Source organism: Mesorhizobium sp. WSM4836, from assembly GCF_055811815.1.
Genome location: NZ_JBVVQF010000025.1, coordinates 1 through 54982 on the forward strand (window position 1 = coordinate 1; position 54982 = coordinate 54982).

The 54982-nt window shown below is 63.2% G+C and carries 56 protein-coding genes (1 of these 56 cut by a window edge); 26 read left to right on the forward strand and 30 right to left on the reverse strand.

Annotated elements, in window-relative coordinates; translation table 11 throughout:
• Nucleotides 1–128: 128 nt before the first annotated feature.
• Complete coding sequence (locus AC0L2P_RS25285) at nt 129–473, reverse strand: RidA family protein (protein WP_473505069.1); 345 nt, start codon at nt 471–473, stop codon at nt 129–131.
• A 211-nt stretch (nt 474–684) separates the two neighbouring features.
• On the opposite strand from AC0L2P_RS25285, the gene aztA reads away from it, so the two are divergent.
• The 4 genes from aztA to AC0L2P_RS25305 all read left to right on the forward strand — a co-directional run bounded on the left by aztA (nt 685) and on the right by AC0L2P_RS25305 (nt 3856).
• Complete coding sequence (aztA, locus tag AC0L2P_RS25290; RefSeq protein WP_473505071.1) at nt 685–1497, forward strand: zinc ABC transporter ATP-binding protein AztA; 813 nt, start codon at nt 685–687, stop codon at nt 1495–1497.
• On the forward strand, nt 1497–2372 hold the full coding sequence (gene aztB, locus AC0L2P_RS25295; protein WP_473505254.1) for a zinc ABC transporter permease AztB: 876 nt from the start codon (nt 1497–1499) through the stop codon (nt 2370–2372). Before aztA ends, aztB begins: the two co-directional genes overlap by 1 nt.
• A gap of 21 nt (nt 2373–2393) precedes the next feature.
• On the forward strand, nt 2394–3332 hold the full coding sequence (gene aztC / locus AC0L2P_RS25300) for a zinc ABC transporter substrate-binding protein AztC (protein ID WP_473505073.1): 939 nt from the start codon (nt 2394–2396) through the stop codon (nt 3330–3332).
• A 185-nt stretch (nt 3333–3517) separates the two neighbouring features.
• A complete protein-coding gene (locus tag AC0L2P_RS25305; RefSeq protein ID WP_473505075.1) occupies nt 3518–3856 on the forward strand; it encodes a protein tyrosine phosphatase family protein in 339 nt (112 codons plus the stop codon).
• A gap of 13 nt (nt 3857–3869) precedes the next feature.
• Here the strand turns inward: AC0L2P_RS25305 and AC0L2P_RS25310 are convergent, their stop codons facing one another.
• Nucleotides 3870–4337: an Lrp/AsnC family transcriptional regulator gene (locus AC0L2P_RS25310; protein ID WP_023717197.1), complete on the reverse strand. Its 468-nt coding sequence runs from the start codon at nt 4335–4337 to the stop codon at nt 3870–3872.
• Nucleotides 4338–4490: 153 nt separating this feature from the next.
• Between AC0L2P_RS25310 and hppD the strand changes: the two genes are divergently transcribed.
• From hppD to AC0L2P_RS25325, 3 genes are all read left to right on the forward strand, one after another.
• The gene (hppD, locus tag AC0L2P_RS25315; protein ID WP_473505077.1) at nt 4491–5606 is read left to right on the forward strand and encodes a 4-hydroxyphenylpyruvate dioxygenase; all 1116 of its coding nucleotides are present in this window, start codon (nt 4491–4493) and stop codon (nt 5604–5606) included.
• Between the two features lie 81 nt (nt 5607–5687).
• Nucleotides 5688–5903, forward strand: coding sequence for a type II toxin-antitoxin system Phd/YefM family antitoxin (locus AC0L2P_RS25320; RefSeq protein WP_473505079.1), 216 nt, complete (start codon nt 5688–5690; stop codon nt 5901–5903).
• Nucleotides 5900–6274: a type II toxin-antitoxin system VapC family toxin gene (locus AC0L2P_RS25325; protein ID WP_473505081.1), complete on the forward strand. Its 375-nt coding sequence runs from the start codon at nt 5900–5902 to the stop codon at nt 6272–6274. The genes AC0L2P_RS25320 and AC0L2P_RS25325 overlap by 4 nt, the downstream gene beginning before the upstream one ends.
• On the opposite strand, the gene AC0L2P_RS25330 is transcribed toward AC0L2P_RS25325, so the two are convergent.
• From AC0L2P_RS25330 to hmgA, 4 genes are read right to left on the reverse strand one after another with little or no spacing between them, the layout of a single operon-like run.
• Nucleotides 6253–6813: a DinB family protein gene (locus AC0L2P_RS25330; RefSeq protein WP_473505083.1), complete on the reverse strand. Its 561-nt coding sequence runs from the start codon at nt 6811–6813 to the stop codon at nt 6253–6255. The two genes, AC0L2P_RS25325 and AC0L2P_RS25330, sit on opposite strands and share 22 nt — an antisense overlap.
• A gap of 27 nt (nt 6814–6840) precedes the next feature.
• Nucleotides 6841–7854 (reverse strand): fumarylacetoacetate hydrolase family protein, encoded by a 1014-nt coding sequence (locus AC0L2P_RS25335; RefSeq protein WP_473505085.1) that lies wholly within the window; start codon nt 7852–7854, stop codon nt 6841–6843.
• Nucleotides 7851–8738 (reverse strand): MBL fold metallo-hydrolase, encoded by an 888-nt coding sequence (locus tag AC0L2P_RS25340; RefSeq protein WP_473505087.1) that lies wholly within the window; start codon nt 8736–8738, stop codon nt 7851–7853. Before AC0L2P_RS25340 ends, AC0L2P_RS25335 begins: the two co-directional genes overlap by 4 nt.
• Before the next feature lie 10 nt (nt 8739–8748).
• Complete coding sequence (hmgA, locus tag AC0L2P_RS25345) at nt 8749–10062, reverse strand: homogentisate 1,2-dioxygenase (RefSeq protein WP_473505089.1); 1314 nt, start codon at nt 10060–10062, stop codon at nt 8749–8751.
• A 123-nt stretch (nt 10063–10185) separates the two neighbouring features.
• Between hmgA and AC0L2P_RS25350 the strand changes: the two genes are divergently transcribed.
• The gene (locus tag AC0L2P_RS25350) at nt 10186–10623 is read left to right on the forward strand and encodes a MarR family winged helix-turn-helix transcriptional regulator (RefSeq protein WP_473505091.1); all 438 of its coding nucleotides are present in this window, start codon (nt 10186–10188) and stop codon (nt 10621–10623) included.
• A gap of 80 nt (nt 10624–10703) precedes the next feature.
• Here the strand turns inward: AC0L2P_RS25350 and tdh are convergent, their stop codons facing one another.
• Both tdh and AC0L2P_RS25360 read right to left on the reverse strand, forming a co-directional pair.
• Entirely contained in the window at nt 10704–11738 is a 1035-nt protein-coding gene (gene tdh / locus AC0L2P_RS25355; protein ID WP_473505093.1) for an L-threonine 3-dehydrogenase, read from the reverse strand.
• A gap of 67 nt (nt 11739–11805) precedes the next feature.
• Nucleotides 11806–12993 (reverse strand): glycine C-acetyltransferase, encoded by a 1188-nt coding sequence (locus tag AC0L2P_RS25360; RefSeq protein WP_473505095.1) that lies wholly within the window; start codon nt 12991–12993, stop codon nt 11806–11808.
• 264 nt (nt 12994–13257) lie between these two features.
• Here AC0L2P_RS25360 and AC0L2P_RS25365 point away from each other — a divergent pair, with 264 nt between their 5' ends.
• Nucleotides 13258–15330 (forward strand): putative bifunctional diguanylate cyclase/phosphodiesterase, encoded by a 2073-nt coding sequence (locus tag AC0L2P_RS25365; RefSeq protein WP_473505096.1) that lies wholly within the window; start codon nt 13258–13260, stop codon nt 15328–15330.
• A 12-nt stretch (nt 15331–15342) separates the two neighbouring features.
• Here AC0L2P_RS25365 and AC0L2P_RS25370 read toward each other — a convergent pair whose 3' ends face one another.
• The 3 genes from AC0L2P_RS25370 to AC0L2P_RS25380 all read right to left on the reverse strand — a co-directional run bounded on the left by AC0L2P_RS25370 (nt 15343) and on the right by AC0L2P_RS25380 (nt 16545).
• Complete coding sequence (locus tag AC0L2P_RS25370) at nt 15343–15780, reverse strand: PIN domain-containing protein (protein WP_473505098.1); 438 nt, start codon at nt 15778–15780, stop codon at nt 15343–15345.
• Between the two features lie 17 nt (nt 15781–15797).
• On the reverse strand, nt 15798–16040 hold the full coding sequence (locus AC0L2P_RS25375) for a type II toxin-antitoxin system Phd/YefM family antitoxin (RefSeq protein WP_473505100.1): 243 nt from the start codon (nt 16038–16040) through the stop codon (nt 15798–15800).
• A gap of 79 nt (nt 16041–16119) precedes the next feature.
• Nucleotides 16120–16545 carry a MarR family winged helix-turn-helix transcriptional regulator gene (locus AC0L2P_RS25380; protein ID WP_473505102.1) on the reverse strand — a complete coding sequence of 142 codons (426 nt, stop codon included), beginning with the start codon at nt 16543–16545 and terminating at the stop codon, nt 16120–16122.
• 117 nt (nt 16546–16662) lie between these two features.
• Here AC0L2P_RS25380 and AC0L2P_RS25385 point away from each other — a divergent pair, with 117 nt between their 5' ends.
• Entirely contained in the window at nt 16663–17070 is a 408-nt protein-coding gene (locus AC0L2P_RS25385; RefSeq protein WP_473505104.1) for a hypothetical protein, read from the forward strand.
• 141 nt (nt 17071–17211) lie between these two features.
• Here AC0L2P_RS25385 and AC0L2P_RS25390 read toward each other — a convergent pair whose 3' ends face one another.
• Complete coding sequence (locus AC0L2P_RS25390) at nt 17212–19257, reverse strand: oxidoreductase (protein WP_473505106.1); 2046 nt, start codon at nt 19255–19257, stop codon at nt 17212–17214.
• Between the two features lie 101 nt (nt 19258–19358).
• Here AC0L2P_RS25390 and queF point away from each other — a divergent pair, with 101 nt between their 5' ends.
• A complete protein-coding gene (queF, locus tag AC0L2P_RS25395; RefSeq protein ID WP_023674394.1) occupies nt 19359–19820 on the forward strand; it encodes a preQ(1) synthase in 462 nt (153 codons plus the stop codon).
• Between the two features lie 29 nt (nt 19821–19849).
• Here queF and AC0L2P_RS25400 read toward each other — a convergent pair whose 3' ends face one another.
• From AC0L2P_RS25400 to AC0L2P_RS25420, 5 genes are all read right to left on the reverse strand, one after another.
• On the reverse strand, nt 19850–21034 hold the full coding sequence (locus AC0L2P_RS25400; protein WP_473505108.1) for a mandelate racemase/muconate lactonizing enzyme family protein: 1185 nt from the start codon (nt 21032–21034) through the stop codon (nt 19850–19852).
• An 11-nt stretch (nt 21035–21045) separates the two neighbouring features.
• Nucleotides 21046–21588, reverse strand: coding sequence for a hypothetical protein (locus tag AC0L2P_RS25405; protein ID WP_473505110.1), 543 nt, complete (start codon nt 21586–21588; stop codon nt 21046–21048).
• Between the two features lie 4 nt (nt 21589–21592).
• A complete protein-coding gene (locus AC0L2P_RS25410) occupies nt 21593–22072 on the reverse strand; it encodes a DUF3828 domain-containing protein (protein WP_473505112.1) in 480 nt (159 codons plus the stop codon).
• 105 nt (nt 22073–22177) lie between these two features.
• Nucleotides 22178–23827 (reverse strand): ABC transporter substrate-binding protein, encoded by a 1650-nt coding sequence (locus tag AC0L2P_RS25415; RefSeq protein WP_473505114.1) that lies wholly within the window; start codon nt 23825–23827, stop codon nt 22178–22180.
• Nucleotides 23828–23868: 41 nt separating this feature from the next.
• Entirely contained in the window at nt 23869–25419 is a 1551-nt protein-coding gene (locus tag AC0L2P_RS25420; RefSeq protein ID WP_473505116.1) for a trimethylamine methyltransferase family protein, read from the reverse strand.
• Between the two features lie 92 nt (nt 25420–25511).
• Between AC0L2P_RS25420 and AC0L2P_RS25425 the strand changes: the two genes are divergently transcribed.
• Entirely contained in the window at nt 25512–26414 is a 903-nt protein-coding gene (locus AC0L2P_RS25425) for a LysR substrate-binding domain-containing protein (RefSeq protein WP_473505118.1), read from the forward strand.
• A gap of 17 nt (nt 26415–26431) precedes the next feature.
• Here the strand turns inward: AC0L2P_RS25425 and AC0L2P_RS25430 are convergent, their stop codons facing one another.
• Nucleotides 26432–27421, reverse strand: a complete 990-nt coding sequence (locus AC0L2P_RS25430) for a zinc-dependent alcohol dehydrogenase family protein (RefSeq protein ID WP_473505120.1) — start codon at nt 27419–27421, stop codon at nt 26432–26434.
• Nucleotides 27422–27524: 103 nt separating this feature from the next.
• Between AC0L2P_RS25430 and AC0L2P_RS25435 the strand changes: the two genes are divergently transcribed.
• Nucleotides 27525–28427, forward strand: coding sequence for a LysR family transcriptional regulator (locus AC0L2P_RS25435; protein ID WP_473505122.1), 903 nt, complete (start codon nt 27525–27527; stop codon nt 28425–28427).
• 80 nt (nt 28428–28507) lie between these two features.
• Nucleotides 28508–30364, forward strand: a complete 1857-nt coding sequence (gene mutL / locus AC0L2P_RS25440) for a DNA mismatch repair endonuclease MutL (protein ID WP_473505124.1) — start codon at nt 28508–28510, stop codon at nt 30362–30364.
• 3 nt (nt 30365–30367) lie between these two features.
• Here mutL and AC0L2P_RS25445 read toward each other — a convergent pair whose 3' ends face one another.
• On the reverse strand, nt 30368–31261 hold the full coding sequence (locus tag AC0L2P_RS25445) for a DMT family transporter (RefSeq protein WP_473505126.1): 894 nt from the start codon (nt 31259–31261) through the stop codon (nt 30368–30370).
• Nucleotides 31262–31351: 90 nt separating this feature from the next.
• Between AC0L2P_RS25445 and AC0L2P_RS25450 the strand changes: the two genes are divergently transcribed.
• A complete protein-coding gene (locus AC0L2P_RS25450) occupies nt 31352–32278 on the forward strand; it encodes a LysR substrate-binding domain-containing protein (protein ID WP_473505128.1) in 927 nt (308 codons plus the stop codon).
• Nucleotides 32279–32407: 129 nt separating this feature from the next.
• On the forward strand, nt 32408–32641 hold the full coding sequence (locus AC0L2P_RS25455) for a DUF2093 domain-containing protein (protein ID WP_031211156.1): 234 nt from the start codon (nt 32408–32410) through the stop codon (nt 32639–32641).
• A gap of 217 nt (nt 32642–32858) precedes the next feature.
• Here AC0L2P_RS25455 and lpxK read toward each other — a convergent pair whose 3' ends face one another.
• The 8 genes from lpxK to AC0L2P_RS25495 form a co-directional block, all read right to left on the reverse strand.
• Nucleotides 32859–33887 carry a tetraacyldisaccharide 4'-kinase gene (gene lpxK / locus AC0L2P_RS25460; RefSeq protein ID WP_473505130.1) on the reverse strand — a complete coding sequence of 343 codons (1029 nt, stop codon included), beginning with the start codon at nt 33885–33887 and terminating at the stop codon, nt 32859–32861.
• 1 nt (nt 33888) lies between these two features.
• Entirely contained in the window at nt 33889–35205 is a 1317-nt protein-coding gene (gene waaA, locus AC0L2P_RS25465; protein ID WP_473505132.1) for a lipid IV(A) 3-deoxy-D-manno-octulosonic acid transferase, read from the reverse strand.
• Entirely contained in the window at nt 35202–35981 is a 780-nt protein-coding gene (locus AC0L2P_RS25470) for a lysophospholipid acyltransferase family protein (RefSeq protein ID WP_473505134.1), read from the reverse strand. Before AC0L2P_RS25470 ends, waaA begins: the two co-directional genes overlap by 4 nt.
• Before the next feature lie 5 nt (nt 35982–35986).
• Complete coding sequence (locus tag AC0L2P_RS25475; RefSeq protein WP_352525444.1) at nt 35987–36232, reverse strand: DUF4170 domain-containing protein; 246 nt, start codon at nt 36230–36232, stop codon at nt 35987–35989.
• Between the two features lie 74 nt (nt 36233–36306).
• A complete protein-coding gene (locus tag AC0L2P_RS25480; protein ID WP_473505136.1) occupies nt 36307–37113 on the reverse strand; it encodes a 3'(2'),5'-bisphosphate nucleotidase CysQ in 807 nt (268 codons plus the stop codon).
• The gene (locus tag AC0L2P_RS25485) at nt 37100–38443 is read right to left on the reverse strand and encodes a TldD/PmbA family protein (protein WP_473505138.1); all 1344 of its coding nucleotides are present in this window, start codon (nt 38441–38443) and stop codon (nt 37100–37102) included. The genes AC0L2P_RS25480 and AC0L2P_RS25485 overlap by 14 nt, the downstream gene beginning before the upstream one ends.
• A 232-nt stretch (nt 38444–38675) precedes the next feature.
• Entirely contained in the window at nt 38676–39926 is a 1251-nt protein-coding gene (locus tag AC0L2P_RS25490; RefSeq protein WP_473505140.1) for an NAD(P)/FAD-dependent oxidoreductase, read from the reverse strand.
• 10 nt (nt 39927–39936) lie between these two features.
• On the reverse strand, nt 39937–41325 hold the full coding sequence (locus AC0L2P_RS25495; protein ID WP_473505142.1) for an aminotransferase-like domain-containing protein: 1389 nt from the start codon (nt 41323–41325) through the stop codon (nt 39937–39939).
• A gap of 331 nt (nt 41326–41656) precedes the next feature.
• Between AC0L2P_RS25495 and AC0L2P_RS25500 the strand changes: the two genes are divergently transcribed.
• From AC0L2P_RS25500 to AC0L2P_RS25515, 4 genes are read left to right on the forward strand one after another with little or no spacing between them, the layout of a single operon-like run.
• On the forward strand, nt 41657–42805 hold the full coding sequence (locus AC0L2P_RS25500) for an ABC transporter ATP-binding protein (protein WP_473505256.1): 1149 nt from the start codon (nt 41657–41659) through the stop codon (nt 42803–42805).
• 5 nt (nt 42806–42810) lie between these two features.
• Nucleotides 42811–43860 carry an ABC transporter substrate-binding protein gene (locus AC0L2P_RS25505; RefSeq protein ID WP_473505144.1) on the forward strand — a complete coding sequence of 350 codons (1050 nt, stop codon included), beginning with the start codon at nt 42811–42813 and terminating at the stop codon, nt 43858–43860.
• A 5-nt stretch (nt 43861–43865) separates the two neighbouring features.
• Entirely contained in the window at nt 43866–45146 is a 1281-nt protein-coding gene (locus AC0L2P_RS25510; RefSeq protein ID WP_473505146.1) for an ABC transporter permease, read from the forward strand.
• 2 nt (nt 45147–45148) lie between these two features.
• On the forward strand, nt 45149–45973 hold the full coding sequence (locus tag AC0L2P_RS25515) for an ABC transporter permease (protein ID WP_473505148.1): 825 nt from the start codon (nt 45149–45151) through the stop codon (nt 45971–45973).
• 78 nt (nt 45974–46051) lie between these two features.
• On the opposite strand, the gene AC0L2P_RS25520 is transcribed toward AC0L2P_RS25515, so the two are convergent.
• Complete coding sequence (locus AC0L2P_RS25520; RefSeq protein WP_473505150.1) at nt 46052–46726, reverse strand: hypothetical protein; 675 nt, start codon at nt 46724–46726, stop codon at nt 46052–46054.
• A 104-nt stretch (nt 46727–46830) separates the two neighbouring features.
• Here AC0L2P_RS25520 and AC0L2P_RS25525 point away from each other — a divergent pair, with 104 nt between their 5' ends.
• Nucleotides 46831–47019, forward strand: a complete 189-nt coding sequence (locus tag AC0L2P_RS25525) for a hypothetical protein (protein WP_473505152.1) — start codon at nt 46831–46833, stop codon at nt 47017–47019.
• Nucleotides 47020–47063: 44 nt separating this feature from the next.
• Here the strand turns inward: AC0L2P_RS25525 and epmA are convergent, their stop codons facing one another.
• The gene (epmA, locus tag AC0L2P_RS25530) at nt 47064–48110 is read right to left on the reverse strand and encodes an EF-P lysine aminoacylase EpmA (protein ID WP_473505154.1); all 1047 of its coding nucleotides are present in this window, start codon (nt 48108–48110) and stop codon (nt 47064–47066) included.
• A gap of 114 nt (nt 48111–48224) precedes the next feature.
• Here epmA and efp point away from each other — a divergent pair, with 114 nt between their 5' ends.
• Nucleotides 48225–48791: an elongation factor P gene (gene efp, locus AC0L2P_RS25535; protein WP_023674374.1), complete on the forward strand. Its 567-nt coding sequence runs from the start codon at nt 48225–48227 to the stop codon at nt 48789–48791.
• Nucleotides 48792–48914: 123 nt separating this feature from the next.
• Here the strand turns inward: efp and AC0L2P_RS25540 are convergent, their stop codons facing one another.
• Nucleotides 48915–49922 carry an AraC family transcriptional regulator gene (locus AC0L2P_RS25540; protein ID WP_473505156.1) on the reverse strand — a complete coding sequence of 336 codons (1008 nt, stop codon included), beginning with the start codon at nt 49920–49922 and terminating at the stop codon, nt 48915–48917.
• Between the two features lie 226 nt (nt 49923–50148).
• Between AC0L2P_RS25540 and AC0L2P_RS25545 the strand changes: the two genes are divergently transcribed.
• The 4 genes from AC0L2P_RS25545 to AC0L2P_RS25560 form a co-directional block, all read left to right on the forward strand.
• Nucleotides 50149–51342: a sulfite oxidase gene (locus AC0L2P_RS25545; RefSeq protein WP_473505158.1), complete on the forward strand. Its 1194-nt coding sequence runs from the start codon at nt 50149–50151 to the stop codon at nt 51340–51342.
• A 301-nt stretch (nt 51343–51643) separates the two neighbouring features.
• Entirely contained in the window at nt 51644–53026 is a 1383-nt protein-coding gene (locus AC0L2P_RS25550; RefSeq protein WP_473505160.1) for an FAD-binding oxidoreductase, read from the forward strand.
• Between the two features lie 465 nt (nt 53027–53491).
• Nucleotides 53492–54532, forward strand: a complete 1041-nt coding sequence (locus AC0L2P_RS25555) for a glycosyltransferase family 2 protein (RefSeq protein ID WP_473505162.1) — start codon at nt 53492–53494, stop codon at nt 54530–54532.
• A protein-coding gene (locus AC0L2P_RS25560) for a class I SAM-dependent methyltransferase (protein WP_473505164.1) crosses the window boundary here: on the forward strand, nt 54507–54982 show its 5' portion. Its footprint extends 217 nt past the window's final position; the window shows 476 of its 693 coding nt (coding positions 1–476); the start codon lies at nt 54507–54509; its stop codon lies off the right edge, out of view. The genes AC0L2P_RS25555 and AC0L2P_RS25560 overlap by 26 nt, the downstream gene beginning before the upstream one ends.

Consider the following 54982-nt stretch of genomic DNA (forward strand, 5'->3'; position numbering starts at 1 on the left):
CCCCCCCCCCCCCCCCCCCCCCCCCCCCCCCCCCCCCCCCCCCCCCCCCCCCCCCCCCCCCCCCCCCCCCCCCCCCTTTTGCCCCCCCCCCCCCCCCCCCCGGGTGGGGGAGGGTTAGAGCTGCATTCTCAAATCGCCGCAGTCACAATAATCTCGACCAGATATTCCGGTCCGGCAAGTTTCGCTTCGCCGGTGGCGCGGGCCGGTGTGTTGCCCTGTGGTACCCACTTGTCCCACTCCGCGTTCATCTCGGCAAAGCTGCTCATGTCGGCCAGCCAGATGATCGCCTGGAGTATCTTGGTCTTGTCGGTGCCGGCCTTGGCCAGCAATTCGTCGATCCCCGCCAGAATATCCTTGGTCTGGGCGCCGACGTTTCCGCCCGGCTTGCCGACCTGACCGGCCAGATAGACGGTGTTGCCATGGATGACGATCTGGCTCATGCGCGGGCCTACATCGATGCGGCGAATGCTCATTGGATATTCCTTCTCCACTTGTCGGTGCGCCTGTTTAGGGGCCGGGTTCGCCGGGGGCAAGGCCGTTCGAGCGGAACCGCTTGAGCCAAGCCAAAGCACACAACAAGATGGTCCGGCCGCAATTCCGCCCGATTGGCTTGTTGACTAATGTAATAACATCACATATCGAATCCGCCCCTGCAGCGCCGATCGTCGCCCTATGGATCGTCACATGAGCCAAACCTGCCTGACCTTCCGCGATCTGACGCTGGGCTATAACAGCCACCCGGCGATCCACCACCTCGACGGAACGATCCGCAAGGGATCGTTGACGGCGGTCGTCGGCGCCAACGGCTCCGGCAAATCGACTCTGATGAAGGGCATCGTTGGCGTTCTGAAGCCGATGGCCGGCGCGGTGATCCGGGCGCCCGGCCTGCGCGCCGCCTATCTGCCGCAGCAATCCGAGCTCGACCGCTCCTTTCCGGCCCGTGTCGTCGACCTGGTTTCGCTTGGCCTGTGGCCGCGGCGCGGCATGCTCGGCCGCTATACCAGGGAAGATCGCGACTCGGTCAGCAAGGCGCTGATGGCCGTCGGCCTCGGCGGCTTCGAGAAGCGGCCGATCGACACACTGTCGGGCGGCCAGCTGCAGCGCACGCTGTTTGCCCGTGTGCTGTTGCAGGATGCCGAGCTCATCCTGCTCGACGAGCCATTCAATGCGGTCGACAGCAAGACCGTCGGCGACCTGATCGCGCTGATCAAGCGCTGGCATGGCGAGCAGCGCACTATCATGGTCGTCGTCCACGATCTCGACCTGGTGCGGCAGAATTTTCCCGAAACACTGCTGCTGGCGCGCCAGCCGATCGCCTGGGGTGAGACCAAAGAGACGCTGCGGCCGGAGAATCTGCTACGCGCGCGCCGCTTCCACGAAGCCTGGGAGGACAACGCGCCATGGTGCGAGCCCGGCGAGCATGATCACGAGCACGGTGGCCACGAGCACAGCCATGACCACGACCATCATCACGGCTCCGGGCCGAGGGCGGCATGATGGACGTGCTTTACGGTCTTCTCATTGCCCCCTTCGCCGACTACGCCTTCATGCAGCGGGCGCTCGCCGGTTCGATGATGCTGTCGCTCGGCGCCTGCCCGGTCGGCGTGTTCCTGATGCTGCGACGCATGAGCCTGTCGGGCGACGCCATGGCGCATGCCATCCTGCCGGGTGCTGCCGCCGGCTTCCTGTTCTATGGCCTGGAAATCCTGCCGATGACCATCGGCGGACTGATCGCCGGCATCATCGTGGCGCTCGGCGCCGGTGCCGTCTCGCGCTTCACCATCCAGCGCGAGGACGCCTCGATGGCGGCCTTCTATCTGATTTCGCTGGCTATCGGCGTGCTCATGGTGTCGATCCGCGGCTCCAGCGTCGATCTCATGCATGTGCTGTTCGGCACCGTGCTGGCGCTCAACAACGAGGCGCTGACGCTGATCGGCGGCATCGTCGCGGTGACGCTGGCCAGCCTCGCCATCTTCTGGCGGGCGCTGGTCGCCGAATGCCTCGATCCTTTGTTCCTGCGCTCGGTCAGCCGGATGGGCAGCCCGGTGCATTTCATCTTCCTCGGCCTCGTCGTGCTCAATCTCGTCGGCGGTTTCCAGGCGCTCGGCACCTTGCTGTCGGTCGGGCTGATGATGCTGCCGGCGGCCGCCGCGCGCTTCTGGACCTCGCGCGTCGAGCCGATGTGCGTGCTGGCCACAGTGATCGGCTTTGCCTCCTGCATTGCCGGGCTGCTGTTGTCCTACCATGCGTCGCTGCCCTCCGGCCCGGCCATCATCCTGTCCGCCGGCGTCGTCTATTTCGCCTCGATCCTGTTCGGCACGCGCGGCATCCTGCGCGCCCGTATCGTCCATCACCGCCACAGAACCGCCTGATCCCAACCAGGAGACCTGTCCATGCTGAAATCGATCCGCGCCGCTTTAGCCGTGAGTGTTATAACATTAACCGCCCTTAGCGCATCTTCGGCCTTCGCAGAGCCGTTGAAAGTGGTCGCCAGCTTCACGATCATCGGAGACTTCGCCAAGAACGTCGGCGGCGACCGCATCGATCTGACCACCATCGTCGGGCCGGACGGCGACGCCCACGGTTACGAGCCGAGCCCGGCCGATGCCGTGGCGATGGCCAAAGCCGACATCGTGCTGGTCAACGGCCTGCATTTTGAAGGTTTTCTGCAGCGCCTGGTCGACGCCAGCGCCACCAAAGCTTCGATTGCCGTGCTGACCGAGGGGGTCACGCCGATCAATTTCAAACCCGAATTCGCCGAAGCCGAGGCCGAAGGCGCGGAAACCGATGGCGGCAAGACGGTCACCGATCCGCATGCCTTCCAGTCGATCGCCAATGCCAAGATCTATGTGAAGAACATCGCCGACGCCTTCTGCTCGGCCGATGCTGCGGGTTGCGACAGCTACAAGGCCAATGCAGCCGCCTATACGCAAAAGCTCGATGCGCTCGAAGGCGAAGTGCAAGCAGCGATCCAGTCGATCCCGCAAGAGAAGCGCGTGGTCATTACCTCGCATGACGCCTTCGGCTATTTCGAAAAGGCCTACGGCTTGACCTTCCTGGCCCCGGAAGGCGTGTCGACCGAATCGGAGCCTTCCGCCGCTGACGTCGCCAAGCTGGTCAGCCAGGTGAAGCAGGACAAGGCGGCGGCGATCTTCGTCGAGAACATCACCAATCCGCGGCTGATCGAGCAGATCGCCAGCGAAACCGGCATCAAGGTGGGCGGCACGCTCTATTCCGATGCGCTGTCGCAGCCCGACGGCCCGGCCGCGACCTATATCGACCTGATGCACAACAACATCGCCCAGATCAAAGGCGCGATCCTCGGCAGCTGACCCGACCGGTCCGGTTCATCCAGCCGGGCTGGCGCATGATGCGTCCTGGCGACATGCGGCGTTAGCCCGGCTGGATTTCCGGCATCGAAATCTCTATCTGCGCGGATGGATTTCTTTTCGCGCGGATTGCCGACCGGGTCAGGGAGTGGCAAGACTGCCGCTAACCACATTGCGAGGACACCGCCATGGAATACCGTCAGATCAGCGAGGACTATTCGGTCTCGGGCCAGATCCAGCCCGAAGATGTCGCGACCATCAAGGCCGCCGGCTTCAAGAGCGTGATCTGCAACCGGCCGGACGACGAGCAGCCCGGCCAGCCATCCGCCGACACCGTCAAGGCGGCGGTCGAGGGCGCCGGGCTCGCCTTCCGCTACATCCCCGTCATCAGCGGCCAGATCACGGCCGAGAACGTCGAGGACCAGGCTGAGGCGCTCGACGAACTCGGAGGCCCGGTGTTCGCCTATTGCCGGTCCGGCGCCCGCTGCACCAATCTCTATGGGCTGATCCAGCAGTCGAAGGGGTGAACGTTCGCGTCCCTCAGATCGGCAGAGCACCGGTTTCCTTCAGCGTCTCCAGCACGATCGCCGTCTTCACATGCTGCACGGATTCGTGCGGCAGCAGCACGCTGTTGACGAATTCCGACAGCGACTTCAGGTCGGGCGTCACGACTTTCAATATGTAATCCATCTCGCCGGTCAGCGCGTGCGCTTCCTGCACTTGCGGCAGCCGCGCCACCAATTCGCCGAAACGCCGCGCATTGTCCCGGTTGTGGGTGGCGAGCGTCACCGAGATGACGTTGACGAGGGAAAAGCCGAGCTTGTCGCGGTCGAGCACTGCCCGGTAGCCCTTGATATAACCGTCCTCCTCCAGCCGCTGGCGACGGCGCGAGCATTGCGAAGCGGACAGGTTCACCCGTTCCGACAGATCGTTGTTGGTCAGCCGCGCGTCGGCCTGCAGCAGAGCCATTATCTTGCGGTCAAACTGGTCGATGCGCGCCTCATCCATGGATTTCTGCTCCGCAGTGCACAACTTGCGCATGATCGGAACATTTCAAGCGTTTGAATGCAAGCAATTTGCACTCGCTCCGCGCTATGATCGCGCTCAGAAATGGCCGACGCGGCCAATGCCAGATTTCGGGCCAGATTTCGGAGCAATGCCATGGGTCCCTTCCCGCACGACGCACCGCCCGCCAAGATCAGCAAAGCCAATCCCGCCGGTACCGACGGCTTCGAATTCGTCGAATTCGCGCATGCCGAGCCGCAGAAGCTCGCCGAGCTGTTCACCCGCATGGGTTATGTGCCGGTGGCCAAGCACCGCAGCAAGGAGATCACCGTCTGGCGGCAGGGCGACATCAACTATGTCGTCAATGCCGAACCCGGCTCGCATGCCATGAAATTCGTCGACAAGCACGGGCCTTGTGCATCCTCGATGGCATGGCGGGTGGTCGATGCAAGGCATGCCTTCGATCACGCGGTGACCAGAGGCGCGACGCCCTATGAAGGCAACGACAAAACGCTCCACGTGCCGGCGATCGTCGGCATCGGCGGATCGCTGCTCTATTTCATTGAAACTTACGGCGAGAAGGGCTCGGCCTACGACGCCGAGTTCGACTGGCTGGGCGAGCGCGATCCCAGGCCGGAAGGCGTCGGCTTCTACTATCTCGACCACCTGACCCACAATGTCTATCGCGGCCAGATGGACAAATGGTGGGATTTCTACCGCGACCTGTTCGGCTTCAAGCAGATCCATTTCTTCGACATCGACGGCAAGATCACCGGCCTGGTCAGCCGCGCCATCACCTCGCCCTGTGGCAAGATCCGCATCCCGCTGAACGAGTCCAAGGACGAGACCAGCCAGATCGCCGAATATCTGAAAAAGTATAATGGCGAAGGCATCCAGCACATCGCCGTCGGCACCGACGACATTTATGGCGCCACCGACAGGCTGGCCGCCAACGGCCTGAAGTTCATGCCGGGACCGCCCGAGACCTATTACGACATGTCTTATGCCCGTGTGAACGGCCATGAAGAGCCGATCGAGCGCATGAAGAAGCACGGTATCCTGATCGACGGCGAAGGCGTAGTCGACGGCGGCACGACCAAGATCCTGCTGCAGATTTTTTCGAAAACCGTGATCGGCCCGATCTTCTTCGAGTTCATCCAGAGAAAGGGCGATGAAGGTTTTGGCGAGGGCAATTTCCGCGCTTTGTTCGAATCGATCGAGCAGGACCAGATCAAGCGCGGCGTGCTGAAGGTGGACGGCAAGGCAGCGTAGCCGGCTCGGCCGAGGTGCCTTGTGGTTTGATCAGTTATGACCTAAATTCTGGTCATAAGAGGTCTGACCATGAATGTTCCGATGGCAAAAGCGAAGGCCCAACTCTCCGAGTTGGTGAAACGTGCCCAGGCCGGCGAAGAGATCCATCTGACGCGGCATGGAGAGGTGGTGGCGACCTTGAGCGCGCCCACTCGGGCTGGCGGGAGCAAAGGCCTTTTTGGGGCCCTGAAAGGCCAAATTCGGATATCGGATGATTTTGATGAACTCGGTCCCGAATGGGACGAGTACATTAGATGAGTCGCCAATATCTGGTGGATACTCATATTCTGCTTTGGGTACTCAACGCCGATTCACGCCTTTCGGATCACCATCGCGAGATCTTTCTTGCGGGCGAGGATGTGGTCGTCAGCGCCGTCTCGGTAGCAGAGATCGCCATTAAGAAATCGCTCGGCAAAGTCACGCTCACAGGCAACATCGTGGAAATCTTGCGATCGAACGGCATTCCGATCCTCAGTGTGAATGAACTACACGCAGCGAGGCTTGGGCATCTGCCGTTCCATCATCGCGATCCCTTCGACCGTCTGCTCGTCGCACAGGCTCAAATTGAAGGTCTGACGTTGGTCACTGCGGATCGGCATTTCTCAGCCTACGACGTCGCGTTGGTCTGATCATCCAGCTCCAGCCGCTCGACCTCGGCTTCCCTCAGTTTCAAATCGTAATCGAGGAAGAACTCGTCGAGTTGCGGCGGTTTCACCGAGGTGCCGGACAGCATCGCGTGCACTTGGCCGCGATGATGGATGTCGTGGATGAACAGATGGGCGAGCAGGTCGCCGATGCGCTCCGGGATCATACCGTCCTCGCGCCGGTCGGTGACGACGCGGCGATCGAGGTCGTCGGCCGACGAACGATCGCAAAAGGCGATCAGCCGCCGATCGGATACGGTCTGCGCGACAAACAACGCCTGCGGTTGGTCGAAGGGCACGAAATCGTCATAGGCGGCGGCACCGACGCCGCCCTGCTCGAGAAAATCGAGATAGAGATGATCGACCGCCAGTATGTGGTTGAGCGTCGCCTTGATCGAGGGAAAAAAGCTGGTGCGTTGGGCCTCGAGTTCACCGGGCTTAAGCTGCAGCACGGCGCGATAGAGCCGGTCGTTCGACCAGAGATTGTTGCGCGCCATGAGGCTGAAATGGTCCAGCAGGTTCATCGTTTCGGACGCCTCTTCAGCCCAACCTTACCTGGCGTATTTCTCGACAGTCTGCTCGATCGCGCCGAAGATCGAATGCCCGCCCCTGTGCTTCATCTCGATGCGCACGATGTCGCCAAAGCGCAGGAACGGCGTTTTCGGTTCGCCAGCCTCGATAGTCTCGATCATACGCAACTCGGCGATGCAGGAATAACCGGCGCCGCCCGCCGAGACTGGCTTGCCCGGCTCGCCGTCGAGCTTGTTGGAAACCGTGCCCGAGCCGATAATCGTGCCGGCAGCCAGCGGCCGCGTTTTTGCGGCGTGAACAATCAGCGCCGGAAAGTCGAAGGTCATATCGATGCCGGCGTTCGCCCGGCCGAACGGCTTGCCGTTGAGGTCGACCAGCAGCGGCAGGCTGACCTTGCCGCCGTCCCAGTCGCCGCCCAGCTCGTCCGGCGTCACCGCCACCGGCGAAAAAGCCGATGACGGTTTCGACTGAAAGAAGCCGAACCCCTTGGCGAGTTCGGATCCGGTCAGTCCGCGTAACGTGATGTCGTTGACCAGCATGACCAGCCGGATCGCCGCCCGCGCCTCGCCGAGCCCAGCACCCATCGGGACGTCGTCGACGATGACGGCGACCTCTCCTTCCATGTCGATGCCAAGGGCGTCGTCGACCATGCGGATCGGGTCCCGCGGCGCGAGGAAAGCGTCCGAGCCACCCTGGTAGATCAGCGGATCGCTCCAGAAGCTTGCCGGCATCTCGGCGCCGCGCGCCTTCCGCACCTGCTCGACATGGTTCACATAGGCCGAGCCGTCGGCCCATTGGTAGGCGCGCGGCAGCGGCGAATGGGCGTCATGCTCGTGAAAGCGGGCAGACGGCACCGCATTATTCTCGAGCGATTCGGCCATGGCAGCGAGATGCGGCGCGATGCGACGCCAGTCATCGAGCGCCGCCTGAAGCGTCGGCACCAGAAACGAGGCATCGGTAAACCGCGTCAGGTCGCGCGAGACGACGACGAGCTTTCCATCGCGCGTCCCGTCCTTCAAGGTAGCAAGCTTCATGCGGTTTCCTCTCCTGGCGCAGCTTTGGCGCTGCTTAATTCCACAACAAGGCCGTCGCGGGCGATCGTCAAGTCGCCGGCCCATGTTTTCCTGACGGCGGCAATCCAGTCGGCTTCGCCGATCTCGGGATCGTCGGCCGGAATCAGGTGGTTGAGCACCAGTCTTTTGACCCCTGCATCGCTGGCGATGCGGCCCGCCTCCTCGGCAAAGCTGTGGCTGGCAAGCAGGTGTTCCCTCAGCCTTGCGCCGTTGCCGGTCTTAGCAACCAGCCGCTCGATACCCTCTTCCAACATGGCCTCGTGGACCAGGACATCGGCACCCTCAGCGAAATCCGCCAATGGCGGAAAGAATGCGGTATCGGAAGAGAAGACGACGCTTTGCCCGGCTTGCTCGAAGCGCAGCGCAAAGCAATCCGTCACCGGCGGGTGCTCGACTCGCAGCGCCGATATTTTGAGACCGCGCTCTTCGGCCACCTGGCCTTCACCAAGCTCGACGATCGAGACCAGGTCGCGGACATCGAGCCTACCTTCATCGGCGATGCGGATCTCGATGTCGAACTCCATCGCCTGGCAGAAGTGCTGCCAATAGTAGCCGATGCCGGGCGGGCCGAACACGCTGACCTTTGTTCCCAGGCCCGCCGTCCAGGCGGTGTGGATCAGCGCTCCGAGTTCCAGCACATGATCGGAATGCAGATGCGTGATGAAGATCAGGTCAAGCATCTTCAGGCTCATGCCGGCATCGGTCAGTCCGCGCGTTACGCCGAGCCCGCAATCGACGACGATGCTGCGGCCGCCAACGTCCAGCAGTGACGAACTCGGCCATGGTCCGCCTGGCCGGAGCGCCGGACCACCCTTCGAGCCAAGAAGCACCAGACGATCCGTCATCCGGCGGCGCTCAAGACCAGTCGCCCTCGGGTGTGCCATTGAAGCGTCTCTTCAGATCGGCCCAGCAGTCGATGTAATTGTCCTGCCGGGTTTCGAGCTCGGCGCCATAGCGGGTCACCATCTGGGGAAAGCGTGTCTCGAACATGAAGGCCATGGTGTTGTCGAGCTTGACCGGTTTCAGCTCCGCGCGCGAGGCTTTTTCGAAACCAGGCGCATCGGGCCCGTGCGCCAGCATCATATTGTGCAGGCTGATGCCGCCGGGCACGAAGCCCTCTTCCTTGGCATCGTATTGGCCGTCGATCAGGCCCATGAACTCGCTCATGATGTTGCGGTGGTACCAGGGCGGCCGGAAGGTGTTTTCGGCGACCAGCCAGCGCGGCGGGAAGATGACGAAATCGATATTGGCGGTGCCTTCCTCGCCGCTCGGCGCGGTCAGCACGGTGAAGATCGACGGATCGGGGTGGTCGAACAGGATCGCACCGACCGGCGAAAAGGTCGCAAGATCATATTTGTAAGGCGAATAATTGCCGTGCCACGCCACCACATCGAGCGGCGAATGATCGATCTCGGTGACATGGAACTGGCCACACCATTTCACTATCAGCCGGCACGGCGTGTCCCTGTCCTCGAACCAGGCGCAGGGCGTCTTGAAATCGCGCGGATTGGCCAGGCAATTGGCGCCGATCGGGCCGCGATCCGGCAGCGTCAGCTTGGCGCCGTAATTCTCGCAGACATAGCCGCGCACTTCGGCATCCACCAGTTCGACCTTGAACACCAGACCACGCGGCAGCACGGCGATCTCGCCCGGCCTGAGTTCGATAACACCCATCTCGGTGACGAAGCGCAAGGCTCCAACCTGGGGCACGACCAGCAACTCGCCGTCGGCATTGAAGAAATGGTCGTCGACCATCGAACGGTTGGCAATATAGACATGGGCTGCCATGCCGGTCTGGCCGAGCACGTCACCGGCGGTGGTGATCGAGCGCATGCCGGCAATGAAGTCTGTCGGCTCGCTCGGCATCGGCACGGGGTTCCAGCGATACTGGCCGAGCGCGAGCTGGTGGTCACCGACATTCGGCGCGCTTTTCCAAAGCGGATAATTCGTCGCTTTGAAGCGGCCGGTATGCCTGACGCTCGGTCTTATCCGATAAAGCCAGGAGCGCTCATTGGTGCCGCGCGGCGCGGTGAAAGGCGAGCCCGAAAGCTGCTCGGCATAAAGCCCGTAGGCCGGCCGCTGCGGCGAGTTACGCCCTTGCGGCAGCGAGCCCGGCAAGGTTTCGGTTTCGAAGTCGTTGCCGAACCCCGGCATGTAGGAATAGGCCATGGCATCCTCCCGAATTCGTGGTCCCGGAGCGTCCGAAGGGCGCTCCGAGTTGACCAAACTGGTTTCATTTGTAACCATTGAAAATGTAACCATCAACCACGGCGTCTGCCGGGATACAAAATCATGGACGTCCTGGAACTCGAAAGCTTCCTGCCCTACCGGCTCTATCGTCTCGCCGATGCCGTCAGCCGGGAATTCTCCAGGATATACAAGGACCGTCACGGCCTGACCCGGCCCGAATGGCGCACGCTTGCGGGACTTGGACAGCACGGCACGATGACGGCGACGGCGCTCGGCGAGCAATCGGCCATGCACAAGACCAAGGTTTCGCGCGCCGTTGCCGAACTCGAACGGCGCCGATGGCTCATCCGGACGCCGAACGAAAAAGACCGCCGTGTCGAGCATCTGGCGCTGACCAAGGCTGGCGTTGCCGCCTATCGCGAGATGGTGCCGCTGGCGAAAGCCTTCGAGCGGGAGTTGCTGGCAAGGCTGAGCCCCGCCGAGCGTGTGGCCATTGTCGGCGGAGTGGCAGCATTGGAGGCGGCATTGGGGAAAAGCTAGATTCCTGGCCGAATTGCTGGCACGCTGGCGCGAAGGATCGCTGCCGAACAGCTTTCAGTCCGCGCCGTGTTTCTTCGGCCTCACCAGTCCATCACCACCTTGCCGGAATTGCCGCTCTTCATCGCCTCGAAGCCCGAAATATAGTCATCAATGCCGATGCGGTGCGTGATCAGGCCGCTGACGTCGAGAGGACCCTGCACCAGCGCGATCATCTTGTACCAGGTCTCGAACATTTCGCGGCCGTAGATGCCCTTCAGATGCAGCATCTTGAAGATGACCTTGTTCCAGTCGATTTCGAAGCCGGTCGGCGCGATGCCGAGGATGGCGATCTTGCCGCCATTGTTCATGGTGTCGATCATGTCGCGAAAGGCAGGCGCGGCGCCCGACATTTCGAGGCCAACGTCAAAACCCTCGGTCATGCCGAGCGCCGGCATCACGTCGCGCAGCTTTTCCTTCGATGCGTCGACGACATGCTGGACGCCGAGCTTTTTCGCCAGTGCCAGGCGCACCGGATTGATGTCGGTGATGACCACTTTTCGCGCCCCGACGCATTGCGCCACCAGCGCACCCATGATGCCGATCGGCCCGGCGCCGGTGACCAGCACGTCTTCGCCGACGAGGTCAAAGGACAATGCAGTGTGAACCGCATTGCCCAAGGGATCGAATATCGCCGCGATCTCATCCGGCACGTCATCGGGGATCGGTACGACATTGTGCTGCGGGATCGCCAGGTATTCGCCAAAGGCGCCCGGCCGGTTGACGCCGACGCCAAGCGTGTTGCGGCACAGATGCCCCCTGCCCGCCCGGCAGTTGCGGCAATGGCCGCAGACGATATGGCCTTCGCCCGAAACACGCTGGCCGATCTTGTACTCGGTCACCGCCGCACCGAAATCGGCGACGGTGCCGACAAATTCGTGGCCGGTCACCATCGGCACCGGCACGGTCTTTTGCGCCCACTGGTCCCAATTGTAGATGTGGACGTCGGTGCCGCAGATCGCGGTCTTCCTGATCTTGATCAGCACGTCGTTCGGACCGATTTCCGGGACCGGCACTTGTTCCATCCAGATGCCCGGCTCGGCCTTGGCCTTGACCAGCGCCTTCATCATGTTCGACATTCTCTTATCCCCAGAACCTTGGTCGCTTGAATCTCTTGATCCGGAATCGCTTTTCGGTCCCGGCCATTCAGGAAATCACGCCGAGTTCGCGACCGACTGCGGAGAACGCCTCAACCGCGCGGTCGATATCGCCGCTGGAATGGGCGGCCGACATCTGCGTGCGGATGCGCGCTTGGCCTTTCGGCACCACCGGGAAGGAGAAGCCGATGACATAGATACCGCGCTTCAGCATCCGCGCCGCCATTTCCTGCGCCAACGTCGCGTCGCCCAGCATCACCGGGATGATCGGATGGTCGGCACCAGCCAACGTAAAGCCCAGCTTACCCATCTCGGAGCGAAACCGCGCTGCGTTGGCATATAGGCGCTGACGCAACGCATCGCCATTGCGGATCAGCTCGAACACCCGGATCGAGGCGCCGGCGATCGCCGGCATCAGCGTGTTGGAAAAAAGATAGGGCCGCGAGCGCTGACGCAGCCAGTCGACCACCTGCTTCCTGCCCGACGTGTAGCCGCCGGACGCGCCACCCAATGCCTTGCCGAGCGTGCCGGTGATGATGTCCACCCTGTCCTCGACGCCACAACGTTCGGCCGAGCCACGGCCATTCCTGCCGACGAAACCAACCGCATGGCTGTCGTCGACCATCACCATCGCATCGTATTTGTCGGCGAGGTCGCAGACGCCCTTCAGATTGGCGATGATGCCATCCATCGAGAACACGCCGTCGGTGGCGATCAGCCGGAACCGACAGTCGCGCGCCTCTTTCAACCGCGCTTCGAGATCGGCCATGTCGTTGTTGGCGTAGCGGAAGCGCCTGGCCTTCGACAGCCGCACCCCGTCGATGATCGAAGCGTGGTTCAGCGCATCGGAGATGACCGCATCCTCCTCGCCGAGCAGCGTCTCGAACAGGCCGCCATTGGCGTCGAAGCAGGAGCCGTAGAGGACAGTGTCCTCCATGCCGAGGAAATCAGAAATGGTCGCCTCGAGCTGCTTGTGTTCTTCTTGTGTGCCGCAGATGAAGCGCACCGACGCCATGCCGTAGCCGTAGCGGTCGAGCGCCTGCTTGGCCGCCTCGCGCAGTTCGGCGCTGTCGGCGAGGCCGAGATAATTATTGGCGCAGAAATTCAGCACCTTCTCACCGCCGACCTCGATCTCGGCCGATTGGGTCGAGGTTATCACCCGCTCGGATTTGTAAAGGCCTGCCGTTTTCAGTCCTTCAAGCTCGCTGTCGATGTGGGAGAGGAATGCTGCGGTCATGATCAGGCCCTGTTGAGATCGATGAGGACTGTCGCGCCGCGCGGACGAAAAATCCATCGCAAAAGCGACCGCTCCGGTGGCGGCAATGGCACAGCAGAGGCCACGACGTTCAAATGCGGAGGCGCTGCGAAAGATTGCAATAACCACTTTGCGGGTTTCCCGCCACGGTCATCGCCGCCGGCCTGTTGCCGTCCCAAACCTGTTAACACTTTGAAGCCAAAGATCATCGCACAAGAATTCATTGGCGAGAGGACGCCTCAGAGAATGTCGCAGCAGCCGGTGCACGCCGTTTCAGGCAGGCTCATACTCCTGATCAAGTCCGGCTACTGGCTGGCTCTGCTGATCATAGCCGCCATGGTCATGGCCTCCTTCATCCTGCTGCAACAGGTGATGGCGACCCAACGGCACAATCAGGCGCTGCTCGATATCGTCAGCACACAAAAAGCCCTGTCGCAGCGCATCGTCTTCCTTGCCGGCGCGACAGGCAGCGCCCAGCGCGATCAACAGCGCGCTCTGGTTAGCGCGCTCAAGCAAGCGACGGTGGAGTTCGAGAAGAATTACGACCTGCTGCTCGAACGGACCGCCGCCGATCCGGTGTCGCCGGCAAGGTTCGATCCGAAATCGATCGAGAGCGTGCTTTTCGCCAAGCCGTACCATCTCGACTATTTCTCGGTTGGGCTTATCGCCAACGGCGAGCGCCTGATCTCTTCATTCGAATCGCGGCTCAACACGACCGGCAGCGGCGGCTACAAGGGCGGAGAGGAGCGCGTCAACCTGGACGCTTCCGTTGCCAACGCAACGTTGTCGGGCTACGCAGCACTCGGGCAGCGCATCAGCGCCTACGCGGACCAGCGCTCCGAAAAGCTCCTCGATCTTCACCGCACATTGTTCTACTCGACCATCGGCGTCATCCTGCTGGTGGCACTTGTCATTTTCAGGCCGATGTCGAATGCCATCCTGCGCCGGACGCGCGAGCTGGTCGATGCGCGCAATTCCATGGCCTTCATTGCCGTGCATGACGGGCTGACCGGCCTGCACAACCGTACCTTCCTGACCGACCATTTCGATGCGTTCATAAGCGGTGCGCAGCGAAGGCGTGAACGGGTTGCCGTGGTGCAGTTCGACCTCGACCGGTTCAAGCAGATCAACGACACGCTCGGCCATGCCGCCGGCGATTATGTGCTGGTGGTGGCCGCCCAGCGTATGCGCGATTCCTGCCGGACGTCGGATCTCATCGTGCGTCTCGGCGGCGACGAATTCGTTGTCGTCCTCAACGACGCCGGCAGCACCGAAGACATCGATATCGTCGCCAGGAGCATGCTGGCCAAACTCAATGAGCCGGTCATATTCGGAGGCACGACAATCCATCCGGGCGTAAGTGCCGGGATTGCGGTCTACCCGATCGACGCCGACAATGCGCAGGACCTGCTCGTCCATGCCGATCTGGCGCTGTATTCAGCCAAGAAGCAGGGCGGCGGCAGCTTGTCCTTCTTCTCCGATGAGCTGAGGCGCGAACTCGACAATCGAAAGCAGCTCGAGCTCGACATCAAGGTCGCCATCTCGGAGAAGGCGTTCGAAGTCTATTTCCAGCCGCAGGTGTCGCTGTCGGACGGCGCCATCAGTGGCTTCGAGGCTTTGGTTCGCTGGAGGCATGCCGAACGCGGTATGATCGCGCCGGGCGAGTTCATTCCAATCGCAGAAAAATGCGGCTTGATGTCCGAGATTGGCCGCATCGTCATTGCCAAGGCGATCGATGAAGCAGCCGAATGGAACCGCGCCGGCATCGCCTTCGAACGGATCGCCGTCAACGTGTCCGGCTCGGAGTTGCGCGAGGCAGATTTCGAAGTCTTCCTGTTCGATACGCTGGAAAGGGCTGGCCTGCCGGCCCACAAGCTATCGCTGGAGATCGTCGAATCCGTCATTCTCGACGACGAGAAGACCGGTATCGCGGCAAAGCTGCGGCACATCCGCGCCGCCGGCATCCATCTTGAGCTCGATGATTTCGGCACCGGCTACGCATCGCTCAGCCATGTCAATCCAAACGAGATCGACCGGCTGAAGATCGATCGCCGCTTCGTCCAGAACATCAACGAGAACAGCGGCAACACCAAGATCGTGCGTGCCCTCACCGAGCTCGCCCGCGGTCTCGGCATCTCCATCGTTGCCGAGGGCGCTGAAACCGAAGCCGAGCTCGACGCGCTGATGGCGATCGGCTGCGACCAGGTGCAAGGCTATTCAATCGCTTTCCCGATGCCGCCGGACGGAGTACGCGAATGGCTGGTGGCGCGAGCGCCGAAAAAGGCCAGGCTGACGGTGCTGCAGGGCCGCCTGGCGTAGGGAAAGTCGGAACTACTGCAATGGCGGCAGGTTTCTCAGCGGGTTGAGCATCAGCACCCCAAGTGGTGCGAAATGACGCTCATTATCCGTCAGTATCACTAGGCCGTGAACCTCGGCTGTAGCAGCAATCGCTATATCTTCAAATCCCGGCCGATGAGCCCTTGCGCGATCAAGAATAGAACCCGCGGCATGCGCGGCTCGCAAATCGAAGGGCAGAATCCTTCCCCCGTAAAGATGCTCGACTGCTTGCCACCAGTCGCGAAGCAGCGCGGCGTTTGTGGTCGCGCCGTCGCGCTCCGCCTTCGCTATCCCCGCCGCGATTTCGGACGCAGTCACAACGGACAGGAACAGGTATTCGCTCGCCTTATCGAGCCATGCCATCAGCGCCGCCCGATCAACCTTCCTGGCTGGAGCCATTGCCGAGATGATGTTGGTGTCCAGCAGAAACATCCGGGCTGGTCGCCGCGCTACAACGCAACCTTGCGAGCCGGTTTACGGGAACGAGGCGGAATGTCGTCCTTGTCCCCGGGAAAAGCCGCCAGCAGCCGCCCGAAGCTCGGCACCCGAGACAGCCGCTGATAATCTTCGAACGACAGGACGACGGCCTGCTTCCGACCGTGGCGTGTGATAATGGCAGGCTCTCCTGCCACTGCCTGATCGACGACTGCCGAAAGCGTCGCTTTGGCGTCTTTCAACTGAATTTCGCGCATGTTGCCGCCCTCGCATATGACTACGATGGTCATATAACATTGCAGACGGCTTGGAACAAGGCTTGCGGTCCAATCGGGATCAATTGACATTGGCCCGCAACGCGGCCAGCACCTGTGCAAACTCTGCCAGCCTGTCGTCGGACAGTCCTTTCCGCAGCCGCTTGTCGAAGGCTAACGCGGCGGTGCGCAATTTCAGGAACAACGCTTCTCCGGCTTGGGTCAGCTCCACCTGGTGAACCCGGCGGTTCTCGGGATCGCGGCGCCGCATCAGCAGGCCTTGCGTCTCCATGGCGTTGAGATGGTGGGTCAGCGTTGCGCCCCGGATACCGATCATGCCGGCGAGCTCGCGTTGGTTGGCCAGCTCCCGCGATTTGACCGACAGCAAAGTGACCCAGACCGGCAGCGTGCCGCCGGCCTCGACCAATGCAGCGTCGAAAGCCTGCGCGACCAGCTTGGCGGTGCGGGCGAGATTCATCCCGATCGGCGGGCGGTCAAAGGGCGTCATGACGCGACACTAGAACAAGGGCAAAGCCGATGGAACCGGCTCGAGCTTATGCGTTGACATCTAATCATTTGATATCTATCCATACGATCAGCGGTGGGCAAGAGAGGAAATGCGGCCATGCAATATGTCTACATCATCATCCTCGGCCTTCACGTCATGGCGGGTGTGTTCTGGGCCGGCACCACCATCGCGGTTGCCCGCGAACCGGAGATCAGGGCGGAACGTTTCTTCCGGCCGCAAATGGGCGCGGCCGGCGTGGTTTTCCTCACCGGTTTGTTGCTGTGGTATTTCTTCCACAACGGCTCTTTCGGCTCGATGGAGAAGGTCCTGGCGCTGGGCATCTTGACTGCGTTGATCGCCGCCGCGGTTCAGGGCGCACTGGTGGGTTCCGCCAGCAGGCAGCTGGCCGGCGCCGATGCGGCGAAGCAAACCCAGTTGCGCGCGAAGATGACAACGGGCGAACGCATCGCCGGCGGGCTGCTGGTCATCACCGTGTTCTGCATGGCCACCGCCAGGATGTTTTGAACGTCCTGCCGCAATCACAAGATCGTACGGTGCCCGGCGATGGCCGGCGGCGTGCGCGGCGCGCAGACCGGACCGAAGTACCGTGGTGGCTCTCCGTACGGAGGGTTCGGCTGCGCGCCACCAATCAATCCAAAATATTTCTCAGATCCGCAAGCCGAACCTGATGCCGTCATAGATTGCGGCATGGATGTTGCGCGAGGCGACTGCGTCGCCGATGCGGAAGAGCACGAAGCCACTCTGCGGATTACGCACCGGAAAGATGTCGCCGCCATTGATCAGTTTTTCGTAATCGATCGCGCCAGTGTTCTTCGACAGCGGCTTCAGTGCCAGATAGAGATCGTCGAGCGGCAGCGTGCCGTGCTCGACAACCACTTGATCGACGCGCCGCTCGCCGCGCCAGCCGCCGGCGAAGTCTGAGGCGAGCTCCGCGATCAGCTGGTTGCCGTCGCGCCACACAGAACGCAGCCGCGTGTTGATGGTCACCGTGACACCCTTTTCCTGGAAGGCGCGCATATAGGGCACATGGTTCATGCCGCCCATTTCCGGAGCAAAGAAGCGTTCTGGTGAAACCAGCTCCAGCCTGGCGCCGCTGTTGGCGATCAGTTCGGCAGCACCCATTCCCTGATGGCCGCCATTGTCGTCATAGAGCAGCACGTTCTCGGCCGGCTTGACGCTGCCGGCCATGATGTCCCAGCTCGAGGTGACGAGATCGTGGCCCGCCGTCAGAGGCGGGTTCTGCGGCAGGCCGCCGGTGGCGATCACCACCACATCCGGCGACAGCGCCAGCACGTCGTCCTTCTCCGCCCAGCTATCGTAGCGGATCTCGACACCGAGCCGGTCGAGTTCGGTCAGCCGCCAATCGATGATGCCGATCAGTTCCTTGCGGCGTGGGTTCTGGGTTGCCAGCCGCACCTGGCCGCCGGCCTGGCTCGATGCTTCCAGCACCGTCACCTGGTGCCCGCGCTCGGCGGCGACGCGCGCCGCCTCCAGTCCGCCGGCGCCGGCGCCGACGACGACCACCTTCCGCTTCGGTCCCTCGGTTTTCGGGATAATATGCGGGATATCAGCCTCGCGGCCCGTCGCCGCATTGTGTATGCAGAGCGCCTCGCCACCTTCATAGATGCGGTCGAGGCAATAGGTAGCGCCGACGCAAGGGCGGATCTGGTGCTCGCGGCCCTCCATCACTTTTTTGACGATGTGCGGGTCGGCGATATGGGCACGGGTCATGCCGACCATGTCGAGCTTGCCGGTGGCAATGGCGTGACGCGCGGTGGCGACGTCGGAAATCCGCGCCGCATGGAAGGTCGGGAATTTCGTCGCCGCCCTGATCTCGCCGGCAAAGTCGAGATGCGGCGACGACCGCATGCCGGTCACCGGAATGACTTTTGTCAGCGCGGCATCAGTCTCGATCGAGCCACGGATGATGTTGAGGAAATCGACCTTGCCGGAGCCGGCCAGCCGCCTGGCGATTTCGACGCCTTCCTGTTTCGACAGGCCTTTTTCGAAATCCTCGTCGGCGACCATGCGGATGCCGACGACGAACTTTTCGCCGACCGCGGCACGCACCGCATCGAGCACCATGCCGGTGAAGCGCAGCCGGTTGTCGAGCGAGCCGCCGAAATCGTCGTCGCGCTGATTGGTGGCCGGCGACCAGAAGCCGTCCATCAGGTGGCCGTAGGCCTCGAATTCGATGCCATCGAGACCGGCTGCCTGGCAGCGCTGGGCGGCCGCCGCATAGTCGGCGACGATGCGCTCGATATCCCAGTCCTCGACAATCTTGGGAAAGGCGCGATGCGCCGGTTCGCGCACCGGCGAAGCCGACAGGACCGGCAGCCAGTCGGCCTTGTTCCAACCGGTGCGGCGGCCGAGATGGGTGATCTGTATCATCACCTTGCAATCGTGCTCGTGGCAGGCATCGGTAAGCTCGGCGAGCCATGGCACGATGCGGTCCTCGTAGACATGCAGATTGCCAAAAGCGGCCGGGCTGTCGCGCGAGACGATCGCCGAACCGGCGGTCATGGTCAGCGCCATGCCGCCCTTGGCCTTTTCGGCATGGTAGAGCCGGTACCGCTCCTTTGGCATGCCGTCCTCGGAATAGGCCGGCTCATGGCTGGTCGACATCACCCGGTTCTTCAGCGTCAGATGCTTGAGCTGATAGGGCTGGAGGAGCGGGTCGTTGCTGGTCATCGTCTTCCTGCTGTTTCAAATTGTGCTAATGAGCGGCAAATTTTTGTTTTTACGCATGTCGCTGTCCCAGTTTTGGGCGACATGCAGCACGGAACCTGCTCATGACCGATACGAAAAACCTCACCCAGCTCGGCACCAACGTCGAGGCGCCACAGAGCCCTGAAGCGGCAGTCCTGGAAACCGTGCCGTTTTCGCGCGGCGACGGCCCGCCGGCCATCGTTCGCTTCACCTGCCCGGAATTCACTTCGCTCTGCCCGGTCACCGGCCAGCCGGACTTCGCCCATATCGTCATCGACTACGCACCCGATGCGCTGCTGGTGGAATCGAAGTCGCTCAAGCTGTTCATGACCTCGTTTCGCAACCATGGCGCCTTCCACGAAGAATGCACCGTCATGATCGGCCGCCGCATCATCGCCGCGACCAAGCCATTGTGGTTGCGCATTGGCGGCTACTGGTATCCGCGCGGCGGCATTCCGATCGACGTGTTCTGGCAAACCGGCGCACCGCCGGAAGGTGTGTGGCTGCCCGACACCGGCGTCGCCCCCTATCGCGGGCGCGGGTGAGCCTGAGCTTCTGAGGAAAATACGTTGCATCAGTTGAGCGGGAGCCGCCGGTAGCGGCCGGGATTGTTCGGGTCGCTGAAATGGCCCGTCGGCCCGTGTTCGGCGAAGTGGCCCGCCCAGCGCTTCATCGCAGCCGGATCGAGTTCGACGCCCAGCCCGTCACCCTCCGGCACGCGCACCGTATTGCCCGTCTGGCGGAAAGGACCGTCCTTGATGACATCGCCGATCTGCCAGCGAAACAGCGACTGCGATGCTTCGGTGATCCACGGTGTCGCCGCCACGACGTGCAGATAAGCCGATGTCATGATGCCAAGATCGTTCGAATAGCACCAGAACCCCTTGCCCATCGCCTCACAGGCGGCGATGAATTTCAGAGTTTTGGACAATCCGCCGAGCGCTGCGAAATTGCAGACGAAGTAATCCGGCGCACCGAGCGCGACTGCCCGTCTGAGATCCGGGATGTGCGTGGAGAACGGAATGCGCGAATGCTGGCGCAGCGCTGCCATCTCCTCGAAGGTCGCGACCGGATCCTCGTAATTGCGGATGTTGAACGGCTCGATCTCGCGCAGTACCCAGCGCGCTGTGGTCAGCGACCACTGCATGTTGGAATCGAGTTTGATCTGCGCCTTATCGCCAAGCGCCTCGCGCAGCATGCGCACTGTCCTGATCTCGAGCTCGGGATCGCCCATGATCAGCTTGCCCTCGAAGATCGTCGAGCCGTGCCGTTCTCGTATGCCGAGACAGTAGTCGACGATCGCTTCGGCGGTCATCTCGCCGCCGGCTCCGCCTTGAGCGGGGCGAAAGGCGAAATATTCCGAAAACGGAATGTCCTTGCGCACCGCGCCGCCGAGCAGCTTATAGAGCGGCATACCGAAGACCTTGCCTCTTATATCCCACAGCGCCAGTTCGACGGCGCCGAACGCCACCGTGGCTGCGTTCTCGCCGGTGTTGGCGGTGATCTGCCAGGGCGGCACACAGCGCGCCTCGCAGTCGGCGATGTCGAGCGGATCGGCGCCAATCAGCGCCGGCGCGATCTCGGCCTTGATCACCTCGCCGAAATGCCACCATGGCGCCTCGCCCAGTCCGACCACGCCTTCGTCCGTCTCGACCTCGATGATCGATTTCGAGGCGCCGCCGTAGAGACCTGCCGTCCACCAGAACGGAGCATCGAGCGGGACGTTGACGTGGGTGACGCGGATGTTGCTGATCTTCATCGGTTCCGTTCTCACTCACACTGGTATTGGCTTACCGCCCATTCGCCTGTCACCGAGAGCAGGTCCGATATTTTCCAGTCGCCGTCGACCTTTTTGAACTTCCATTCCAGCCGGTGCGGACTGCCGGAGACGACGAAGGCGACGACGACCTTGGCCTCGTCGCCCTTGACCGCTTCGATGGTCTTCAGGGTCTTGTCGATCTCCGCCTTGTCGTATTCGGCATTGTCGAGCGCCATGTTGGGATCGAGGCACTCGCCCTGCCCCGACTTCCGTAGCGCGTCGCTCTTGTCCAGCACCGACTTTGCCGGGTCGGTGAAATGGCCCCGCTGAGCCGGATCGACCTCGAGCCCGGCATGCTCGTAGAACGGCTTCACCACCGCCGTCGGCGAGCCCGGCTGCACGGGTGCGGCCGGCGCGTTTTCTGCCGGCGGCAAAACTGCCGGCGGAGGTTCCGCACTGTCGGCCGGCGCGCCCAACAAGCCCTGAGCGGCGGCGCTGCTCAATCCGGCCAGCAGCCACGCAGTCGCCAGAACCCAGGGACGGCAGCGGAGCACGGCATCACTCCGGGGGCTGCCCGGCCAGGCATTCGAGCGCACTCAGCGTCCAGCCGCTGGTCTTCGAGGTGATGTCGGCGATCTTCCACTGGCCGTCGACCTTTTTCAACGACCAGACCATTTTGCGTTTGGAATCATCGCCTTCCGGGAAAAGGTTGAACGTCGCCGTCACCTCGGCGCTGTCGCCATTGAGCGTTTCGGCCAGTGTCAGCGTCTTGGCCACGGTCTTCTCGTCATAGTCCTGCGCATCGAGACCAGGGGCAAAGTCGATGCAGGGAACTTCATCCGGATGGTTCTTAGCTGCATTGTCGTTCAGTTCGAACAGTTTCGTCACCGGTGCGGTGAAGCGGTCGCGATACTGGGCATCGGCCTCGAATTTGACCGACGGAACATAAAAGAACTTCACGGCGTTGGCAGCAGGGCCGGCAAACGCGGCCGCCGGCAAGGCCATCGAAAGCGCGGCAACAAAAAGTGGCAGTTTCATGCGTGTCCCCGATTGTTCACTGACGGAACCTATCAGTACCACGCATCTTGCCCGTCGGCTTTCTTACGGTCCATGAAATCCTGCAACGCGTCCTCTGCTGGCAACTCAGGCGTTCAGCCAGACATTCTGGAGATCCATCTCGAAGGTTTGGTGGACGCCGTAGTTTTTCACCTTCTCGTTCATGTGGCTGAACAGCTTTTGCCAAAACGGCTGAATGATGACGCCCGAATCCTGCAGGATCTGTTCGATGTCCTTCATGACCTCGCGGCGCTTCTCGACGTCGATGAGCGCGAGGGCCTGCTTGAGCTTGGCGTCGAAATCAGGGTTGGAGTAGCCGGTTTCGTTCCAGGCCTCGCCGGTGCGATAGCCGAGCGCCAACACCTGGACACCAAGCGGGCGCATGTACCAGATGGTCATCGAATAGGGGTATTTCGTCCAGTCGTTCCAGAAGGTCGACCCCGGCAGGACGGTGCGCTTCACTTTGATCCCGGCGTCGCGCAACTGGCCGGCAATCGCGTCGCCGGTGTTCTTTTGCCAATCGTCCTCGACGGTGATCAGTTCATGCTCGAAGTCGTCCTGCCCGGCCTCGGCCATAAGCTTCCTGGCGCCCGCGGCGTCGCGTGTCTTCTTGGGCAGCGCGTAGTATTCCGGATGAATCGGGCTGACGTGGTGGTTTTCACCAACAGTGCCTCGCCCGGCGTAGCCAAGTTCGAGCACCGCTTTGTTGTCGACGGCCATCTGGAGGGCGTTGCGAACCCGCTTGTCGTCATAGGGCTTGTTCGTGATGTTGGTCCGGGCAACGAGCGTGGTCGCTGTCGCGACTTCCGATTTCACCAGCCCCATCTTGTCGAGGATGTCTATGAAGTCGGCGGGCGTCTCGAAGTTGAGATCGATTTCGCCGGAGTCGAATGCATTTACCGAGGCGTTGAAATCGGTTCCGTAGTCGATGAATTCGACGCCGTCGAGAAGCGCTTCACCACCCCACCATTTGCCATTCTCACGCCGCTTGACGACCGCCTTCTGGCCGACCGCATAGGACACCAGTTCGAACGGCCCGGTGCCAATCGGCTTCTCGATCGGATTAGCGCCGTCGGCGTCGAAGTTGCGATGGGCCACGAGCGCCGGATAGTCGGTGAAGTTCGGGATCAGCGAGATGTCCGGTTCGTTCAGCTTCAGCTTCACCGTGTTGTCGTCGACCTTGGTGATCGCCCCTTCCCTGGCCTTGCCGGTCTTTGCATCGATCAGCGCACCGACGCGCGCGGCCATGGAGTTGCCGGCGGCAGCCTTTTCGCACCAGCGCGTCAGATTATAGGCCACATCATCGGCGCCGAAAGCATCGCCGTTGTTCCAGGTGATACCCTTGCGCACGTGCAGCACATATTCGGTGGCGTCGTCGTTGACCTCCCAGCTTTCGAGCAGAACCGGCTCGAATGTGAACTGGCGGGTGTAGCGGACAAGCGGCTCGAGCCAGCAGCGTGAAATGTTCGCAAGTTCCACCCAGTCGTAGGTGCGCGGATCCTTCTGTGCCTTTACCGACATCGAAACGTGCAGCGTGCCGCCTTTCTTCGGCTCTTCAGCCAAAGCCCGTTCCGGCACGGCAAGTCCGATCATGCCGTAGGCAAGGGCCGTCGATGCGCCGAAGGCGCTTGCCAGTGCCAGAAACTCGCGCCGGTCGACACGACCGGCACGCGCCTCGCTGGCCATCGCTTCGATGGCGCTCGGTACGCGATCACCGTTGCTTCTGAAGAGTGTCATTTTTTCCTCCCTTATGGTTCGCATCGGGTCTTCGCCCGTTATCAACTAACGCTGTCCGGCAGTTTCTCCTCGCGCCGCGCAATCAAATCTTTGAGACCATCGGCGATGCCCTCATCGAGCTTCGGCTCCTCATAATCGGCGAGCATGTTGCGCGCTTTCTCGCGGCCGCGGGTGTCGTGGTCCTTTGCTCCTTCCGCCTTCCACTGTTCGAACGAATTGAAGTCCATGATGCTCGGTATAAAGAAGGCGGACTCGAAATGTTCGAGCGTGTGCTGGGTGCCGAGGAAATGGCCCTGCGGTCCGACCTCGCGGATAGCCGCCATAGCCTCTTTGAAATCGTCGAATGGCAGCCCGCCAGCATATTTGTACCAGCCGACAAGCTGCTCGCAGTCGGTGGCAAATTTCGAATAGCCGCAGGTCAGGCCGGCCTCGAGCCAACCGGCGGAGTGCCAGATGTAGTTGGCGCCGGCAAGGATGGCGGCATGCATCAGCATGTTCGCCTCGTAGCCCGCCTGGGCGTCGTTCAGCTTCGAGCCGACATGGAACCCGGACGTGCGCCACGGCAGCCCATACCTCCGCGCCAGCGCGCCCATGAGATACATCATCTGGGCCGCCTCCGGCGTACCGCCCATGGGAGCGCCGGTCTTCATGTCGACCGTCACCATGAACTGTCCGTAGATCTGCGGCGAACCCGGACGCAAGAGCTGTGTGAACGCGACGCCCGCCAGCGCTTCGGCATTGACCTGCGCGACCGCACCGACGGCAGAGGCCGAAGTCGAGGCGCCGCAAAGGGCGAAGGGCGCCAGAATCAAAGGCTGGTTGTGGCGGGCATAGACTTTCATCGCATCCAGCATGGTGGCATCCCAGACCAGCGGCGAATTGCAGTTGGTGATCGCCACCAGAACCGGGTTGTCGCGGACATAGTCCTCGCCGAACACGATGCCTGCCATCGCCATCGTGTCTTCGGCTCGATCCCTGGAGGTCACGATGCCCATGAACGGCTTGTCGGAGTGCTTCAGCGCCGAATGGATGATGTGGAGGTGACGCTTCGGGACGGCAATTTCCATCGGCTCGCAAATGATCGAGCTCGACGAGTGCAGCGCCGGCGCCATGTAGGCGAGCTTGTGGAAATTGTTGAGGTCGGCGAGTGTGCCGTAGCGCCTGTTGTTGTCGAGGTCGCGCACGTAAGGCGCCCCGTACATCGGCACGAAGATGGAGTTGTTGCCTCCCACACGTACGGAACGCTGGGGATTCCTCGCATTGAGCGTAAACTCCGACGGAACCGTCGAGATGAGCTCCATCAGCAGGGCGCGGTCGATCCGGACCCTTGTCTCCGAGACATCGGCGCCGGCCGCCTTCCACATTGCGATCGCCTCGTCGTCGCGGAACTCGCATCCCACTTCTTCAAGGATTGAGAGCGACTCCTGGTGGATCAGCTCCACCGCGTCGTCCGGGACCATCTGATAGACGGGGATATTGCGGACCAGGGTCGGAAATGACGCAACGGGAGCGCCCCGCAGCGCCTTGCGTCCCAGGCGGCCGCCGCTGCGGCGGTTGGTGTGTTCGCTCACTTCAACGGCCGGTGCGTTCATGGAGGCTCCATATTCCTGTTGGTAACCAATCTAGCCAGACAAAATGCAGCTGTGACGCTGGAAAATCCTGATCTCTTGTATAAGCTGAGCTTATGCGAAACTTACGCCACCTGCTGCCGTCGGCCGGCAGCCTGATCGTCTTCGAGGCCGCAGGCCGGCTGTCGAGCTTTACCGCCGCCGGGCGCGAACTCGGCATGACGCAGGCTGCCGTTTCCTATGCGATCCGTGGGCTCGAAGAGCAGCTCGGCGTCAAGCTCTTCCAGCGCCGCCATCGGCAAGTCAGCCTTACCGAGGCCGGCGACCGCTTCCATGCCGACGTCTCGCTCGGCCTGTCGCACATTCGCAAGTCGGCGGAGGACCTGCGCCAGATCGCCGTCGGCGCCCATGTGACGCTCGCCGCCTCGACCGCCTTCGCCTCGTTCTGGATGATGCCGCGTTTGCAGCAGTTTCGCGACGAATTGCCGGGCATCGACCTGCGCATCCAGACCGCCGATCGCGATCTCGACATCATCGCCGAGGACATCCCGCTCGGCGTCCGCGGCGGCGAGCCCAGGGAATGGGCGGATTATCATTCGCTGCCGCTGGCCGATGAAGTGATATTTCCTGTCGCTGGCGCGAGCTATGCGGCCCGGTTCGGGCTGCCGGAGAGCGTCGCGGACCTTCCATCACACCGCCTCATCCATCTCGAAGAGCCGTTTCGCGAGGCCGCCAGCTGGGACGAGTGGTTCGCATGGGCCGGTGTCGACATCACCGATGCCGGGGGCGGCTTGCGCATCAACGACTATGCGCTGGTGATCCAGGCAGTCATGGAAGGGCAAGGCATCGCGCTCGGCTGGGGTCACCTCGCCGAGCGGCTGCTGGCATCAGGGCTGCTGGTGCGCGTCACCGGCCATACGATGACGACCGGCAAGGGCTTTCATGTCATCTGGTCGAGGAACCGCGAACTCAGCGACAATGCCCGCAAGGTACGCGACTGGCTGGCCGCACAAGCGTGAGGCCCATAAATCCCCGGTCAAATCGTCACGACGATCTTGCCGAATTGTTCGTTGGATTCGAGATAACGGTGCGCCTCGACGATCTGGTCGAATGGAAAGGTTCTGGCGATTGCCGGCTTCAGCGAAGCCGAGCTCAGTCCGTCAAGGATGAACGCCTTGGCGGCCTGCAGCCGGACCGGATCGCGCACGATCTCGTGGACGAGATAGCCGCGCAGCGTCAGCGTCTTGGCCAGCACTGCAGGTAGCGGAAACGGTGTCGGGTCGAGGCTCAAGCCGCCATATTCGATGAGAATGCCACCCGGTGCCATCGCTGCCGTCAGAGGCCCGAAGATCGGCCCACCGACCGCGTCGAACACCACGCGCACCCCGTCCGGGCCGGCGATTTGCTTCAGCCTGGCTTCCAGGTCCTCTTCTGCCGAGGCGATAACGTGGGCCGCGCCGAACTCGAGTAAAGCCCGCTTCTTGGCAGATGTCCGAGTGACCGCGATCGGGGTCGCGCCAATCATGTTGGCAATCTGGATCGCCGCAAGTCCGACGCTGCTCGAGGCGGCTGTAATGACGACAAAGTCCTGCCTGCCAAGTTGGGCAATGTCGATCAGCGCACCATAGGCCGTGAGATATTGCATCCACGCGGCCGCCGCTTCTTCCCAGCTCAGCGATGGCGGGTGCTTGATGACGAGCTCGGCGGGATATGTGGCAATCTCACCATAGGCAGGCCAGCGGGCCATCGACAATGGTGGCACGATGCTGACGGCATCGCCCGGCACAAAGCCGTCCACGCCTTCACCGACCATTTCGATGATGCCAGCGGCTTCGAGCCCAAGACCGGAAGGCAACGGCGCGGTTTGGATGTAGGTCCCCGAACGCAGTAGCGCCTCGGCCCGGTTTAGACCGAACGCCTTGACGCGGATCTGGACCTCGCCCCGCCCGGGCGCGGGCAGATCGACATTCTCTATGCGCAGAACCTCGGGACCACCGAGCTCATGAAAACGAACAACACGTGCCATCGGTCACAACTCCAAAACATTTGAACTGAATCAGCTATGCCAGCGGCGACCAGGCGGATAAATAGCCGCCTGAGCAGATCAGTAGAAACTATAGGTTTTGAATATGGATCGCCTTACGAGCATGGCCGTGTTCGTCAAAGCCGTCGACCTGGGCTCGTTCGCGGCCGCGGCGGCCGCTCTCGATCTTTCCGGGCCGATGGTCGGCAAGCATGTCCGGTTTCTCGAGAAGCGCCTGGGCGTGCGCCTCATCAACCGGAGCACGCGTCGCCAAAGCCTGACGGATTTCGGCCGCGCCTATCATGAACGCTGCCGGCTGGTGCTTGCCGAAGCGGAGGCCGCGGATGCGCTTGCCGCCGACCAGCTTGCCGAGCCGCGCGGAAAGCTGCGCGTGCTCATGCCGGTGCATTTCGGCCGGCGCTGCGTTGCCCCGATCCTGTTCGGGCTTGCACAGCAATATCCGACGCTGGAACTTGACCTGTCGTTCAGCGATGCCCTCGCCGACCTCGCAGAGGACGGCTGCGACCTTGCCATCCGAACGGGCGACCTTGAGGACCAGGCGGGGGTGATAGCGCGTCGCATCGCACGCCAGCACATGGTCGTCTGCGCGTCGCCGTCCTATCTCGACAGGCACGGCGAGCCACAGGAAATAGATGACATCGGCAGCCATCATGCGATCATCTACCGCCGTTCGGGTCGTGCCGTTCAGCCGTGGTTGTTTCCGCGCAGTGGCCAGCCCGCGATGGAGATCCGGCCCGTCAGCAGATTGCGGCTCGACGACCTCGATGCCATCGCCGATGCCGCGGCGGCCGGCATGGGGCTCGCCTGGCTGCCATACTGGCTGGTGCGCCAGCGCATTCAGGCGGGCGCCCTTGTCCCATTGTTGCCGGAACAGCCGAGGTTTCTTTACGACGTTCATGCGCTGTGGCTGCAGACGCCACATCTGCCGATGAAAGTCCGCCTTGCCGTCGATGCACTGGCGGCAGCGCTGCCCAAGCTCATGACTTGAAGTGCACGGTCGCGGTCAGCTGCGTGGAATTCCTCAATTCCGCCCTCCCGCATCGACCACGAATCCGCCTATAGTGCCCCATGCCGATCCGCCAGCTTTCCGAAACGATGATCAACCAGATCGCCGCCGGCGAAGTCATCGAGCGTCCGGCAAGCGTGGTCAAGGAACTGGTCGAGAATGCACTCGACGCCGGCGCGACGCGCATCGAGATCGTCACCGCCGGTGGCGGGCTGAACCTGATCCGCGTCAGCGACGACGGCTTGGGCATTCCGGAAAAGGAACTGGCGCTGGCGATTGCGCGCCATTGCACCTCCAAGCTCGCCGACAACATTCACGACATTCGCTCGCTTGGCTTCCGCGGCGAGGCTTTGCCGTCGATCGGCTCGGTGGCGCGGCTGTCGATCCGCTCGCGCACGGCATCGAGCGACAGCGCCGCCGAGATCGGCATCGACGGCGGCCGCGTTTCCGCCGTCAGGCCGGCGGCGGCCAATCGCGGCACCACGGTCGAGGTGCGCGACCTGTTCTTCGCCACGCCGGCGCGGCTCAAATTCATGAAGGGCGAGCGCGCCGAAAGCTCGGCGATCGGCGACGTGGTCAAGCGCATCGCCATCGCCTTTCCCGCAGTGCGCTTCACCCTTGCCGGCCCGGACCGCTCGACGCTGGAATTGCCGGCGACCGACGACAGCGCGGAAGGCCGGCTGCGCCGTGTGGCGCAGGTGACGGGCGCCGACTTTCCCGACAATGCGATCGCCATCGACGCGATGCGGGACGGCGTGCATCTCGCCGGCCATGTCTCGGTCCCCTCCTTCACCCGCGCCAACGCGCTGCAGCAATACGCCTATGTCAACGGCCGCCCGGTGCGCGACAAATTGATCGCCGGCGCGATTCGCGGCGCCTTCGCCGATGTGCTGCCGCGCGACCGCCATGCCGTCACCGTGCTATTCCTGACGCTCGATCCGGCGATCGTCGACGTCAACGTCCACCCGGCCAAGGCAGACGTGCGCTTCCGCGACCCGGGGCTGGTGCGCGGGCTGATCGTCGGCGCCATCCGCGAAGCGCTGGCCAACGCCGGCATCCGCGCCGCCACCACCGGGGCCGCCGGCATGATGGCAGCGTTCCGGCCGGGCGCGGCGTCCTATGCGCATGGCGGGCCGGCTAACGGCCATCGCAGCTACGAGGCCGCCTATCGGGCCTCCAGCTTTGCCGGATTCGATCCTGCCCGTTCGCCGCAGCGGCCGCTCGATATGGGCTCTGCGAATGGCTTCGGCGAGGACGAGCAGGCGACCTTCGCCGCCGGGCCACTGCACAGCGCCGATGCGCGCGCCGGGCAAAACGAAGCGGCGGAGACGCTGCTCGGCACGGCGCTGGGCGCGGCGCGCGCGCAAGTGCATGAGAACTATATCGTCGCCCAGACCAGGGATTCACTTGTCATCGTCGACCAGCACGCGGCGCATGAGCGGCTGGTCTACGAGGCCTTGAAGAACGCCCTCCACTCACGCGCGGTGCCGTCGCAGATACTGCTGCTGCCCGAGATCGTCGATTTGCCGGAGGAAGACGCCGAGCGGCTCGCCATGCATTCCGAAACGCTTGCCCGTTTCGGCCTCGGCATCGAGCGCTTCGGCCCCGGTGCCGTCGCGGTGCGCGAGACGCCGTCGATGCTCGGCGAGACCAATGTCCAGCAGCTGGTGCGCGACCTCGCCGACGAGATCGCCGACAATGACACGGTCGACACGCTGAAGGAGCGGCTGGACAGAATAGCCGCGACCATGGCCTGCCACGGCTCGGTACGTTCCGGCCGCCTGCTCAAACCTGACGAGATGAACGCGCTGCTGCGCCAGATGGAGGCAACGCCGGGCTCCGGCACCTGCAACCACGGCCGCCCGACCTATATCGAGCTCAAGCTTGCCGATATTGAGAGGCTGTTTGGCCGGCGGTAGGGCTCACCTCTTCAAATTCACCACGATGACGCCGCCGAGCGCCAGTGCGCCGCCGATTATGCCGAGCAGCGTCGGCACCTCGCCCAGCCAGAAGAAGCCGATCAGGGTCGCCATCGGCGAGACCAGATAAAGAAAGTTCGAGGCACGCGCGGCGGGCAAGCGGGAAAGCGCTGTTGCCCAGGCGGCATAGGCGATAAGGCTCGGCACGATGCCGAGAAAGACGACCGCACCGAGCCCGGCGGTGTCGGCGACCGCCGCCTGCACCAAACCGCTCGGCAGGAATGGCGACAGGCAGAGCGCGCCAAGCACCATGTTGGAGGCCGAGATGGTCAGCGGGTGGTGGCGACCAAACAGCGGCTTCTGGACGATGGTATTGACGGCCGAGCACAGCGCCGAGCCGAGGACAAGCAGCGCACCGCTGTTGAAATGCAGCCCTTGCCCCTCGCCCATGGCGATGATGCCGATACCGGCGAAGGACAGGAATGTGCCGGCCCAGGCAAGGCCTGAGAAGCGTTCGCCAAGCAGCGCCATCGCCATGATGGCGGTGAAGATCGGGCTGACATTGATGATGAAGCCGGCCGCACCGGCCGAAACGGTCAGCTCGCCGAAATTGAGCATCACCGTATAGAGCGCGACGAAGACGGCACCACCGAAGACAAAGCGCCAGAGTTCGTCAAGCCTGGGCAGAGCCGGCCGCTTGACCGCGAGGAAGATCGCCGCCGGAACCGCGGCGATGGCAAAGCGCAGCGCGCCAAGTTCCAGTGGCCCGAAGGCGGCAAGGCCGGCGCGGATCGCCGGAAAGGCCGAGGCCCAGCCGACCACCGTCAGTGCCACCGCGATGGCAGCCGTGGCGTCCATGTGCTGTGTCGTATTCAACGTGCCGGTGTAAGCGCTCATCTGGGTGCCCTCGCGATCCAATGCCATCAAGTAGAAAAACGCTATTGCGGGCCGGTTGACAAACGAACAAATCGAGGATCACCTGTGACTATGGATCACAGCTTAGACCCGATGCTGCCGCTGGAAACGCTGCGCGCCTTCGACGCCGCGGCTCGAACCGGCAGCTTTTCGGCGGCGGCCCAGAAGCTCAACATCACCCACGGCGCCGTCAGCCGGCAGATCGCCAAGCTCGAGGGCTGGCTTGGGCTGAAAGTCTTCGATCGCGGCGCGCGCGGCGTCTCGCTGACCGTCGAAGGCAACCGCCTGCATCTGCGCACCACCGAAGCCTTTGCCCTGATCGCCAGCAATTCGGATCGCTGGGTCGAGCCGCGCGGCACGGCGGTGGTGCGGCTGACCTCGATCCCCTCGGTCAGCGGGCTGTGGCTGATGCCGCGCATGGCGGCGCTGGAGAACCACCCGTCCAAGCTGCGCATCGTGCTCGACGTCGACATCCGCCAAGGCGATCTTGCCGACGAGGGCATCGACCTGTCGATCCGCTGCGGGCGCGGCCGCATTCCGGGCCGGATCTCGGTGCAGCTTTTCGAAGAATATGTGTTCCCGGTCGCCTCGCCGGAATTGGCCAGGGAGATCGGCCGCGGAGATCCTGCCCGGCTGCTCGAATTTCCGGTGATCAACGATTCCGACGCTTCGGCGTGGCGCGCCTGGTTTGCGGCGCAGGAGATGGACTATCGGCCGCGGCCGCACGACCGCCGTTTCGAGGACTACAACCTCGTGCTCGACGCCGCCGCGCACGGGCTCGGCATTGCGCTGGCGCGTCCGCCGTTGACGGTGGACCAATTGAAGTCGGGCCGCATCGTCGCCGTAGACGAACGCAGTGCGCTCAGCCCGATATCCTACTGGCTCGACCGGCCGCTGGGGCGCCCGCGCACTGCTGCAGCAGACCTCGCCCGGCGCATTGCAAGCCAGGCGGGGCTGCCAGCGGAGAAGATCGAAGAGTTTATCGTCGCCGAGGAATGAGACGCCGGGCACCTATTTGCCGGCTTGTTCGAGTAAGTGTCATCAGAAACAGAACCAGGCAAAGCCAACCAAGCTTGACCTCGCCGCAATTTGTGGCGATGACATCGTCATGAATTTCGGCACCACCCCATGATGAACCGTTTCGAAGGCCCCGGTGGCAAGGAAGCCCGCATCCGCTATCTCGACGGCGATTTCCAGGTGACCAGCCCCGGCGCCTTCGTGCGCTGCGCGGTGACCGGCGAGAGCATCCCGCTCGACGAGCTCAAATACTGGAGTGTCGCCAGGCAGGAACCCTATGTGAATGCCGCCGCCTCGCTGCGCCGCGAGATCGAAGCGCATCCGGAACTGCGCCGCCGACGCTAGTCCGATGCAAGTCAGGCCGCCAACCCCAAAATCTCAGAGGTTATCTTGAAATAAAAAACCCGCCTCGAGGGCGGGTCGTCGGAGCCAATTAGCACCATACCCAAATTATTAGCATAGCTGCAGGTACAAAGCAAGAACAAAATACGCTCGACCGGCGGAAAGATGCAAATTCCGCATCGCCGTGGTGCTCAAGCTGCTGGGGTGCTCAAGCTTCTGATCAGCCCTTCAGCCTGCGCTGCCGCCAAGCATCCAGCGTCTCGTCGATGATGCGTTTCGGCACATGCTCGAGCTCGAAGACGGTGTCGATCTCCAGCACGTCGAGCCGCTCGAGGAATTCCGGCGGTGCTGCGCCGTGACGCAGGCGGGCAGCGTCCTTGGCAGTGGTAATGAGGCCAAGCCCGCCTTTACGTGCCGTCGCCGCCAATTCGGCAAGCTCGTCCGCGCTGTAGAAATGATGGTCAGGAAACGGTCGGGTCAGCGCAAGCTCGCCGCCGGCCTCGCTTACGGTGTCGAAAAACCTGTCGGGATGGCCGATGCCGGCGAACGCCAGGAACCGCCTGCCGGCCAGCGTCACCTTGCTGCTCGGCGCGGTATGCGCCTCGAAGATCGGCCTGCCGGCGCGCGCTGCTTGGCGCACGACCGTATCGGCCGCGATACCCTCGCCCATCTTCAGCAAGGCGCTGGTGAAGACCAGTTGGTCGACGATGTTTGCCCGCAGCGGCCCGCCGGGGATGACGCGGCCATTGCCGATGCCATGGCGCGCGTCGACGACGACCAGCGCATAGTCGATGTGGATGCGCGCGCTCTGAAAACCGTCATCCATGATCAGGAAATCGCAGCCGAGCTTCTCCAGCAGAAGCCTGGCGCCGGCGGCGCGGTTCGGCGTCACCGCGACCGGCGCGTGTTCGGCCAGAAGCAGCGGCTCGTCGCCGACATGCTTGGCGGCGTCGTGGTGCGGATCGACGATATGCGGCTGCGCGAAGGAGCCGCCATGGCCGCGCGACAGGAAACCCGGATTGAGCTGCATGCGCCTGGCCTGCTCGGCCAATGCCATCGCCACCGGCGTCTTGCCGGTGCCGCCGACGGTGAAGTTGCCGACGCAGAGCACCGGCGCCTCGACCTTTTCGCGCGGCGCGTGCCGCATGCGGCGACCGGCGACTAGCGCATAGATGGCAGAGAACGGCGACAGCGCCGTGACCCGCCAGTCCGGCTCCTCCCACCAGAAGGGTGGCGCTTCCGAGGTCACGTCAGCGCCCGTTCGCGCCCTTCAGGCGCGACTTGACGACCAGCGGCTGGATATAGGGCTCGAGCGACCTGAGCGTATGTGCCAGCGCACCGCGCATCTCGTCGACGGTCGCCGCACCCGCCGCCATCATCTCATGGCGGGCCGCCTCGTTGGTCAAAAGGAAATTGACGGCGCCGGCCAGCATATCGCGGTCGCGCACCAGCTTGGCGCCGCCACTGTCGAGCAGGCGCTGATAGGCCTCGCGAAAATTCTGGACGTTGCGGCCGGCAAGCACCGCCGTCTCCAGCATGGCCGGCTCCAGCGGATTCTGGCCGCCCTCGGAAGTCAGCGAACGGCCGACAAAGGCAATTTCCGTCAGCCTCAGATAAAGCCCCATCTCGCCGATCGTGTCGCCGAGCAAAATATCGGTGTCGGCGGTGATCCTGTCGCCCTTGCTGCGCTGCGCGAGCTTCAGGCCCATGCCGGAAATCTGCGCGGCCAGCTGCCCGGCGCGATCGGGATGGCGCGGCACGATGATCGTCAAAAGCCCGTGGTGGCGCTTGTGCAGCATGGCGTGAACTTCGGCGGCAACCGCCTCTTCGCCGTCATGGGTCGAGATCGCCGCCCAGGTCGGGCGGCCGCCGATCTGGCGTTTCAGCGCCGCCAGTGCCCGTTCGTCGACCGGCGGCGGCGCGGTGTCGACCTTGAGATTGCCGGACACGGTAACCGGCCGGGCGCCGAGCGAAAGGAAGCGCTCGCCGTCGATGTCCGACTGGGCGACGACATGGGCGAGATTTTCGAACAAGGCTTCGGCGATGTTGGCGCGCTTCTTCCAGGATTTGAAGGAGCGGTCGGACAGCCTGCCATTGACCAGTACCTGCGGCACGCGGCGGGCGCCGAGTTCCAGGATGGTCATCGGCCAGATCTCCGATTCGGCGATGATCGCCAGGTCCGGCCGCCAATGGTCGAGGAAGCGGCTGACCGCCGGCTTGAGGTCGAGCGGCACATATTGGTGGATGATGCGGTCGCCCAGCCGCTCTTCAGCGACCTGCGCCGAGGTGACGGTGCCCGTCGTCAGCACGATGTTGACGCCATAATCGAGAATGCTCTCGACCAGCGGCACGACGGCGATGGTCTCGCCGACGCTGGCTGCATGGATCCAGATCACCGGGCCTTCGGGGCGCTCGCGTCCGGCGACGCCGTAGCGCTCGCGCCGGCGAATGCGGTCCTCCTTGCCTCTGGATGTGCGCCAGGCGACGTAAGTTCCGACCAGCGGGTAGGCGGCGGCCCCGGCGAAACGGTACGCCGTCAGGAAGGCGCGCGCCCAGCGCATACTCATTTCGGACCGTCCACAAGGCGATAGGCCTCGGCGGTCGCGGCATTGAGCGAGGCCGTAACCTCCTGGCGCTTGCGTTCCATCTCCGCGGCGTCGGCGTTGGCCGGCACGAAGACAGGCGTGCCGACGACGATCGAGGAGCGGCCGAAGGGCAAGTTGATCGTCGTCTTGTCCCAGCTGCCCTCGATCACCTTGCGGCGGCTGGTGGCTATCGCGGCAGGCAGGATCGGCCGGCCGGAAAGCCGCGCCAGGAGGACGACACCGAGCCCCGCATCGCGCGGCGTGCCGTGGGGAATATCAGCAATCATGGCGACATTCTTGCCGGTGGCGAGCGACTTTTTGAGGGCGATGAGCGCCTTGGCGCCGCCCTTGTCGAGATGCCTTGCGCTTTCGCGCCCGCCGGAGCCGCGCACCGCCTCGATGCCGAATTTCTCGACCATCAGCGCGTTGAGCTCGGCATCGGCGCTGCGCGACACCATGGCAACCAGCGGCCGTCCCTTGGGATAAAAGGCCGGGGTCAGCAGGTGCTGGCCGTGCCAGAGCGCGATGATGCCGGGCTCGAGCTGCGCATAAGCGCCGCCGGAAAACTTCGCCGATCCGTCGACCATGCGGTTGGTCAGGCGGACAAAGCGGACGAAATACGCAAACAGCGCGGCAAGCGCATTCTTGACGAATCGCGACTGTGCCAGCGGTTCGCGGATCTTGCGCCAGAACGTCTTCGGCTTGCGACGTCTTACCGCCGACCGCGGGGCTGATCGCTTCACCGCTTCATGGTTCATCGATGTCAACCGGCAGCCTTGTTTTCGGGGTCGAGCAGGCGGTGCAGGTGAACGACGAAATAGCGCATATGGGCATTGTCGACACTGGCTTGCGCCTTGGCCTTCCAGACGGCGTGCGCCGATTGGTAATCCGGATAGATGCCGACGATATCGAGCGCGTCGAGATCGCGGAATTCGGTGCCGCCCAGCTTCTTGAGTTCGCCGCCGAACACCAGGTGCAAAAGCTGTTTCTTTCCGTCTTCAGCGGCCATGTCGATCCTTCACATATCGTGAGTTTGGGACACGTCTAGACCAAAGCCGCCGACTTTGGAACTATTGATGATGTTCAATTGTCCAGTCCGGCGATGATGCCGGCGAGCACGGCGAGGAGTTCGCCGCAGCCGGCGGCGAGTGGCCCGTGGCGGATCACTTCGCCGGCATAGAGCGGCGCGCGGCCGTGCCGATCGAGCAAGCCGCCGCCCGCCTCGCGCAGGATGAGATCGGCCGCGGCGATGTCCCAGTCATGCGCATTGGCCTTGACGAAGGTGGCATCGAGCTGGCCGCCGGCGATCATCGCCAGCCGGTAGGCAAGCGAAGGAATATAGGGCACCCGCTTCAGCCGCTTTTGCCATCTCGCCGGCATCAGCTCGATCATCGCCTTCGGTCCGGCAATTTTGGCCGTTTCCGACGGCGGACGCACGCTGATGCGCTCGGCGTTCAGGAATGCGCCCTCGCCCGGCAGCGCCCAATAGATTTCGCCCTTCGCCGGGCAGTCGAGCACGCCGGCAAGCGTTCGGCCGTTCTCGACCACAGCGACGCTGACGCACCACGTGGGCAGGCCCTCGAGGAAGCCGCGCGTGCCGTCGATCGGATCGACGACGAAGGTGCGGCGCGCGACAAGCCTTACCGGGTCGTCGACGGTTTCCTCCGACAGCCAGCCATAGTCCGGCCGGGCCGCCAGCAAGGTCTCGCGCAGATATTTGTCGGCGGCGTGATCGGCTTCGCTGACCGGCGAGGTGCCGCCCTTCATCCACACTTGCGGATTGTTGTTGAAGTATTGCATGGCGATGAGCCCCGCCTCGCGGGCAGCGTCGCGCAGCAGCTGCAGGTCTTCAGTAGCGCCGGCCGAGACGACCGGGTCAAGCTCCGGCAAGGGTCATTCCTTCGATCAAAAGCGTGGGCGCGGCGGTGCCGAAATTGCGGTCAAGATCGCTCGCCGGAACCATGTTGAGGAACATGGTCTTCAAATTGGAGGCGATGGTCACCTCGGCGACGGGATAGGCCAGCTCGCCGTTTTCGATCCAGAAGCCGGAAGCGCCGCGGCTATATTCGCCCGTCACCATGTCGACGCCCTGGCCGAACACTTCGGTGACGTAGAAGCCGGTCTTGAGCGACTTGATCAGCTCTTCCGGCGTATTTTCCCCGGGCTCGATGGCGAGATTGGTCGACGATGGCGAGACCGACGAGCCGCTGCGCGAGCCGCGCCCATTCGTGACGAGGCCGAGTTCGCGTGCCGCCGAGGTCGACAGGAACCAGTGGTTGAGCACGCCCTTGTCGACCATGAACAGTTTTTCGCCCTCGACGCCTTCGCCGTCGAACGGGCGCGAGGCCTGGCCGCGGCGCCGGAGCGGCTCGTCGGTGACGGTGATCGCGGCCGAAGCCACCTTCTTGCCCATCATGTCGCGCAGAAAGCTGGTCTTGCGCGCCACCGCGGCGCCATTGATGGCGCCGGCGAGATGGCCGGCAATGCCGCGCGCGACGCGCGGATCGAACACCACGTCGACCGGCCCGGTCGCGGCCTTGCGCGCGCCGATGCGGCGGACGGCGCGCTCGCCGGCCTTGCGGCCGATATCTTCCGGCGCAGCGAGATCGGAAAAATGCTGGCGCGAGGAGAATTCATAATCGCGCTCCATGCCGGTGCCCTCGCCGGCGATCACGCTGGTCGAGCGCGAAAAGCGCGACGCGACATAATGGCCGACAAACCCATGCGAAGTGGCGAGCACCAGGCCGCCGAGCCCGGCACTGGCGCCGCTGCCGGCCGAATTGGTGACGCCCTTGACGGCAAGCGCCGCCGCTTCGGCGGCAAGCGCTGCTTCCTTCAACTGGTCGGCCGATACCTCCGTGGCATCGAACAGATCGAGGTCGCGCGGTTTCTTGACCAGCAAGGCCGGGTCGGCGAGGCCCTGATAGGGATCCTCGGGGGACACCTTGGCCATGGCGACGGCGCGCTCGGCCAGCATTTTGGGGTCGGATGCCGCCGTTGCCGAAACGCTCGCTACCCGTCTGCCGACGAAGACGCGCAGCGAGACGTCCTCGCTCTCGGACGCCTCCGTGCCTTCGACCTTGCCGAGCCGCACCGACACGCCGGTCGAACGGCCGCGTACCGCAACCGCATCGGCGGCATCGGCGCCGGCCCGTTTGGCAGCCTCGACCAGGGCCGCGACGCGATCGGTCAGTTTCGCTGCGTCGAGCGTATCGGTCATGCGCATGATCCTGTTATTTCCGGCCGGCAATAGGGCAGCCGCTGCTGCACCATCTATTGTCCCGATGCGCCTTCTGCAATGGGAGAAGCGGACAATCAGGAGGCATCTGGCCCTAGGTCGGCGCGACCGATCTAGAGGTCCTGCGTCTCTCTGGACGCATAAAGGATGTTTTAGATCCTTGATTTTGCACCTGGGCCGGCCTGACCAACCGGAAGGCCTCACCGTCAATCGATCAGGCGCGGAAGCGATCAGCCGAGAAGGCTGCAACGCGCGCTGGATCGCCGCGTCCAGCGATCAGCTCGGCAACCAGGCGCGCGGTGATCGGAGCGAGTGTCAGGCCAAGGTGGCCATGACCGAAGGCGTGGATCACCTTGGAGCTGCCGCGCGACCGACCGATGACCGGGCGGGAGTCGGGCAGCGACGGCCGGAACCCGAGCCACTCGGATGACGGTCGGCCGAGTTGCGGAAAGAACTGCCTGACACCGCGATCGAGCAGCGCCAGCCGGCGCGGATTTGGCGGCGCCCCAAGCCCGCCGAGCTCCACGGTTCCGGCGACACGCAGCCGGCCGGCCATCGGCGTCATGTAGAAGCCGAGATCGACCGGACAGACCGGACGATTGAGCAGAGGCGCTTCGGTCGGAAATTCGAGATGATAACCGCGCTCGGTCTCGAGCGGGACCCTGTCGCCGGCCTGCATGGCCAACGCCCGCGATTGTGCGCCCGCGGCGATCACCACCGTGTTCGCCTTGATGCGAAAGCCGGAACCGCTGAGGCTGACACCGTCCGCCTCGACCCGCAGCCCGGTTATCTCAGCCTGTGCTACCGAAACGCCGCGGTCGGTCGCGGCATCGAGCAGCCGCCGCATCACTGTCTTAGGATCCGTGACATTCATCGAGTCCGGGAAGTACAGACCACTGGCCCCGGTCGTGGGCAGGGCAGGCTCCAGCGCGGCGATCTCTTCCGGCGCCAGAACCTCCTGATGGACGCCAAACCCGGCGCGCAGCGCCCTTCCCCCGGCAGCCTTGGCGAAATCGCTCTCGCGGCGATACAGGTAAAGACAACCGTTGCGTCGCAGCAGGTCGGCCAGGTCAGCCTCCTCCACCATCTCTTCCCAGGCCGGCAGGGCCTCGGCCAGTAGACCGGCGAGCGCCAGCGCATTGGCGCGGGTGGCCGCCGGAAGCGATTGCCGCACGAATTGAACCAGCCATGGCGCAAGCCGCAACAGCGCCGGCCAGCGCAAGGAAAAAGGGCTGTTAGGATCGAGAAGCAGCTTTGGCAACGCGCGCAGCACAGCCGGATTGCCGACCGGCATGCAGGCATATTCGGCAATCGTTCCGGCATTGCCGAAAGAGGCCCCGGAGCCCGGCTCATTGGGGTCGATGAGCAGGACTTCGCGGCCCTCAGCTGCGAGCCGGAGTGCCGTTGCCAGCCCGACAACGCCGGCACCGACAATGGCGATTTCGACCCTTTCCGACGCTGCCATCATCAAATTCCTAGACGAAGCCAGGCAATTGCAGATGGCCGGCCGATAACAGTTCGGCCATGGCGTTCAGGGCCGTGCGCAGATCGTCGAGCGAGCGCGCGGCTCCGACATTGATGCGCACGCCGTGCTGTACCGGCTCGCGCCCAACCGCGAAGGCATCACCCGGGAGCACGGCAACGCCACGTTCCAGGCAGGTGCGAGCGAAACCCGCGCCCCGCCACGGCTCCGGAAGGCGCAGCCAGGCATGCGTCGAAGTGGGGTGGTTCTGGACATCGTAGCGGCCGAGGATTTCGGTGAGGATGGCCTGGCGCTGGCGAAGCTCCTGCTTCTGCGTTTCTATGATGCGCGCCACCAGGCCCTCTTCTATCAGCCGCGCGCCGATCAGCGCCGTCAAGGGACTGATGCTCCAGCAGTTGATGCGCAAAGCCGCTGCGACCTGGCCGGCTACGGCGCGTGGCGCGATCACAAAACCGAGGCGCAGCCCTGGGGCAAGACATTTCGACATGGCGCCGATATGGATCGTCAGTTCGGGCTCGAGGCTGGCAAGCGATGGCGGCGGATTATCTGCCAGGGGGCGGTAGACGTCATCTTCGATGATGAGGACGTTGTGGCGGCGGGCGACAGCTATCAGCTCGTGCCGGCGCTCCTCGGATAGCGTGATGGTCGTCGGGTTGTGCAGGGTCGGCACCAGGAAGACCGCGCGTGGGCGGAGCTGCGCGCAGGCCGCGTCGAACGCGTCGGCCCGCATGCCGCCTCGGTCCATCGCGACGCCTCTGAGGTCGAGCCCATGCACCCGGCACAGTGCATTGATGCCCTGATAGGTCACTTCGTCGGCGAGCACGACCTCGCCCTGCCTGGTCACCGCGCCAAGCACGCAATCCAGCCCATGCTGGGCGCCCGCCGCCAGCACCACGCGGCCGGGATCGCCTTCCCCCGCCACCGGTCGCATCCACTCGGCGATTGCCGTCCTCGCCCAAAGCGGCCCCTCGGGGGGATGATAGTCCTGAAGCGTGGCATAGTGCCGGTCCTTGGACAGGCGCGGCAGCAGCAGCCCGAGCGCGTCGAGATAGGCCGAGGTCGCAGGTCTGTTGACGGAAAGATCGATTACGCCGGTGTCGTCGCTCGGCGCCGACACGAAACCTAGCCTTTCGCCGCCATTGCGGGCCGCAACCGTTGTGCCGCGTCCGGGCCGCGCTTCGAGCAGGCCGCGCTGCTGCAGCGTCGACAGTGCGCGCGTCACCGTGGTGACATTGATGCCCAGTGCACGCGCGATCTCGCGCTGCGGTGGGAGCCGGTCTCCAACCGCAAGTGTGCCGGCCGTGATCCGTTCGGCAATAGCGTCGGCAAGGCGCCGATAGACCGGGCCTTCATCCGAGGCGAGTTGCAGGTCCTGAAGCATGCGGATTGGCGGTTTCGGTGTGTTGACGCTCTGGCTATCGGCGCATCTAGCATAAGACAATGCTCCAGACAATAGTAATTGTCCGGCACATATTTCCATAATCCGGCCGAAAATTCTCACACAATCCCGATGAAAGCCGCTTGACGGCCAAACTTGTCTGCATCTATGGTCCTTTAGAGATCGATTGTGTGAGCATACAACTTTGGTTTGCCGCCTTGTGCGGCAGCACCACGCGAGACCGACACATGCACGGCAAGCACCACCTCGTTTCGACAAGCAGCTTCTGCCGCAGCTCGACGGACTTGCGTCCGTGATCGCCGAAACGACAACCCTGTCACGCGACAGTGCCGAGCCTGCACGGGCAGCCGATGCCGGCAGCCAGCGCTTTGTCGAATTCGTCGATGTCGAGAAATCCTATGACGGCCGCACGTTCGCGGTAACACGACTGAACCTCGGCGTTGCGCGTGGCGAGTTCCTTACCCTTCTCGGACCCTCCGGTTCGGGCAAGACGACGACGCTCAACATGCTTGCCGGGTTCGAACGGCCGACCAGCGGCGTCATTGCGCTTGCAGGCCGGTCGGTCGACAGGCTGCCGCCCTACGAACGCAACATCGGCATGGTGTTCCAGAACTACGCGCTGTTTCCGCACATGAGCGTTGAAGAGAACGTCGCCTTCCCGCTCTCGGTCCGCAAGATTACCAAGACCGAAGTCGCAGCCCGCGTCGGCCGCGCGCTCGACATGGTGCGGCTGCGGCAGTTCGGCGACCGGCGGCCGGCACAGCTTTCCGGCGGCCAGCAGCAGCGCGTCGCGCTTGCCCGCGCGCTGGTGTTCGAGCCGAGCCTGGTGCTGATGGACGAGCCGCTCGGTGCGCTCGACAAGAAGCTGCGCGAGCATATGCAGCTCGAGATCAAGCAGCTGCACACGATGCTCGGTGTCACCATCGTCTATGTGACACACGACCAGAGCGAGGCGCTGACCATGTCGGACCGCGTCGCCGTTTTCAACAATGGCGGGATTGCCCAGCTCGGTTCGCCTGATGATCTCTACAACGCGCCGCAAACTTCGTTTGTCGCAAGCTTCATCGGCGAGAACAATACACTGCTCGGCAAGGTCGACCGCGTCTCCGGCAGGGAGTGCCGCGTCGCGCTGGACGGCGGCGGTTCGGTCACGGCGCTCGCCATCGGTGTTGCGGAGGGTGCGGCCTGCCATGTCGCTATCCGCCCGGAGCGGCTGAAGCTTGCGCCCGCTTCGAACGGAGCAAATGCGTTGGCCGGCACGGTCGATGGCCGCATCTATCTCGGCGACCACCAGCGTCTTCTGGCCAAGCTGGAAAACGGACAGGTGCTGACCGTCAAGGTCGGCCCCGAAGCGACCATGGGCAACGGGGAACCGCTCACGGTTTGCTGCGCGCCCAACGACTGCCGTGCCTTTCCGGCCGATGCCGGAACGGGCGGTTGCATCTCGAAAACAGGGGAATAACAACAATGAAAATCACCAAAGCACGGCTGTTCGCCTTTGCGGCAGCCACAGCATTCATCACCTCAGGACATGTCGCCTTCGCCGACGAGCTTTCGATCATGGCCAGCGGCGGCGCCTGGCAGGATGCCCAGCGCAAGGCATGGTTCGAGCCGTTCAGCAAGGAGACCGGTGCCAAGATCGTCGAGCAGGAATATCTTGGCGATCTCGGCAAGGTCAAAGCCATGGTCGACACCGGCAACGTGCCGATCGACCTGGTGACGGTCGAGACCGCGACCGTGCTGCAGGGTTGCGACGCCGGCATTCTCGAGCGCCTCGACTATTCCAAGATCGCGCCGCGCGAAAAGTTTCTCGAAGGTTCCGCGCTCGACTGCGGCGTCGGCCTCGACGCTTATGGCGACGTGCTCGCCTACGATCCCAACGTGCTGAAAGAGGCGCCGACCTCGGTGCTCGACATCTTCGACACGACCAAGTTTCCGGGCAAGCGCGCGATGCGCAAGTTCCCGGCGCAGAATTTGGAATGGGCGCTGATGGCCGATGGCGTCGCGCCGGCCGATGTCTACAAGGTGCTGGCCACGCCGGAGGGCGTCGACCGCGCTTTCAAGAAGCTCGACACCATCAAGAAAGACATCGTTTGGTGGGATGCCGGCGCGCAGCCGCCGCAGCTCCTGGCATCCAAGGAAGTGGTGATGACCACCGCCTGGAACGGCCGTATCCAGAATGCTATCGACAAGGACGGGGCGCCATTCAAAATCGTCTGGAACAACCAGATCCTCGAATACGACATGATCGCCATTCCGAAGGGCGCCAAGAACCCGGATCTGGCCTACAAATACCTTGCCTATATCAGCCAGCCGGAAAACAACGCCAAGCTCGCCAGCTACATCACTTACGGGCCAGTGCGGACCGATGCAGCTTCCTTTGTCGCGCCAGACGCGCTGCCCAAATTGCCGAACGCGCCCGACCATATGAGCGCTTATCTGGTCGCCGACACCGAATTCTGGGGCGACTACGGCGAGGATCTGGTCAAGCGCTTCAACGCCTGGCTCGCGCAGTAGGAAAAATGACGGCGCTTAGGCCCACGGAACTGGACCGGCCGCGCATCGCGCGCGACCGGTCGGCCGCCGATGCCAAGGCGGCGAAATCCGTCACGGCAAAACTTCGGCGCGCCGAGTTTGGCGACCGGCTGCGATCGCTGGCGCTGGCGGCGCCTTTGCTTGTGCTGCTGGCGCTGAGCTTCGGCATCCCGATCGTCCTGCTGCTGTCGCGCGCCGTCTATGATCCGACGATTGCCGACGCCCTGCCGCAGACCAGCCAGACGCTGCGCGGCTGGAACGGCGCGGGACTGCCCGGCGATGCCGCCTTCCTGGCCCTTGCCGCCGACCTCCGCGACAATCAGACCAAGGGCACCGCCTACGAACTCGCCAAGAGCCTGAATGCCCGGCTGCCCGGTGCGCGCAGCCAGGTGCTCAAGACGGCACGCCAACTCGAGGCTGCCGACAGGCCGCCGCTGGAGGTGATGAAAGCGGTGCCGTTCTGGTCGGCGCCCGGCACGTGGCCGGTCATCGAGAGCGGCACCCATAGCGTGACGTCGTTCTACCTGCTGAGCGCGCTCGATCTGCGCTGGAACGCCGACGGAGGCATTGAAAGAGTGCCGCCGGAACAGGCGATCTTCCTGCAGGTATTCATGCGCACATTCTTCGTCGCCGCGGCGGTGACGCTGGCCACGCTGATACTGGGCTTCCCCCTCGCCTACCTCATCGCCTCCGTGCCCAAGGGCCTCGCCGCCATCCTCATCGTGGCGGTGCTGCTGCCATTCTGGACGTCGATCCTGGTGCGAACCGCGGCCTGGACCGTGCTCCTGCAGAAATTCGGCCTAGTCAATGATTTGCTGTTGTGGCTCGGCATTGCCGACGACCGGCTAGACCTGATGTACAGCCGCATCGGACTGATCATCGCCATTACCCATATCCAGCTGCCGTTCACGCTGCTGCCGATCTACAGTGTCATGCGCACGATCCCGGCCTCGCAGATGAAGGCCGCCTATTCGCTCGGCGCAAAACCCTTCACCGCGTTCCGCCGCGTCTATCTTCCACAGGTTTTTCCGGGCGTCATGGCCGGCTGCCTGCTCACCTTCATTCTCTGCCTCGGCTACTACATCACGCCGGCGCTCATCGGCGGCGCAAGCGACCAGCTGATCAGCAATTTCATCGCCAACTACGTCAATGTCGAGCTGAACTGGGAGATGGCGGCAGCGCTGAGCTTCATCCTGCTCGTCTTCACCCTGGCGCTGTTCGGCATCTTTGCCCGCATCCTCGGCCTCGACCGTCTCAAGCTGGTGTAGCCATGCTGCTGTCTCCCTATCCAACGACTGGCGAGCGAATCCGCATCACCCTGCTCTGGCTGTGGTGCAGCCTGGTGATCCTGTTCCTGCTGGTGCCGATCCTCATTCCAGTTCCCTTGTCATTCAACAGCGGCGCCTTCTTCATCTTTCCGCTGGAGGGAATTTCGACGCGCTGGTACGCGGTCGTGCTCGGCACCCAACGCTGGCAATCGGCGATCGGCAACAGCCTGATCGTTGCGTTCGGAACGACGCTGATCGCAACGACGCTCGGCACGTTGACGGCGATTGCGCTTTCCGACGAAAAGTTTCCCGGCCGCCGCATCGTCATGCCGCTGCTGTTGTCGCCGCTGATCGTGCCGGTGGTGATCACCGCTGTCGGCTCGTATCTGTTCTATGCCCGCGTCGGCCTGGCCAGCACCTATGCCGGCATCATCCTGGCGCATACCGCGCTCGCCAGCCCGTTCGTCGTTGTCACGGTGGGAGCGAGCCTCACCGGCTTCGACCGCAATCTGATGCGCGCTGCCGCCATCTCCGGAGCAAAGCCCATCACGTCGTTCTTCAGGGTGATGCTGCCGCTGATCCTGCCCGGCGTGCTATCAGGCGCCGCTTTCGCCTTCGTCACCTCGTTCGACGAGGTGGTCGTCGTGCAGTTCCTGGCCAGCGCCAACCAGCGCACCATGCCGCTCGAAATGTTCATCGGCCTACGCGAGAAGTTGAGCCCGGCAATAACCGCCGCCGCGACACTGATGATGGGGCTGTCAATCATCCTCCTGGTCGTCGCCAATCTTCTGGCCCGTCGTGGCAAGAAGCGACCGCGCATCGAGTAAGAATGTCGTATGGCGGTCGGGCCGCGACGGCGGCACCGCTGACGTCGGCGCTAGTCGAAGATACGGCGTGGGCGACAGTCAGCCTGTAGAGTTGGGATCGGCTGGATCCACCCACGGGCGGCCCAATCGTGTGACCATCGCCGCATACCCGACCGCACCTGCCGCCCAAAGGAAGATACCAAGCTCTTTGACGGCGTCTTCGGCGATGTCGACCGCCGAACCCGGGGTAGGAAACAGCTCTCCCAGCTGGTCGATTGCTGCTGACATCGCGAGTAGGAAGCCTGCGGCCACAAATACGATCGTGCCGTCGAATGTCTTGCGTCGCAGCCGAAAGAACCAGAACAACCCGGCGACGGCGTAGATAGTCATTGTAACAATCTCTGGTATCGCAAAAACGGGCAGCACGTCCTCATGGATTAACAACAGGTCATCGAGGCCCATGACCAGGGTAAGGCCGCCGAGAAACGTGCAATCCCATCGGTGCGTGAGCAGACCAGCAAACAGGGTTACGGCGCCGGTGCCGATCCATAGTGAAGCACCTAGGGACGAAATCCACCCCGTATAGAAGCCAACATCGGCGGCTGCAGATGGATCTCGATAGAAGATCGTAGCGTCCAGACCAAGCCTTTGCGCGGCGAACAGCGCGGCCAGGAGCATCACAACGTTAATCGCTGCGGCCGCAAGCATGACCAACCGCCAGGACATCGTCCATTCGCCGCCGTGCTTTGTGTCCAGCGCGTTCTTGTCTGACATTGTGCCGAAGCCCATTGTGGGTACGATGGCCGCTAGCTCCGCTGCGCCGCGAACTCCGCCAGCACTATGCCGGCCCGCCATGATGGCGGCAACACACGGAACGGTTGCAGCGCTTCGCCCATGACGACGCCGTCGTGGTGCAGTTCCTGGCCAGCGCCAACGGCCTGCGCGAAAAGCTCTCGCCGGCAATCACTGCCGCCGCGACACTGATGATGGGGCTGTCGATCATCTTGCTCGTCGTCGCCAATCTTCTGGTTCGACGGAGCCAGCGGCGGCCTGGACCGACCATCTAATCCTGGCTTTCAAGCCGGGCGAGATCGGCTTGCCCAACCTGGCGTCAGGAACCGGCCACGGGTGTCCAGATCACGTCGTCAATCCTGAGCGCGCCGGTGGCGAGCATCACCAGCCGGTCGAAGCCGAGCGCCGCGCCACTCGCCTGCGGCATGATGGCAAGCGCGGCGAGAAAATCCTCGTCGATCGGGTAGCGTTCGCCATAGACGCGCTGCTTTTCGTCCATTTCGGCGGCAAAGCGCCGGCGCTGCTCGGCCGGGTCGGTCAACTCGCCAAAGGCGTTGGCGAGCTCGACGCCGCAGCAATAGAGCTCGAAGCGCTCGGCGGTGCGCGGATCGTCGGCGCTGGGCCGGGCCAGTGCCGCCTCCGAGATCGGATATCCGAAGAGAATGGTGGCGCGCCCCTGCCCCAGCAACGGTTCGATTTTTTCGACCATCACCCGGCTGAACAGGTCGGCCCAATTGTCGTCGGGCGCGGTCCGCAATCCGGCCTGGACCAGGGCCGCATGCAACCCCGCGCGGTCGGTGCTGCCGTCGGCTGCAACCGTCTCCAGCAGATCGATGCCGGCATGGCGCATGAAGGCGTCGGCGACACTCAACCGTTCCGGTGCCGCAAACGGGTCGGCCTCGCGGCCTCGGAAGGTAATACGCTTCGCTCCGGCCCGTTCGGCCGCCAGCGCGACAAGCTCGGCGCAATCGCGCATCAGGCTCTCATAGGTCTCGCCGACGCGGTACCATTCGAGCATGGTGAACTCCGGATGGTGCAAGGGGCCGCGCTCGCGGTTGCGCCAGACAGAACCGAGGCTGAAGATGCGCTCCTCGCCGGCGGAAAGCAGCTTCTTGCAGGCGAATTCCGGCGACGTGTGGAGGTAGAGCGGCTGGCGCTGCCCGTCCGGCCCGATCGCCTCGGTGGCAAAGGCCGACAGGTGCGCTTCATTGCCGGGCGAGACCTGCAGGGCCGATGTCTCCACCTCGACGAAGTCGCGGCGGGCGAACCAATCGCGCATGCCGGCGGCAATGGCATTGCGCAGGATCAGTCGCGGCCGGCGGTCGGCATGGACATGCGGCGTCCACCACGGCGAGGCGGCGGTCATCGGCTTCAGGCGAATTGCACAGAGGGCTGGCGATTGCGGCCAAGATGCGCTAGGCCGCACGCAGCGGCCTCTCCAGCCGATTTGCGCCAACAAATTTTATCAGGATGGAAACCCGTGAAGGTCATCGCCAGCTCCTTACGCAAAGGCAACGTCGTCGAAAAGGACGGCAAGCTTTATGTGATCCTCTTTGCCGAAAACATTCATCCTGGCAAGGGTACGCCGGTCACCCAGCTCGACATGCGGCGTATCTCCGACGGGGTAAAGGTTTCCGAGCGTTACCGCACCACCGAGCAGGTCGAGCGCGCCTATGTAGAGGAGCGCGAGCACACGTTCCTCTACCGCGACGGCGAAGGCTTTCACTTCATGAACCCTGAGACTTACGACCAGGTCGCGGTGCCGGAAAGCGTGGTCGGCGACATGGCGCCTTATCTGGTGGAAGGCATGCCGGTGCAGATCTCGCAGTACAACAACATCGCCATCTCGCTGGTGCTGCCGCAGCGCGCCACGTTCGAGGTGGTCGAGACCGAGCCGGTGACCAAGGGCCAGACGGCATCCTCGTCCTACAAGCCGGCAACGCTGTCCAACGGCGTGCGTACGCTGGTGCCACCACACATCAGCGCCGGCACCCGCGTGGTGGTGATGACCGCCGATGGCGCCTATGTCGAGCGCGCGAAGGATTGAGGCGCGAAACCTGAAAACGCCTCGCCGAAAGCGTCGAGGCGGCCCGTCATCGTCCAGCGCTTTGCGCCATTAGGACGATGTCGGCGCTGCACGCAGACGCGTGAACACCCTGCCAATTTTTTCCTATTGGACGATGCCAGCGGGCAATCTTTGCGCCTCGAGCAACGCCGACCGTCCCTTTCGCCAAGTACCAGGTGGAACGCCGACGAATTTTTTGAAGGCGCGATTGAAGGCGGCCTCCGACTCGTAGCCGACCTCAGCACCCGCTTGCGCGATGCTCATTTCGGGCCGTTCGAGCAGACGTCCCGCCAGTTGCAGGCGCCACCGGGCAAGGTAGTGCATGGGCGAGACCTCGACATAGTGGGTAAAGCGGCTTGCAAATGCGGTGCGCGAGAGCCCCACTTCGCGCGCGAGCCTGTCCAATGTCCATTCGTCCCTTGGGCGGGCGTGAATGAGCCGGAGCGCCTCGCCGACATGTGGATCCCGTAGGCCTGACAGCCAGCCGCGCGAATCGTCGGGGAGGGTCTCGAGATGGCGGCGGACGATCTCGACAAACATCAGTTCGCTCAGCTTGGCGAGGATCGTTTCACCCCCCGCCCGCCCGCTGCCACCTTCTGCCAGCGCCAGCCGAAAAAGGTCGATAACCCAGCTGCTTCCATCGGCGGGCTTGCGGGCACACAGAATGGCCGGCAACGCGGCGAGGAGAGGATTGAAGGGACGCGCATCGCAGCCAAGATACCCGCAAATGAAGCGGGTCCGCTCGTCTCCGCCCCCACCATGGATCACCGCGAACGGCAGGCTCTCGTCTATCGGCCGATAATACATCGCCATATTGGGTTCGCCCCGCGCTCCGGGCGAGGAGCTCAAGACGTTCGGAACACCACCGGGGAAGACAACGACATCACCGGCGTTCACGAGCACCGGGGGCACGGAATCGTCTCCTAGCGCGGCCCAGCACGAGCCCGACATCACGGCATGAAAAGAAATGATGTGCTCTGCCTCCGGCATGACGGCGGCGGCAATCTCGGCCGTGCCCGGCGACTCACCGACCCAGGGCGAACTGGCGTCGACGTCGAAATAGATCGCACCCGTGAGGCGAACGGCTCGGAGCACATCGGAAAGGACATCCATGCACTACACCTCCGGAAACGATCGGCTACTCCCTTTGACAACGAGTTTTTCGGCCAGGCATCTCGAACTATCCGGCAATACAGCCGCCCGAGCAACTACCCATCCGGTCTAATCCTCCCCTGAACGATCGGACAATAGAATTGGACGATGTGACATTTGCGGGAGCAGCGGACGGGATTAGCGTTTCATCGACCGGCCGACAGGTCCAATAACAGGGAGGAATACCATGCACGATGAAGATATCACCAAATTCGCAGCAAGCCTGCGGATTCCGCGTCGAGAGTTCATCACCAAGGGCAGCGCGGCGCTTGCGGGCCTGGCGGCATTCTTCGTGAGCCAACACGCCTATGCCTTTCCAAGCCGGCCCGGCGAGAAAGTCGTCAAATGGCTCGATCAACTGCCACCGAACCCGGTTCCGGAGGTCATCAAGAATCAGCTCGTTTGGGAGGATCTCGATTCCTGGGTAACGCCCAATGACAAGTTCTTTTCAATCGCACATTTCAACCGGCCAGTCATCGACGCGAGCACGTGGAAGCTCGAAATCAGCGGCCAGGTCAAAAAGCCGACAACCCTGACGCTTGACGACATCAAAGCCCGGCCGCGCCAGGAAATCACGTTCACGATCGAATGTTCAGGCAATACCGGCCTTCCGTTTTTCAACGGCGGCGTCGGCAATGCGCACTGGGCGGGTACGCCTCTTGCCCCGATCCTAAAGGAGGCCGGCGCCCTCGACAGCGGCATCGAAGTGGTCTTCTGGGCCGCCGACGAAGGCGAGATCAAGCGGGCCGATGACGTTAAGTTCAAGCAGAACTTCGCGCGCAGCATGTCGCTGGCAGATGCCATGGATCCAAAAAACATCCTTTGCTACGAGATGAACGGAACTCCCTTGCCGCCCGATAACGGCTTCCCGCTGCGGCTGATAGCGCCGGGCTGGTACGGGGTCGCCAACGTGAAATGGCTCAAGCGCATCGACGTGCGCGACCAGCGCCTCGAGAACCGGTTCATGGGACGCGACTACGTCACGCTCCGCGAGGAAGACCATAACGGCGAGACCGTGTGGGTAGAAACGTCCGTCGGACGGGCGCGCCTCAAATCGGCGCCGGCTCGGGTCACCCACATCGGCAGCGATTACCGGATCGGCGGAGCCGCCTGGGGCGCGCCGATCGACCGGGTCGAGGTGAAGATCGACGATGGGCCGTGGATGCCGGCGACAATCGACGGCAGCGACGAGGCGGAATTCGCCTGGAAGATGTGGTCTCTCGACTGGCCCAAGCCGTCCGCCGGGGAGCACACCGTCACCTCGCGCGCGATCGATAAAAGCGGCAACATTCAGCCGGCGATGAGCGATCCGTGGATCGCCAAGAAACACACATATTGGGAAAGCAATGGCCAAGTGACGCGCCGCGTGCGTGTCGACTAAGGATTTGCGGCCAAGTGCGGCAATTGCGTCGGGCATTGCCGACTGAGCGTCAGACAGTTGCATGAAACCGCCTTGCGACACCGCAGCGGTTTCATGGAACTTGGCGGGAACATTGCGCTCACGATCGTCCGGGACTGCGGTTTGAGAAGAGCGATATGGCCATATGAGCAAGCGCACATATGGCTAATCCTCCCCTGAACGATCGGACAATAGAATTGGACGATGCGACATTTGCGGGAGCAGCGGACGGGACTAGCGTTTCACCGACCGGCCGACGGGTCCAACAACAGGGAGGAATATCATGAACGATGAAGACAACACCAAATTCGCAGCAAGCATGCGGGGCGAAGTTATCCGCGCCGGCGACGCCCGCTATGAGGAGGCCCGCAAGCTCTACAACGGCATGATCGACAAGCGGCCGCTGATCATCGCCCGCTGTGTCGACGTCGCCGACGTGATCACGGCGGTGAATTTCGGCCGCGACAACAATTTGCTGGTTGCGGTACGTGGCGGCGGCCATAACGGACCAGGATTGGGAAGCTGCGACGACGGTCTGGTGATCGACCTGTCGGCGATGAACGGCGTGCGCGTCGATCCGGACGCCCGTACGGCGCGGGTGGGTCCGGGTTGCACTCAGGGCGACCTCGACCACGCCACCCATGCATTTGGCCTGGCCGTACCGGCGGGCATCATCTCGACCACCGGGGTCGCCGGGCTGACGCTGAGCGGCGGCCATGGCTATCTGACGCGCAAATACGGCCTGACCATCGACAATCTGGTCGAGGCCGATGTCGTGCTTGCCGACGGAAGCTTCGTCACCGCCAGCAAGGAGCGGAACCCCAACCTGTTCTGGGCGCTTCGCGGCGGCGGCGGCAATTTCGGCATCGTCACCAGCTTTATGTTCCAGCTTCACCGGGTCAGCATGGTTTTTGCGGGGCCGATCGCTTGGGATCAGCGCCACGCCCGCACCATCATGCAGCATTATCGCGAGTTCCTGCCGAACGCGCCCGAAGAACTCGGGATCTTTCTCGGGCTCAAGACCGTCCTCTCGAGCGCACCATTTCCGGAAGAGTTTTGGGGAAAGCGGATGTGTCTGCTGATGTGCTGCTATGACGGCCCGGAGGAAAGGGGCAGAGAGGCGCTGGCCCCGCTGCTCGATGCGCTTCCCGCGCCCTGGTTCAATTGGATGGGAACGATGCCCTATCCCGCCGTGCAGAGCATGTTCGATGGGCTCTACCCGAAGGGAATGCAGTGGTACTGGCGGGGCGATTTCGTCAAGACGCTGTCCGACGAGGCGATCGACGCCCATCTCGAGCAGGCGGCGAAGACGCCGAGCGAGCTATCGCTCATGCATCTCTATCCGATTGATGGCGCCGTCCATCGCGTCGGCAAAGACGAGACACCCTGGAATTACCGTGATGCGACCTGGTCGATGGTCATCGCCGGGATCGATCCGGACCCACAGAAAGCGGGGCCGGTGACACGCTGGACCAAGGCGTATTGGGAGGCGGTGCATCCGTTCGATCTGGGTGGCGCCTACCTGAACTTCATGATGGATGACGAGGGCGATGCAAGGCTCAAGGCGGCTTATGGCGATAATTACGAGCGCCTGGCCTCGCTGAAGAAGAAATACGATCCGAACAATCTCTTCCGGGTGAACCAAAACATCCGGCCGGCTGCTTGACGGCGGTCCTCGTCAGGCCGGCAAGGTTGTGTCGTACCGGCTGCGGGCCAGCTTAGGCCCAGCCGGTACGACAGGTGCCGGTCAGGACGCTCGGCGCCCTGCAAGCGCGATACTCGGCCGGGCTCGGCGACCCTCGTCCATGAGCCATGTCTGACATGCGTCAAACGCGGTCGGCCCGCACGCTCAGGTCGCCGGTAGCGCTGCTTCAACCGGCATGTCCGGGAGCAGGCAATGCGGGGTTATGCGTCGGCGACTGCTTCTCGCCAGGCCGATCGCGCCGGCAGCGTACGATAATTCCATGCTTCGATGCGGACGTCCGACGTCACGGTACCCTCCAGTCCTGCTCGAGAAACAGTATCCCCTCAATAGTCAGCTAAATTAGCACTTTCTCAAGTGACTTTGGAACTTTGTAGCTTGCGTTCCATTTTCAACCGCATGCGAGAGTCTGTGGTCCAAGGCCCTGGAATGACGGTGAACAGGTCATCGCCGCGCTACTCGCTGGTCCTGCCCATATACAATGAAGAACAGGTGCTGCCTCGGCTGATCGAGCGTATCAGTTCGCTTATCGGCCGGCTGGACGGCGAAACGGAGGCCATCTTCGTCGATGACGGAAGCCTCGACGGAAGCGTCGAATACCTGCAAAAGGTGGTCGCCGCCGAGCCGCGCTTTCGGCTGATCGAATTTTCGCGCAATTTCGGCCACCAGGTGGCGATTACCGCCGGCATGGACGCCGCCGCGGGCGATGCCGTCATCGTCATGGATGCCGACCTGCAGGACCCGCCGGAAGTCGTTCTAGATTTGATTGCCAAATGGAAGGAAGGCTTCGAGATCGTCTATGCCCGCCGGGTCAAGCGCGACGGCGAATCCTGGTTCAAGCGTTTCACGGCAAGTCTCTTCTATCGCCTGCTGGAGAAAATGACGTCGGTCGATATTCCCCGCGACGTCGGTGACTTCCGTCTGGTCGGCCGCAAGGCGCTGGAAACCTTCAAGCGTATGCCCGAACATGACCGCTTCGTCAGGGGCATGTTCGGCTGGATGGGGTTCAAGCAGACGGCTGTGCCGTTTGAGCGCCACGCGCGAACCCTGGGCCAGACCAAGTACCCGTTCTGGAAGATGATGCACCTTGCGGTTCACGGCATCGTCAGTTTTTCCGAGAAGCCGTTGCGCCTGGCGCTCTGGGGCGGCTTGGCCATTTCCGCGCTTGCGGTGGTCTTTGGCGCCTACGCCATGTTTGCCTGGTTTTTTGAAGCCGGCATCATTGCCGGCTGGACATCAACCGTGGTGATCGTGTCGCTCCTGTGCGGCATCAATCTTTTCATGACCGGCGTGGTCGGGCTCTATGTCGGCAGCATCCATGCCGAGGTGAAACGCCGCCCGCTTTATGTGATCGATCGGCTCACCGGCTTCGACGAGGCGATGCGTGCCGTCTCTGGTGAGCGCCGCCGATCGTTCCACAAGCCCAGGAGTGGAGTCCCCGCGAATGGCCGAACTCTTCGACAGCTATAAATCCAACTATGGCGAGGCGGTCGAAGGGTCTATCCGGTTTTCCGGGCTCGGGCACGACTTCTTCCTTATCGCCAAGGCGGACCTGCTCCGGCGTCTGGTGGTCGAGCGAAAGCTCCGGCAGGGTGGTTCGGCTGTCAGGGCGCTGGATGTCGGCTGCGGCGTCGGTTCGCTCCACCCCTACCTCGACGGCGCTTTCGACAGCCTCGATGGCTGCGACGTCTCGCAAGAATCGATTTCGCGCGCCGGCCAGGACAATCCAGGTGTGACCTATAGGGCCTGCACCACGCCGAAACTGCCCTACGAGGATGGCGCGTTCGATCTGGCTTTCGCCAGTTGCGTCGTCCATCACGTTCCGCCCTCCTCCTGGCTCGATTTCTTCGTGGAAATGCGGCGGGTCGTGCGGCCAGGCGGCGTCGCCTGTGTCATCGAGCACAACCCCTACAATCCGAT

Excerpts from the sequence above, each read along its gene's own strand:
- AC0L2P_RS25285 (WP_473505069.1), bottom strand. The coding sequence starts at position 473 with ATGAGCATTCGCCGCATCGATGTAGGCCCGCGCATGAGCCAGATCGTC.
- aztA (WP_473505071.1), top strand. The coding sequence starts at position 685 with ATGAGCCAAACCTGCCTGACCTTCCGCGATCTGACGCTGGGCTATAAC.
- aztB (WP_473505254.1), top strand. The coding sequence starts at position 1,497 with ATGGACGTGCTTTACGGTCTTCTCATTGCCCCCTTCGCCGACTACGCC.
- aztC (WP_473505073.1), top strand. The coding sequence starts at position 2,394 with ATGCTGAAATCGATCCGCGCCGCTTTAGCCGTGAGTGTTATAACATTA.
- AC0L2P_RS25305 (WP_473505075.1), top strand. The coding sequence starts at position 3,518 with ATGGAATACCGTCAGATCAGCGAGGACTATTCGGTCTCGGGCCAGATC.
- AC0L2P_RS25310 (WP_023717197.1), bottom strand. The coding sequence starts at position 4,337 with ATGGATGAGGCGCGCATCGACCAGTTTGACCGCAAGATAATGGCTCTG.
- hppD (WP_473505077.1), top strand. The coding sequence starts at position 4,491 with ATGGGTCCCTTCCCGCACGACGCACCGCCCGCCAAGATCAGCAAAGCC.
- AC0L2P_RS25320 (WP_473505079.1), top strand. The coding sequence starts at position 5,688 with ATGGCAAAAGCGAAGGCCCAACTCTCCGAGTTGGTGAAACGTGCCCAG.
- AC0L2P_RS25325 (WP_473505081.1), top strand. The coding sequence starts at position 5,900 with ATGAGTCGCCAATATCTGGTGGATACTCATATTCTGCTTTGGGTACTC.
- AC0L2P_RS25330 (WP_473505083.1), bottom strand. The coding sequence starts at position 6,813 with ATGAACCTGCTGGACCATTTCAGCCTCATGGCGCGCAACAATCTCTGG.
- AC0L2P_RS25335 (WP_473505085.1), bottom strand. The coding sequence starts at position 7,854 with ATGAAGCTTGCTACCTTGAAGGACGGGACGCGCGATGGAAAGCTCGTC.
- AC0L2P_RS25340 (WP_473505087.1), bottom strand. The coding sequence starts at position 8,738 with ATGACGGATCGTCTGGTGCTTCTTGGCTCGAAGGGTGGTCCGGCGCTC.
- hmgA (WP_473505089.1), bottom strand. The coding sequence starts at position 10,062 with ATGGCCTATTCCTACATGCCGGGGTTCGGCAACGACTTCGAAACCGAA.
- AC0L2P_RS25350 (WP_473505091.1), top strand. The coding sequence starts at position 10,186 with ATGGACGTCCTGGAACTCGAAAGCTTCCTGCCCTACCGGCTCTATCGT.
- tdh (WP_473505093.1), bottom strand. The coding sequence starts at position 11,738 with ATGTCGAACATGATGAAGGCGCTGGTCAAGGCCAAGGCCGAGCCGGGC.
- AC0L2P_RS25360 (WP_473505095.1), bottom strand. The coding sequence starts at position 12,993 with ATGACCGCAGCATTCCTCTCCCACATCGACAGCGAGCTTGAAGGACTG.
- AC0L2P_RS25365 (WP_473505096.1), top strand. The coding sequence starts at position 13,258 with ATGTCGCAGCAGCCGGTGCACGCCGTTTCAGGCAGGCTCATACTCCTG.
- AC0L2P_RS25370 (WP_473505098.1), bottom strand. The coding sequence starts at position 15,780 with ATGTTTCTGCTGGACACCAACATCATCTCGGCAATGGCTCCAGCCAGG.
- AC0L2P_RS25375 (WP_473505100.1), bottom strand. The coding sequence starts at position 16,040 with ATGCGCGAAATTCAGTTGAAAGACGCCAAAGCGACGCTTTCGGCAGTC.
- AC0L2P_RS25380 (WP_473505102.1), bottom strand. The coding sequence starts at position 16,545 with ATGACGCCCTTTGACCGCCCGCCGATCGGGATGAATCTCGCCCGCACC.
- AC0L2P_RS25385 (WP_473505104.1), top strand. The coding sequence starts at position 16,663 with ATGCAATATGTCTACATCATCATCCTCGGCCTTCACGTCATGGCGGGT.
- AC0L2P_RS25390 (WP_473505106.1), bottom strand. The coding sequence starts at position 19,257 with ATGACCAGCAACGACCCGCTCCTCCAGCCCTATCAGCTCAAGCATCTG.
- queF (WP_023674394.1), top strand. The coding sequence starts at position 19,359 with ATGACCGATACGAAAAACCTCACCCAGCTCGGCACCAACGTCGAGGCG.
- AC0L2P_RS25400 (WP_473505108.1), bottom strand. The coding sequence starts at position 21,034 with ATGAAGATCAGCAACATCCGCGTCACCCACGTCAACGTCCCGCTCGAT.
- AC0L2P_RS25410 (WP_473505112.1), bottom strand. The coding sequence starts at position 22,072 with ATGAAACTGCCACTTTTTGTTGCCGCGCTTTCGATGGCCTTGCCGGCG.
- AC0L2P_RS25415 (WP_473505114.1), bottom strand. The coding sequence starts at position 23,827 with ATGACACTCTTCAGAAGCAACGGTGATCGCGTACCGAGCGCCATCGAA.
- AC0L2P_RS25420 (WP_473505116.1), bottom strand. The coding sequence starts at position 25,419 with ATGAACGCACCGGCCGTTGAAGTGAGCGAACACACCAACCGCCGCAGC.
- AC0L2P_RS25425 (WP_473505118.1), top strand. The coding sequence starts at position 25,512 with ATGCGAAACTTACGCCACCTGCTGCCGTCGGCCGGCAGCCTGATCGTC.
- AC0L2P_RS25430 (WP_473505120.1), bottom strand. The coding sequence starts at position 27,421 with ATGGCACGTGTTGTTCGTTTTCATGAGCTCGGTGGTCCCGAGGTTCTG.
- AC0L2P_RS25435 (WP_473505122.1), top strand. The coding sequence starts at position 27,525 with ATGGATCGCCTTACGAGCATGGCCGTGTTCGTCAAAGCCGTCGACCTG.
- mutL (WP_473505124.1), top strand. The coding sequence starts at position 28,508 with ATGCCGATCCGCCAGCTTTCCGAAACGATGATCAACCAGATCGCCGCC.
- AC0L2P_RS25445 (WP_473505126.1), bottom strand. The coding sequence starts at position 31,261 with ATGAGCGCTTACACCGGCACGTTGAATACGACACAGCACATGGACGCC.
- AC0L2P_RS25450 (WP_473505128.1), top strand. The coding sequence starts at position 31,352 with ATGGATCACAGCTTAGACCCGATGCTGCCGCTGGAAACGCTGCGCGCC.
- AC0L2P_RS25455 (WP_031211156.1), top strand. The coding sequence starts at position 32,408 with ATGATGAACCGTTTCGAAGGCCCCGGTGGCAAGGAAGCCCGCATCCGC.
- waaA (WP_473505132.1), bottom strand. The coding sequence starts at position 35,205 with ATGAGTATGCGCTGGGCGCGCGCCTTCCTGACGGCGTACCGTTTCGCC.
- AC0L2P_RS25470 (WP_473505134.1), bottom strand. The coding sequence starts at position 35,981 with ATGAACCATGAAGCGGTGAAGCGATCAGCCCCGCGGTCGGCGGTAAGA.
- AC0L2P_RS25475 (WP_352525444.1), bottom strand. The coding sequence starts at position 36,232 with ATGGCCGCTGAAGACGGAAAGAAACAGCTTTTGCACCTGGTGTTCGGC.
- AC0L2P_RS25485 (WP_473505138.1), bottom strand. The coding sequence starts at position 38,443 with ATGACCGATACGCTCGACGCAGCGAAACTGACCGATCGCGTCGCGGCC.
- AC0L2P_RS25490 (WP_473505140.1), bottom strand. The coding sequence starts at position 39,926 with ATGGCAGCGTCGGAAAGGGTCGAAATCGCCATTGTCGGTGCCGGCGTT.
- AC0L2P_RS25495 (WP_473505142.1), bottom strand. The coding sequence starts at position 41,325 with ATGCTTCAGGACCTGCAACTCGCCTCGGATGAAGGCCCGGTCTATCGG.
- AC0L2P_RS25505 (WP_473505144.1), top strand. The coding sequence starts at position 42,811 with ATGAAAATCACCAAAGCACGGCTGTTCGCCTTTGCGGCAGCCACAGCA.
- AC0L2P_RS25510 (WP_473505146.1), top strand. The coding sequence starts at position 43,866 with ATGACGGCGCTTAGGCCCACGGAACTGGACCGGCCGCGCATCGCGCGC.
- AC0L2P_RS25515 (WP_473505148.1), top strand. The coding sequence starts at position 45,149 with ATGCTGCTGTCTCCCTATCCAACGACTGGCGAGCGAATCCGCATCACC.
- AC0L2P_RS25520 (WP_473505150.1), bottom strand. The coding sequence starts at position 46,726 with ATGTCAGACAAGAACGCGCTGGACACAAAGCACGGCGGCGAATGGACG.
- epmA (WP_473505154.1), bottom strand. The coding sequence starts at position 48,110 with ATGACCGCCGCCTCGCCGTGGTGGACGCCGCATGTCCATGCCGACCGC.
- AC0L2P_RS25540 (WP_473505156.1), bottom strand. The coding sequence starts at position 49,922 with ATGGATGTCCTTTCCGATGTGCTCCGAGCCGTTCGCCTCACGGGTGCG.
- AC0L2P_RS25545 (WP_473505158.1), top strand. The coding sequence starts at position 50,149 with ATGCACGATGAAGATATCACCAAATTCGCAGCAAGCCTGCGGATTCCG.
- AC0L2P_RS25550 (WP_473505160.1), top strand. The coding sequence starts at position 51,644 with ATGAACGATGAAGACAACACCAAATTCGCAGCAAGCATGCGGGGCGAA.
- AC0L2P_RS25555 (WP_473505162.1), top strand. The coding sequence starts at position 53,492 with ATGACGGTGAACAGGTCATCGCCGCGCTACTCGCTGGTCCTGCCCATA.